Annotated in this window: 52 protein-coding genes and 2 riboswitches (1 of these 54 running past the window's edge); of the genes, 13 read left to right on the plus strand and 39 right to left on the minus strand. The window is 71.9% G+C overall.

Going from position 1 to position 56,435, the window contains the following annotated elements:
- Nucleotides 1-91: 91 nt before the first annotated feature.
- From ACIF80_RS35455 to ACIF80_RS35485, 7 genes are all read right to left on the minus strand, one after another.
- Nucleotides 92-286, minus strand: a complete 195-nt coding sequence (locus tag ACIF80_RS35455; protein ID WP_399812584.1) for a DUF6191 domain-containing protein — start codon at nt 284-286, stop codon at nt 92-94.
- A 37-nt stretch (nt 287-323) separates the two neighbouring features.
- Entirely contained in the window at nt 324-3,431 is a 3,108-nt protein-coding gene (locus tag ACIF80_RS35460; RefSeq protein WP_399812717.1) for an AAA family ATPase, read from the minus strand.
- 242 nt (nt 3,432-3,673) lie between these two features.
- A complete protein-coding gene (locus ACIF80_RS35465) occupies nt 3,674-3,913 on the minus strand; it encodes a hypothetical protein (RefSeq protein WP_399812587.1) in 240 nt (79 codons plus the stop codon).
- A gap of 174 nt (nt 3,914-4,087) precedes the next feature.
- Nucleotides 4,088-4,666, minus strand: a complete 579-nt coding sequence (locus tag ACIF80_RS35470) for a hypothetical protein (RefSeq protein WP_399812589.1) — start codon at nt 4,664-4,666, stop codon at nt 4,088-4,090.
- Nucleotides 4,667-4,701: 35 nt separating this feature from the next.
- Nucleotides 4,702-5,271 (minus strand): GNAT family N-acetyltransferase, encoded by a 570-nt coding sequence (locus ACIF80_RS35475; protein WP_399812591.1) that lies wholly within the window; start codon nt 5,269-5,271, stop codon nt 4,702-4,704.
- On the minus strand, nt 5,249-7,492 hold the full coding sequence (locus ACIF80_RS35480; RefSeq protein WP_399812593.1) for an MMPL family transporter: 2,244 nt from the start codon (nt 7,490-7,492) through the stop codon (nt 5,249-5,251). Before ACIF80_RS35480 ends, ACIF80_RS35475 begins: the two co-directional genes overlap by 23 nt.
- Nucleotides 7,493-7,713: 221 nt before the next feature.
- Complete coding sequence (locus ACIF80_RS35485; protein WP_399812596.1) at nt 7,714-8,064, minus strand: hypothetical protein; 351 nt, start codon at nt 8,062-8,064, stop codon at nt 7,714-7,716.
- A gap of 187 nt (nt 8,065-8,251) precedes the next feature.
- Here ACIF80_RS35485 and ACIF80_RS35490 point away from each other — a divergent pair, with 187 nt between their 5' ends.
- Entirely contained in the window at nt 8,252-9,055 is an 804-nt protein-coding gene (locus ACIF80_RS35490; RefSeq protein WP_399812599.1) for an SAM-dependent methyltransferase, read from the plus strand.
- Between the two features lie 153 nt (nt 9,056-9,208).
- On the opposite strand, the gene gatB is transcribed toward ACIF80_RS35490, so the two are convergent.
- The 9 genes from gatB to ACIF80_RS35535 form a co-directional block, all read right to left on the minus strand.
- Complete coding sequence (gatB, locus tag ACIF80_RS35495; protein ID WP_399812602.1) at nt 9,209-10,723, minus strand: Asp-tRNA(Asn)/Glu-tRNA(Gln) amidotransferase subunit GatB; 1,515 nt, start codon at nt 10,721-10,723, stop codon at nt 9,209-9,211.
- A gap of 15 nt (nt 10,724-10,738) precedes the next feature.
- A complete protein-coding gene (locus ACIF80_RS35500) occupies nt 10,739-10,978 on the minus strand; it encodes a hypothetical protein (RefSeq protein ID WP_055573565.1) in 240 nt (79 codons plus the stop codon).
- Nucleotides 10,975-12,480: an Asp-tRNA(Asn)/Glu-tRNA(Gln) amidotransferase subunit GatA gene (gatA, locus tag ACIF80_RS35505; RefSeq protein WP_399812721.1), complete on the minus strand. Its 1,506-nt coding sequence runs from the start codon at nt 12,478-12,480 to the stop codon at nt 10,975-10,977. Before gatA ends, ACIF80_RS35500 begins: the two co-directional genes overlap by 4 nt.
- An 8-nt stretch (nt 12,481-12,488) precedes the next feature.
- On the minus strand, nt 12,489-12,785 hold the full coding sequence (gene gatC / locus ACIF80_RS35510) for an Asp-tRNA(Asn)/Glu-tRNA(Gln) amidotransferase subunit GatC (RefSeq protein ID WP_031117542.1): 297 nt from the start codon (nt 12,783-12,785) through the stop codon (nt 12,489-12,491).
- A gap of 174 nt (nt 12,786-12,959) precedes the next feature.
- Nucleotides 12,960-15,308, minus strand: coding sequence for a putative bifunctional diguanylate cyclase/phosphodiesterase (locus tag ACIF80_RS35515; RefSeq protein ID WP_399812606.1), 2,349 nt, complete (start codon nt 15,306-15,308; stop codon nt 12,960-12,962).
- A gap of 270 nt (nt 15,309-15,578) precedes the next feature.
- A complete protein-coding gene (gene ligA, locus ACIF80_RS35520) occupies nt 15,579-17,774 on the minus strand; it encodes an NAD-dependent DNA ligase LigA (protein ID WP_399812724.1) in 2,196 nt (731 codons plus the stop codon).
- Nucleotides 17,775-17,788: 14 nt separating this feature from the next.
- Nucleotides 17,789-18,796, minus strand: a complete 1,008-nt coding sequence (locus ACIF80_RS35525) for a methionine synthase (RefSeq protein WP_399812608.1) — start codon at nt 18,794-18,796, stop codon at nt 17,789-17,791.
- 84 nt (nt 18,797-18,880) lie between these two features.
- Nucleotides 18,881-19,579, minus strand: coding sequence for an SDR family oxidoreductase (locus ACIF80_RS35530; protein ID WP_399812610.1), 699 nt, complete (start codon nt 19,577-19,579; stop codon nt 18,881-18,883).
- Nucleotides 19,580-19,616: 37 nt separating this feature from the next.
- Nucleotides 19,617-20,153 carry a TIGR00730 family Rossman fold protein gene (locus tag ACIF80_RS35535; RefSeq protein ID WP_399812613.1) on the minus strand — a complete coding sequence of 179 codons (537 nt, stop codon included), beginning with the start codon at nt 20,151-20,153 and terminating at the stop codon, nt 19,617-19,619.
- Between the two features lie 149 nt (nt 20,154-20,302).
- On the opposite strand from ACIF80_RS35535, the gene ACIF80_RS35540 reads away from it, so the two are divergent.
- Both ACIF80_RS35540 and ACIF80_RS35545 read left to right on the plus strand, forming a co-directional pair.
- Complete coding sequence (locus ACIF80_RS35540) at nt 20,303-20,626, plus strand: DUF427 domain-containing protein (RefSeq protein WP_399812615.1); 324 nt, start codon at nt 20,303-20,305, stop codon at nt 20,624-20,626.
- 80 nt (nt 20,627-20,706) lie between these two features.
- Complete coding sequence (locus tag ACIF80_RS35545) at nt 20,707-21,486, plus strand: alpha/beta fold hydrolase (protein ID WP_399812617.1); 780 nt, start codon at nt 20,707-20,709, stop codon at nt 21,484-21,486.
- Between the two features lie 238 nt (nt 21,487-21,724).
- Here ACIF80_RS35545 and mnmA read toward each other — a convergent pair whose 3' ends face one another.
- Nucleotides 21,725-22,867 (minus strand): tRNA 2-thiouridine(34) synthase MnmA, encoded by a 1,143-nt coding sequence (gene mnmA / locus ACIF80_RS35550; RefSeq protein WP_399812620.1) that lies wholly within the window; start codon nt 22,865-22,867, stop codon nt 21,725-21,727.
- A gap of 59 nt (nt 22,868-22,926) precedes the next feature.
- Here mnmA and ACIF80_RS35555 point away from each other — a divergent pair, with 59 nt between their 5' ends.
- Nucleotides 22,927-23,607 (plus strand): N-acetylmuramoyl-L-alanine amidase, encoded by a 681-nt coding sequence (locus ACIF80_RS35555; protein ID WP_399812622.1) that lies wholly within the window; start codon nt 22,927-22,929, stop codon nt 23,605-23,607.
- 85 nt (nt 23,608-23,692) lie between these two features.
- Nucleotides 23,693-23,871: riboswitch (TPP riboswitch) on the plus strand.
- Nucleotides 23,872-23,893: 22 nt separating this feature from the next.
- Here the strand turns inward: ACIF80_RS35555 and ACIF80_RS35560 are convergent.
- From ACIF80_RS35560 to ACIF80_RS35570, 3 genes are all read right to left on the minus strand, one after another.
- Complete coding sequence (locus ACIF80_RS35560) at nt 23,894-25,063, minus strand: cysteine desulfurase family protein (RefSeq protein ID WP_399812625.1); 1,170 nt, start codon at nt 25,061-25,063, stop codon at nt 23,894-23,896.
- 68 nt (nt 25,064-25,131) lie between these two features.
- Nucleotides 25,132-25,428 (minus strand): DUF4190 domain-containing protein, encoded by a 297-nt coding sequence (locus ACIF80_RS35565; protein ID WP_399812627.1) that lies wholly within the window; start codon nt 25,426-25,428, stop codon nt 25,132-25,134.
- A 5-nt stretch (nt 25,429-25,433) separates the two neighbouring features.
- Nucleotides 25,434-25,595: a hypothetical protein gene (locus ACIF80_RS35570; RefSeq protein ID WP_399812629.1), complete on the minus strand. Its 162-nt coding sequence runs from the start codon at nt 25,593-25,595 to the stop codon at nt 25,434-25,436.
- Nucleotides 25,596-25,773: 178 nt separating this feature from the next.
- On the opposite strand from ACIF80_RS35570, the gene ACIF80_RS35575 reads away from it, so the two are divergent.
- Nucleotides 25,774-26,496, plus strand: a complete 723-nt coding sequence (locus ACIF80_RS35575; protein ID WP_399812632.1) for a TetR family transcriptional regulator — start codon at nt 25,774-25,776, stop codon at nt 26,494-26,496.
- Between the two features lie 30 nt (nt 26,497-26,526).
- On the opposite strand, the gene ACIF80_RS35580 is transcribed toward ACIF80_RS35575, so the two are convergent.
- The 10 genes from ACIF80_RS35580 to ACIF80_RS35625 all read right to left on the minus strand — a co-directional run bounded on the left by ACIF80_RS35580 (nt 26,527) and on the right by ACIF80_RS35625 (nt 37,276).
- The gene (locus ACIF80_RS35580; RefSeq protein ID WP_399812634.1) at nt 26,527-27,387 is read right to left on the minus strand and encodes a thioesterase family protein; all 861 of its coding nucleotides are present in this window, start codon (nt 27,385-27,387) and stop codon (nt 26,527-26,529) included.
- A 103-nt stretch (nt 27,388-27,490) separates the two neighbouring features.
- Entirely contained in the window at nt 27,491-28,150 is a 660-nt protein-coding gene (locus ACIF80_RS35585; RefSeq protein WP_399812637.1) for a trimeric intracellular cation channel family protein, read from the minus strand.
- A gap of 178 nt (nt 28,151-28,328) precedes the next feature.
- Complete coding sequence (locus tag ACIF80_RS35590) at nt 28,329-29,582, minus strand: ABC transporter ATP-binding protein (protein WP_399812640.1); 1,254 nt, start codon at nt 29,580-29,582, stop codon at nt 28,329-28,331.
- Complete coding sequence (locus ACIF80_RS35595; protein ID WP_399812643.1) at nt 29,579-30,580, minus strand: ABC transporter ATP-binding protein; 1,002 nt, start codon at nt 30,578-30,580, stop codon at nt 29,579-29,581. Before ACIF80_RS35595 ends, ACIF80_RS35590 begins: the two co-directional genes overlap by 4 nt.
- Nucleotides 30,581-30,586: 6 nt before the next feature.
- Nucleotides 30,587-31,546, minus strand: a complete 960-nt coding sequence (locus ACIF80_RS35600; RefSeq protein ID WP_399812646.1) for an ABC transporter permease — start codon at nt 31,544-31,546, stop codon at nt 30,587-30,589.
- Nucleotide 31,547: 1 nt separating this feature from the next.
- On the minus strand, nt 31,548-32,552 hold the full coding sequence (locus ACIF80_RS35605) for an ABC transporter permease (RefSeq protein WP_399812649.1): 1,005 nt from the start codon (nt 32,550-32,552) through the stop codon (nt 31,548-31,550).
- Between the two features lie 105 nt (nt 32,553-32,657).
- The gene (locus tag ACIF80_RS35610) at nt 32,658-34,328 is read right to left on the minus strand and encodes an ABC transporter substrate-binding protein (RefSeq protein WP_399812651.1); all 1,671 of its coding nucleotides are present in this window, start codon (nt 34,326-34,328) and stop codon (nt 32,658-32,660) included.
- A gap of 429 nt (nt 34,329-34,757) precedes the next feature.
- Complete coding sequence (locus tag ACIF80_RS35615; protein ID WP_399812727.1) at nt 34,758-35,507, minus strand: enhanced serine sensitivity protein SseB C-terminal domain-containing protein; 750 nt, start codon at nt 35,505-35,507, stop codon at nt 34,758-34,760.
- Nucleotides 35,508-35,673: 166 nt separating this feature from the next.
- On the minus strand, nt 35,674-36,480 hold the full coding sequence (locus ACIF80_RS35620; RefSeq protein WP_399812653.1) for an enhanced serine sensitivity protein SseB: 807 nt from the start codon (nt 36,478-36,480) through the stop codon (nt 35,674-35,676).
- A gap of 127 nt (nt 36,481-36,607) precedes the next feature.
- Nucleotides 36,608-37,276, minus strand: coding sequence for an AAA family ATPase (locus tag ACIF80_RS35625; RefSeq protein WP_399812656.1), 669 nt, complete (start codon nt 37,274-37,276; stop codon nt 36,608-36,610).
- A 235-nt stretch (nt 37,277-37,511) separates the two neighbouring features.
- Nucleotides 37,512-37,611, plus strand: a riboswitch (glycine riboswitch).
- A gap of 158 nt (nt 37,612-37,769) precedes the next feature.
- Here ACIF80_RS35625 and gcvT point away from each other — a divergent pair.
- From gcvT to ACIF80_RS35650, 5 genes are all read left to right on the plus strand, one after another.
- On the plus strand, nt 37,770-38,903 hold the full coding sequence (gcvT, locus tag ACIF80_RS35630) for a glycine cleavage system aminomethyltransferase GcvT (RefSeq protein WP_399812659.1): 1,134 nt from the start codon (nt 37,770-37,772) through the stop codon (nt 38,901-38,903).
- Between the two features lie 185 nt (nt 38,904-39,088).
- Nucleotides 39,089-39,466 (plus strand): glycine cleavage system protein GcvH, encoded by a 378-nt coding sequence (gene gcvH / locus ACIF80_RS35635; protein ID WP_355896791.1) that lies wholly within the window; start codon nt 39,089-39,091, stop codon nt 39,464-39,466.
- A gap of 15 nt (nt 39,467-39,481) precedes the next feature.
- Entirely contained in the window at nt 39,482-40,756 is a 1,275-nt protein-coding gene (gene glyA / locus ACIF80_RS35640) for a serine hydroxymethyltransferase (RefSeq protein WP_399812662.1), read from the plus strand.
- 174 nt (nt 40,757-40,930) lie between these two features.
- Complete coding sequence (locus ACIF80_RS35645; RefSeq protein WP_399812665.1) at nt 40,931-42,298, plus strand: L-serine ammonia-lyase; 1,368 nt, start codon at nt 40,931-40,933, stop codon at nt 42,296-42,298.
- Between the two features lie 106 nt (nt 42,299-42,404).
- Entirely contained in the window at nt 42,405-42,812 is a 408-nt protein-coding gene (locus ACIF80_RS35650) for a cold-shock protein (RefSeq protein ID WP_399812668.1), read from the plus strand.
- Nucleotides 42,813-42,848: 36 nt separating this feature from the next.
- Here ACIF80_RS35650 and ACIF80_RS35655 read toward each other — a convergent pair whose 3' ends face one another.
- Entirely contained in the window at nt 42,849-43,355 is a 507-nt protein-coding gene (locus ACIF80_RS35655; RefSeq protein ID WP_399812671.1) for a hypothetical protein, read from the minus strand.
- A 576-nt stretch (nt 43,356-43,931) separates the two neighbouring features.
- Here ACIF80_RS35655 and ACIF80_RS35660 point away from each other — a divergent pair.
- Nucleotides 43,932-44,489, plus strand: a complete 558-nt coding sequence (locus tag ACIF80_RS35660) for a glycoside hydrolase family 25 protein (protein WP_399812674.1) — start codon at nt 43,932-43,934, stop codon at nt 44,487-44,489.
- Between the two features lie 71 nt (nt 44,490-44,560).
- On the opposite strand, the gene ACIF80_RS35665 is transcribed toward ACIF80_RS35660, so the two are convergent.
- The 4 genes from ACIF80_RS35665 to ACIF80_RS35680 all read right to left on the minus strand — a co-directional run bounded on the left by ACIF80_RS35665 (nt 44,561) and on the right by ACIF80_RS35680 (nt 49,037).
- The gene (locus ACIF80_RS35665) at nt 44,561-45,064 is read right to left on the minus strand and encodes an ATP-binding protein (RefSeq protein WP_399812677.1); all 504 of its coding nucleotides are present in this window, start codon (nt 45,062-45,064) and stop codon (nt 44,561-44,563) included.
- A gap of 273 nt (nt 45,065-45,337) precedes the next feature.
- Nucleotides 45,338-46,105, minus strand: coding sequence for an enoyl-CoA hydratase/isomerase family protein (locus tag ACIF80_RS35670; RefSeq protein ID WP_399812679.1), 768 nt, complete (start codon nt 46,103-46,105; stop codon nt 45,338-45,340).
- A gap of 247 nt (nt 46,106-46,352) precedes the next feature.
- Nucleotides 46,353-47,600, minus strand: coding sequence for an Ig-like domain-containing protein (locus ACIF80_RS35675; protein WP_399812682.1), 1,248 nt, complete (start codon nt 47,598-47,600; stop codon nt 46,353-46,355).
- Nucleotides 47,601-47,801: 201 nt separating this feature from the next.
- Nucleotides 47,802-49,037, minus strand: a complete 1,236-nt coding sequence (locus ACIF80_RS35680) for an Ig-like domain-containing protein (RefSeq protein WP_399812684.1) — start codon at nt 49,035-49,037, stop codon at nt 47,802-47,804.
- A gap of 353 nt (nt 49,038-49,390) precedes the next feature.
- On the opposite strand from ACIF80_RS35680, the gene glgX reads away from it, so the two are divergent.
- Nucleotides 49,391-51,679, plus strand: coding sequence for a glycogen debranching protein GlgX (gene glgX, locus ACIF80_RS35685; protein ID WP_399812687.1), 2,289 nt, complete (start codon nt 49,391-49,393; stop codon nt 51,677-51,679).
- Between the two features lie 40 nt (nt 51,680-51,719).
- On the opposite strand, the gene ACIF80_RS35690 is transcribed toward glgX, so the two are convergent.
- From ACIF80_RS35690 to ACIF80_RS35705, 4 genes are read right to left on the minus strand one after another with little or no spacing between them, the layout of a single operon-like run.
- A complete protein-coding gene (locus tag ACIF80_RS35690; protein ID WP_399812689.1) occupies nt 51,720-52,388 on the minus strand; it encodes a response regulator in 669 nt (222 codons plus the stop codon).
- Nucleotides 52,381-53,670: a sensor histidine kinase gene (locus ACIF80_RS35695; protein WP_399812692.1), complete on the minus strand. Its 1,290-nt coding sequence runs from the start codon at nt 53,668-53,670 to the stop codon at nt 52,381-52,383. Before ACIF80_RS35695 ends, ACIF80_RS35690 begins: the two co-directional genes overlap by 8 nt.
- A 12-nt stretch (nt 53,671-53,682) precedes the next feature.
- Nucleotides 53,683-54,417 carry an ABC transporter permease gene (locus ACIF80_RS35700; protein WP_399812729.1) on the minus strand — a complete coding sequence of 245 codons (735 nt, stop codon included), beginning with the start codon at nt 54,415-54,417 and terminating at the stop codon, nt 53,683-53,685.
- A gap of 26 nt (nt 54,418-54,443) precedes the next feature.
- A complete protein-coding gene (locus ACIF80_RS35705; RefSeq protein WP_399812695.1) occupies nt 54,444-55,421 on the minus strand; it encodes an ABC transporter ATP-binding protein in 978 nt (325 codons plus the stop codon).
- A gap of 229 nt (nt 55,422-55,650) precedes the next feature.
- Here ACIF80_RS35705 and ACIF80_RS35710 point away from each other — a divergent pair, with 229 nt between their 5' ends.
- On the plus strand, nt 55,651-56,435 hold the start of the coding sequence (locus ACIF80_RS35710) for an ABC transporter ATP-binding protein (protein WP_399812698.1). 1,090 nt of this gene lie beyond the right edge of the window; the window shows 785 of its 1,875 coding nt (coding positions 1-785); it begins with the start codon at nt 55,651-55,653; its stop codon lies beyond the right edge, outside the window.

Consider the following 56,435-nt stretch of genomic DNA (forward strand, 5'->3'; position numbering starts at 1 on the left):
CAACGGTTCCAGCTTCGGGCCCCGACGAGGGACTGACGCACCAGCAGTAGAAGTCACGCAACTACTAACGATCAACTACTGGCGCAGGACACTAGGGGTTCTCGTTCGGTTCCGGCCGGGGGTGGTGCGGTGACGGGCGTACGACGACCTTTCCGGACGTGAGGTCTATCGGCCCGTGTCCGGGATCGGCGTCGCCGACGTCCTCCCGGGTCAGTTCGAGGCGGTTCTGCTCGTCCCGGGTGTGCTTGCGGCCGGGAGTGAACAGTTCCTCGAAGGCGTTGAACACCGCTCCCCCTTCCAGGGCCGCGTGGGCGCGCCGCCCATTATCCCGCCGCGGGCCGGTTTCCGGCCGGGGCGGTGAACAGCTGCAGGCGGTGGGCGACCGCCGCCGCCTCGCCGCGTCCGGAGACCCCGAGTTTGCCGAGGATGTTGGAGACGTGGACGCTGGCCGTCTTCGGCGAGATGAACAGCTCCTCGGCGATACGGCGGTTGGTGTGGCCGGCGGCCACCAGGCGCAGCACGTCGCGTTCCCTGCCGGTGAGGCCGAGGGCGTCGGCCGGATCGGCGGGGGCCGGGGCCCGCTTGCCCGTACCGGGGTCCAGGGCGAGGCGGGCGCGCTGGGCCAGCAGGGTGGCCGACCGGGCCAGCGGGACCGCCCCGAGCCGCTCGGCGACGGCTCTGGACAGCCGGAGCAGTTCCGTGGCGCGGGCACGCTCGTCCTCGCCCGTTCCCGAGGCGAGCAGTGCCTCGGCGAGCCGGAGGCGGACCCGGGCGAGGTCGTGGGGCCGCTCCAGCTGTTCCAGGGCGGCGACGGCCGCGGCCCACTCCTCCGGTTCCGGCCGGCCCTCGGCGCGCAGCAGCTCGGCGCGCAGCCACACCTCGTAGGCCCGCCACAGCGGGACGCCGGTGGTCAGGGTCCGGGCCGCCGCGCGGAGGTGTCCGAGGATCGTCGGGCGGTCCGGTTCGGTGGCGGGGTCGCCGTACGCGTCGGCCTCGGCGGTCGCCGCGGCGAGCAGCAGGGGCCAGCAGTGGCGCTGGGTGCCGGGCGGGAGGCCGGAGTCGAAGGCACCGAGGGCGGTGAGCAGTTCGGTCCTGGCGTCGGTCAGGCGGCCTTCGGCGGCGGCGGTCCCGATGGCGACCCAGGCCATCGGCAGGAAGTACTGCGGCATGGAGTCGTGGGTGCCGAAGGAGACGCGGGCCGCGCGGAGATGGCGGCCGGCCTCGGCCGTCTCGCCCCGGTCGAGGGCGAGACGGGCCAGACACACCCGGGCTCCGGCGCGTGGCTTGGCGCTCTGCTCGAGGTGCTGGGCGCCGGTGGCGGCCTCGGCCGCCTCGTCCCAGCGGCCGAGGGAGTGGAGGGTCTCGGCGAGGTTGCCCCGCACCCAGCCCTCCGAGTCCAGCAGGCCGAGCTCGCGGGTGACCCGCAGGCCCTCCCGCAGGAGTGCGGCCGCCTCCTGCGAGCGGCCGATGCCTTCGAGTGCGGACGGCAGGTTGATGTGGCTGCGGCCCACCACCATGTCCACGCCCAGTTCGGTCGCCCGGTCCTTGACCTCGTACATCTCGGCGAGGCCGGCGTCGATGTCACCCGCGTCGACCTTGAGTCCGCCGAGCGTGAGCCGGGCGCCCAGTTCGATGTCGTGGGCGCCGACCATGCGTGCGTACTCGACGGCCCGTTCGGCTGCGGCCATGGCTTCGGGGCCCGGTTCGTGCAGCATGGACCAGCCGGCGGCGGAGGCGAGGACCTCGGCGTGCACCTCGGACGGGGGCAGGCCGCGCACCAGGTCCTGCGCGGTGCCGAGTTCGCTCCAGCCGTCGCCGCGGGCGAGGGACTGGGTGAGCCGGGAGCGCTGGACCCAGAACCAGGCGGCGCGCAGCGGGTCCGGTTCCTCCTCCAGGACGCGCAGGGCCCGCTTGGTGATCTTCATGGCGCGTTCGCGTTCCCCGCAGAGCCGTCCGGCGACGGCGGCCTCGGCCATCAGGTCGAGGTAGTGCAGGGGGACCGCCCCGGCCGTTTCCGGGTCGCCCTGGGGCGCGCCGGGCGGCGTACCGCGTCGTTGCGGCAGCGGGGGCGGGTAGGCCTCGGTGTAGTCGACCGGGCGCAAGGCGGCCCGTACGGCGTCGGGGACGGAGTCCCACAGTTCCATCGCCCTTTCCAGCAGGCCCAGTTGCTCGGAGTAGGCGTGGCGTCTTCGGGCCTCGACGGAGGCGTCGAGGACGGCGGGCAGAGCCTTGGCGGCGTCGTGGGCGTGGTACCAGTAGCTGGCCAGGCGGGTCACCCGCTCGTCGGCGGGGACGGGGGTGGGGTCGGCCTCCAGGGCTTCGGCGTAGCGGCGGTTGAGGCGGGCGCGTTCGCCGGGCAGCAGGTCGTCGCTGACGGCCTCGCGGACCAGGGAGTGGCGGAAGCGGTAGCCGTCGCGGTCGGGCACGGGCGTGAGGATGCCGGCGTTCACCGTGGCGCGCAGGGCGCCGAGGAGGTCGTCCTCGGCGAGCCGGGCGACGGCGGCCAGCAGCCGGTGCTCGACGGTGGAGCCGCCCTCGGCGACGCACCGGACCACCTGCTGGGCGCTCTCGGGCAGCCTCTCGACCCTGACCAGGAGCAGGTCGCGCAGGGTGTCGGTGAGTCCGGTGCGGCAGCCCCCGGGGGAGGCGGCGGCGAGTTCCTCGATGAAGAAGGCGTTGCCGTCGGAGCGTTCGAAGATCTCGTCGACGTGGTCCGGTTCGGGTTCCCGGGCGAGGATGCCGGCGAGCTGGCGGCCGGCCTCCTCGCGGTTGAAGCGGCCGAGTTCGACGCGGTGGACCGTGCGGAGCCGGTCGAGTTCGGCGAGCAGGGGGCGCAGCGGGTGGCGGCGGTGGATGTCGTCGGACCGGTAGGTGGCGAGGACGACGAGGCGGCCGGTGCGCAGGGTGCGGAAGAGATAGGCGAGCAGGTGGCGGGTGGAGGCGTCGGCCCAGTGCAGGTCCTCCAGGGCGAGGACGACGGTGTGTTCGGCGGCAACGCGTTCCAGCAGGCGGGCGGTGAGTGCGAAGAGGCGGGCCATGCCGTGTTCGTCGCGCCGGGTCTCGGGGGCGGCGGGGCCGAGTTCGGGCAGCAGGCGGGCCAGTTCTTCCTCCTGTCCGGCGGCCGCGGCGGCGAGCCGGGCGGGGAGTTCGCGGCGCAGCCGGCGCAGTGCGGTGGAGAAGGGGGCGAAGGGCAGGCCGTCGGCGCCGATCTCGACGCAGCCGCCGAGCGCGACGACCGCGCCCCGGCCGGCGGCCGCGGCGGCGAACTCCTCGACGAGGCGGGTCTTGCCGACGCCCGCCTCGCCCCCGACGAGCAGCGCCTGCGGTTCGCCCGCGGCGGCGCGGGCTAGCGCGGTGTTCAGGACGTCGAGTTCAGCCGCACGGCCGATGAACACGGGGCTGACAGATCTGGTCTCCACGGCCCCGAGCATGGCACGCGGGCCCGCCGGCCCGGCATCGGTTTTCGCCGCCCAGGACGCCGCGGGGCGGCGCCCGTTCAGGGCCGGAACCGGCTGGGCGCCCACGGTCCCGGTCCCGGGCTCGACGCGGCGCTCCGGCGCCGGTTTCGTGCCGGCGGAACGACGGCCGACCCCCGTACGGCCGCCGTCGCGCGTCGGGTCGCTCTTCCCTGTGCGGTCACCGCGGCCGGCGCTTCCCGTCCCCGCGGCGGGGCTCATACGGCTCGGGCGAACCGGTGGCGGTGCGGGCGGCGGCTATGGCTCTCGTGCTCGGCCCCGTGTGCCTCGGCTTCGCGGCGGGCGGCACGTGCGAGTCGGACGGCCTCACGGGCCCTGCGCTCGTCGTCGGCCCGGCGGATGAGGTCGGCGGTGCGGTCCTTGGCGATCTCGTACTCGTACATGGTGGGTTCCCTCGGGGAGTCGGTGTCCGGCATCGCCTTGCGCGATGCCTCCACCTTCGTCTCCCAGGGGGGCCGGCCACATCGGGAGAGTTCCGCATCTTCGGCGGCCCCGGGGCCTTAGATACGTGTGCGGGACCTCGGTCCGGCCGTAAGGCGCTCGTGACCGGACTAAGGCCCCTCGGGAACCGTGCGGATTCTCCCCGGTGTCCGCCGGGGGCCCGCGGTGGCTCATCCGGTCGCGGGCAGCCCCAGCAGCACGTCGGTGTACTTGAGGACGGCGAGCAGCAGTCCGATGACGCCGAGTGCGACACCGCCCCACGCGACCGACTTGATCCAGGGCGCCTGCCCGGCGCCGGGCGTCCCGAACGCGGGCCGCGCGAGCACCACGACGCCGATGACCAGCGCGGTCAGCGCGAACAGGCCGCCCCACAGTGCGCTGGTCTGCCAGGCGTCGCCGTAGATCTCCTTGACCTGGGTGGCGACGGTGGAGTCCGCGGCCGTCTCCAGCTGGCCGACGAGGGTTTCGCGGGCGGCGGCCACCGTGCCGAGCCAGCTGCCGGTGAGCGAGACGACGCCGAGCCCGGCGGAGACGATCGCCGCGGCGCCCTGTCCGACTCCGTGGGCGCCCTGGAGCTCCGGCTCCGGCTCCGTGTCCGGCTCCGTCTCCGTGGTGCCGCTGTCGGCCGTGTCGGCGTCAACGGCCGCTCCGGCCTCGGTCCCGGCCCCGGTTTCACTCCTGTCCGCGCTGTTGTCCGCGCTGTTGTCCTCGGCCTTGGCCGCTTTCTCGGTCTCGGTCTTGGTACCCATGAGGCGCACCGTACGGACGCTCTCTGAGAAGCGCCTTAATGATCGCTGTGCGCCGCGCGTGCCTGCCGCCATTCGGGGGCCAGGACCGACCACACCTCCAGGTCGTGCCGTACGCCGTGGTGGAGGTGGGACTGGCGCCGTACCCCGTCGAGGGTCATGCCGAGCCGGCGGGCGATGTTGAGGCTGGGCCCGTTTCCGGCGGCGGCGACCCACTCGACGCGGTGGATGCCGCGCTGCTCGATCACCCAGCCGATCAGTACCCGCATGGCGCGGGTGACGAGCCCGCGCCCGGTGGCGGCCGGCTCCAGCCAGCAGCCGACCTCACAGGTGCCGTTCGCGGCGTCGAAGTTCAGCGTGAGCACCCCGCCCACAAGGGTGCCGTCCAGCCACAGGCCGTGCAGCGCGGCCGTGTCGGCGGCGCGGAGGTCGGCGTACCGCTGGAGGGCCTCCCGCGCGGTGGGCACGTCGACGGCCTTGGAGCCGAAGGGAACGTACTGGTTGATGAATTCCCGGCCCCGCTCCAGATGGGCGAGGAACTCCTCCGCGTGCCAGGGCTCCAGGGGACGCAGTTCGGCTCCGTCGTCACCCAGTCGTATGGCGTACATCCGTCTTCCGCTCCTCCTGGGCCGGCACGTCCTCCACCTCGGCGTCGGTGGCGGCGGCCAGCTTCTCATGGGCGGCCCGGCTCTCGGGCGGCTCGATGCTGATGCGCGGCAGGATCCGGTCCAGCCGGCGCGGCAGCCACCAGTTGGCGTCGCCGAGCAGGTGCATGAGGGCGGGGACGAGCAGGGTCCGCAGGACGAAGGCGTCGAGGGCTACGGCGGCGGCGAGGGCGATGCCGAACATCGCGATCACGCGGTCGCCGGTCAGGACGAAGGCGAGGAAGACCGCGATCATGATCACGGCCGCGGAGTTGATCACCCGGCCGGTCTCGGCGAGGCCGACCCGTACCGCGCGCCGGTTGTCGCCGGTCTCCAGCCATTCCTCGTACATCCGGCTGATCAGGAAGACCTGGTAGTCCATGGAGAGCCCGAAGAGGACCGACACCATGATCACGGGCAGGAAGGGTTCTATGGGCCCCGCGCTGCCGAGGCCGAGCAGTTCACTGCCCCAGCCCCATTGGAAGATCGCCACGACCACGCCGAAGGCGGCGGCGACGGCGGCCACGTTCATCGCCGCGGCCTTGAGCGGGATGACGACGGACCGGAAGGCGAGCAGGAGCAGCAGACAGCCCAGGCCGATGACGACACCGACGAAGAGGGGCAGTTTGCCGATGATGACCTCGGCGAAGTCGTCGTAGCCGGCCGTCACGCCGCCGACCCGCACGTCGAGGGTGGTGCCGGACTCGGCGCGGGGCAGGACGTCCTCGCGCAGCCGGTCGACCAGGTCGCTGGTCAGCTTCGACTGCGGGGAGGACTCCGGTACGACGGAGAGGTAGGCGGTGCCGCCGTCCGCGCTGTGGACCACCGGTCCGACGGCCGCGACGCCCTCGGTCCCGCCCAGCACGGGGCCGATCCGGTCCAGGGCGAGCCGGTCGGCGGCGCCGTCCACCTCGGTCACGAGGGTGAGCGGACCGTTGACGCCGGGGCCGAATCCTTCGGCGAGGAGGTCGTAGGCCTGGCGGGTGGTGGAGGTCTTCGGGTCGTTGCCCTGGTCGGAGGTGCCGAGGTGCAGGGAGGAGGTGGGAAGTGCCAGCACCGCCATGACGAGCAGGGCGAACGCGCCGAGCAGCTTGGGCCTGCGCTCCACGAACGCCGCCCAGCGGGCGGCGAAGCCGGTCGGCAGCTCCGGCTGCGGGCCGGACTCCGCCAGCCGGCGCCGTTCGCGGCGGCTGAGCGCGCGCATGCCGATGAACGACAGCAGCGCGGGCAGCAGGGTGACGGAGGCCGCGACGGTCAGGAGCACGGTGAGCGAGGCCGCGACGGCGACGCCGTTGAGGAAGTTCAGCCGGAGGATCAGCATGCCCAGCAGGGCGATGCACACGGTGGCCCCCGCGAACACGACCGCGCGTCCGGTGGTGGCGACGGCTTCGGTGGCGGCCTCGGCGACGGACAGCCCGCGCTTCAGTCCGCGCCGGTGCCTGGTCACGATGAACAGGGCGTAGTCGATGCCGACGCCGAGTCCGATCAGCATGCCCAGCATCGGCGCGAAGTCGGCGACGGTCATGACGTGCCCGAGCAGCACGATCGAGGCGTACGCGGTGCCGACGCCGACCAGCGCGGTGGCGATGGGCAGCAGCGAGGCGGCGAGCGAGCCGAAGGCGAGGAAGAGGACGAGGGCGGCGACCGCCACTCCGACGATCTCGGCGAGGTGGCCTTCGGGCATCCCGGGCGCGACGGCGCTGCCGCCCACTTCCACCTGGAGGCCGTCGGTCTCCGCGGCCTCGGCCGTCTCGAGCACGGCCGCGGCCTCGCCCTCGTCGATGTCCTTGGCCAGGTCCTCGAAGGTGACGGTGGCGTAGGCGGTGCGGCCGTCCGCGCTGATCCCGCCGGTGCCGTCGTCCCCGTACGGGCCGGTCACGGCGGCTATGCCGGGCAGATCCTCCATCCGGTCCAGGGTGCGGGTCATGCTCTGTTCGACACCGGATTCCAGGACGCTGCCGGAGGGTGTGTGCCAGACAACGGTGTTGCTGTCGCCCGAGAGCTCCGGGAACCCCTCGCGCAGCAGTTCGGTGGCGTAGCCGGACTCGGTGCCGGGCACCTCGTAGTCGTTCGAGTACGCGTTTCCGGCCGCGAGGGCTCCGGCCGCGACCCCGCCGAGGGCGAGGAGCCACAGCAGGACGGTGATCAGACGGCGTCGGACACACCAGCGTGCGAGTGCTGTCACGAATCATGCTCCAGAGTGACTGTTGATGGATCTTTGACCGGGAACAGCCGCTTGTGACCGAACAGCCCGCAAAGAACGCATGAGCAAGGAATTCGCACTCTTTCACCCAAGAAAGATCAATGGTGATGTTCGTGTGTTTATTCACAGTGCGCGGGACGCACACCTCTCGTGCCGGTCACCCCGAATCCGTTTCCGGACGTGAGGTCGCACCCGTACCGGGGTCAGTCGAACTGATCCCCCAGCGCCATCCCCATCAGCCCCGCGATCGACAGCCACAGCGCCCTGCGGGTCCGTCCGCGTGAGCCCAGTACGGCGGCGAGTGCGCAGGTACCGGCGCCGCAGGCGTAGGCCACCGGGACGAGGGCCGGGGCGGAGCCGGTGAGACGGAGCAACGCCGCGGCCGTCCCGGCCAGGGCGAGCACGGCACCGGTGCCGGCCGCGGCCCGCCGGGCCCGACGCGGGGCGTCGTCGTCGCCGTGCTCCCCTTGTTCGCCGTGCTCCCCGTGCCCGGCGGCTTCGGCCTCTTCGGCGCGAGTGTCCGGGGACAAGTCGGAATCAGCACGTCCGCTCATGCCGCGGGAGCGTATCGCCCCGGCTCCGGAAACCGGGATGCGGGGTGCGTGATCCCTTGCTAGCGTCCGTCGGTCCGACGTTCCGCGGCAGCTCGCCGCTCGGCAGAAGCAGGTGCTTTGATGACGGTCCGCCCGATCTCCGACGCGACCCTTTCCCTCTGCACGGACCCAAGGAGCCCGTTCACCGATGTCGGACATCACCTCGCACACCCCGCACGACGACCTCGCTAGCCGCCTCATCCTGCCCCGGTACCCGCGCAGCAGCGCCTACGACGCCCGCTGGACCGTCGAGAACACGATGGGCCCGCACCCGCTGTGGCTGCTGGAGTGGCTCGCCCCGGCCCTCGGCCTCGACACGCTGCGCCCCGGCGCACGCGTGCTCGACCTGGGCTGCGGACGCGCCATGACGTCCGTCTTCCTGGCCAGGGAGTACGACGTCCAGGTCACCGCGGCCGACCTGTGGATCAAGCCCGACGAGAACGCGCGCCGCATCGCCGGGGCGGGCGTCGCCGACCGGGTGCTGCCGGTCCTCGCCGAGGCGCACGACCTGCCCTTCGGCGACGAGAGCTTCGACGCGATCGTCTCCATCGACGCGTACCAGTACTTCGGCACCGACGATCTGTACCTGCCGTCTCTGACCCGGCTGCTGAAGCCGGGCGGGCGGATCGGTGTCGTCGTCCCGGCGATGCGTGAGGAGATCGAGGGCAGCGAGCCGCCGGAGCACCTGAAGCCCTTCTGGGACCCCGCGTTCTGGTGCTTCCACACGCCCGGGTGGTGGCGGCGGCACTGGACCCGCAGCGGGGCCGTGGAGGTCGAGGCGGCCGACTGGCAGCCGGACGGCTGGCGGGACTGGCTGCTCTGGTGCGACGTCGTCGCCGGGGAGAGCACGGAGGAGTTCCATGTGCGGTCGAGCCGTGAGAGCGCGCGGATGCTGCGCGTGGACGAGGGCCGCACGCTCGGCTTCGCCCGCGTGGTGGGGCGCCGGCCCTGACCTCGGGTCGGCCCCGGCCTCGTGAGACACCGGCGCCGGCCGTGTGAAGCACCGGCGCCGGCCGCGCCACGGAGCCGGCCGTACGGAAGAGGGGGACGCATCGAACCCGATGCGTCCCCCTCTTCCTTCACTCTCCCGTGCGGCGCCCGGGGATCAGCCCTCGGCGACGCCCAGCTGCTGAAGGATCAACTCCTTGACGCGGGCCGCGTCCGCCTGGCCGCGGGTGGCCTTCATGACCGCGCCGACCAGTGCGCCGGCCGCCGCGACCTTGCCGCCGCGGATCTTGTCCGCGACGCCCGGGTTGCCGGCGATGGCCTCCTTGACGGCGGCGGTGAGCGCGCCGTCGTCGGAGACGACCTTCAGGCCGCGCTTGTCGACCACCTCGTCCGGAGTGCCCTCGCCCTCGAGGACGCCCTCGATGACCTGACGGGCCAGCTTGTCGTTCAGGTCGCCGGAGGCCACCAGCGCGGTGACGCGGGCGACCTGCTCCGGCGTGATCGCCAGCTCGTCGAGCGCCTTGGCGGACTCGTTGGCGCTGCGGGCGAGTTCACCCATCCACCACTTGCGGGCGGAGGCGGCGTCCGCGCCGGCGTCGATCGTGGCGACGATCAGGTCCAGCGCACCGGCGTTGAGGATCGCCTGCATGTCGGTGCCGGAGATCCCCCACTCCTCGCGGAGCCGGTTGCGGCGCACCAGCGGCAGCTCGGGCAGCCCGGCGCGCAGCTCCTCGACCCACTGGCGGGCCGGGGCGACGGGGACCAGGTCGGGCTCCGGGAAGTACCGGTAGTCCTCGGCCTCCTCCTTCACGCGGCCGGAGGTCGTCGACCCCGTGTCCTCGTGGAAGTGCCGGGTCTCCTGGATGATCGTCCCGCCGTCGTTCAGCACGGCGGCGTGCCGCTGGATCTCGAAGCGGGCCGCGCGCTCCACGGACCGCAGCGAGTTGACGTTCTTCGTCTCCGAGCGGGTGCCGAACTTCTCCCGGCCGTGCGGGCGCAGCGACAGGTTGACGTCGCAGCGCATCTGGCCCATCTCCATCCGGGCCTCGGACACGCCGAGCGCCCGGATGAGCTCGCGCAGTTCCCGCACGTAGGCGCGCGCGACCTCGGGGGCCCGCTCGCCCGCTCCCTCGATCGGCTTGGTGACGATCTCGATGAGCGGGATGCCGGCCCGGTTGTAGTCGAGCAGGGAGTGGGACGCGCCGTGGATACGGCCGGTGGCGCCGCCGACGTGCGTCGACTTGCCGGTGTCCTCCTCCATGTGGGCGCGCTCGATGTCCACGCGGAAGGTCTCGCCGTCCTCCAGCTGCACGTCGAGGTAGCCGTTGAAGGCGATCGGCTCGTCGTACTGGGAGGTCTGGAAGTTCTTCGGCATGTCCGGATAGAAGTAGTTCTTCCGGGCGAAGCGGCACCACTCGGCGATCTCGCAGTTCAGCGCGAGACCGATCTTGATGGCGGACTCGACGCCGATCGCGTTGACGACCGGGAGCGCGCCCGGCATGCCGAGGCAGGTGGGGCAGGTCTGGGTGTTCGGGTCGGCGCCGAGCGTGGTCGAGCAGCCGCAGAACATCTTGGTCCTGGTGCCGAGTTCGACATGGACCTCGAGGCCCATGACGGGGTCGTACGACGCGAGTGCGTCCTCGTACGACACCAGGTCGGTCGTGGTGGTCACGGTGTAACTTCCCTCTCAGCCCAGCAGGACGTCGTCGTCGCCCAGCCGCTTCAGCTCGCGGTACAGGATGGCGAGGCTCGTGACGATCGCGACGGCGGACACGGTGGCGTCGATCAGGACCAGGGTGTCCTTCTCGTGCCGCGCCTTCTTGACGCGCTTGGCGACGCCGAGCGCGCCGAACGCGGTGGCGGCCATGGACAGGTACGTGCCGGACCTGGACTTCTTGAAGCCCTTGGCCTTGGTCAGTGCGCTCACAGCGACGGTGCCTCCTCGATCAGCGGGTGGCCCCACTTTTCCACGAAGGCCGCCTCGACGGCTGCGCCGACCTTGTAGAGGCGGTCGTCCTTCATGACCGGGGCGATGATCTGCAGTCCGACCGGCAGGTTGTCCTCGGGCGCGAGGCCGCAGGGCAGCGACATGGCGGCGTTGCCGGCCAGGTTGGTCGGGATGGTGCACAGGTCGGCGAGGTACATCGCCATCGGGTCGTCGGCGCGCTCGCCGATCGCGAAGGCGGTGGTCGGGGTCGTCGGGGAGACGATCACGTCGACCTGCTCGAACGCCGTGTCGAAGTCCTGCTTGATCAGCGTACGGACCTTCTGGGCGCTGCCGTAGTACGCGTCGTAGTAGCCGGAGCTGAGCGCGTACGTGCCGAGCATGATGCGGCGCTTGACCTCGGGGCCGAAGCCGGCCTCGCGGGTCAGCGAGGTGACCTCCTCGGCGGAGTGCGTGCCGTCGTCGCCGGTCCGCAGGCCGTAGCGCAGGCCGTCGAAGCGGGCGAGGTTGGAGGAGCACTCGGACGGGGCGATCAGGTAGTACGCCGACAGCGCGAGGTCGAAGGACGGGCAGTCCAGTTCGACGATCTCGGCGCCGAGTCCCCTGAGCAGCTCGACACTCTCGTCGAACCGCTGGATGACGCCGGCCTGGTAGCCCTCGCCGCGGAACTGCTTGACGACGCCGACGCGCATGCCCGCGACCGAGCCGTTGCGGGCGGCCTCGACGACCGGGGGGACCGGCTCGTCGATGGAGGTGGAGTCGAGCGGGTCGTGCCCGGCGATGACCTCGTGCAGCAGGGCCGCGTCCAGGACCGTGCGGGCGCAGGGACCGCCCTGGTCGAGGGAGGAGGAGAACGCCACCATGCCGTAGCGGGAGACCGCGCCGTAGGTCGGCTTCACGCCGACCGTGCCGGTGACGGAGGCCGGCTGGCGGATGGAGCCGCCGGTGTCGGTGCCGATGGCGAGGGGGGCCTGGAAGGAGGCGAGCGCGGCGCTCGACCCGCCGCCGGAGCCGCCGGGGATCCTGGTGAGGTCCCAGGGGTTGCCGGTCGGTCCGTAGGCGCTGTTCTCGGTGGACGACCCCATGGCGAACTCGTCCATGTTGGTCTTGCCGAGGATGACGACGTCGGCGGCCTTGAGCCGCTTGGTGAGCGTCGCGTCGTACGGCGGGATCCAGCCCTCGAGGAGCTTGGAGCCGACCGTGGTCGGGATGCCCTCGGTGGTGAAGATGTCCTTGAGCGCGAGGGGGACGCCGGCCAGCGGGCCGAGCTTCTCCCCCTTGGCGCGCTTCTCGTCGACGGCGCGGGCCTGGGCGAGGGCGCCCTCGCGGTCGACGTGCAGGAAGGCGTGCACCTTCTCGTCGACGGCCTCGATCCGGGCCAGGTGTGCCTCGGTGACCTGGACGGCCGTGAGCTCGCCGGAGGCGATCCTCGCGGCGGTCTCGGCGGCGGTGAGCTTGATGCAGTATTCGATGTCTTTGGCCATCATGGGATTCAGTCCTCCCCCAGGATCTGCGGCACCTTGAAACGCTGCTGCTCCTGGGCCGGGGCGCCGGAGAGCGCCTGCTCGGGGGTGAGCGAGGGACGGACCTCGTCCGGGCGCATGACGTTCGTCAGCGGGAGCGGGTGCGAGGTCGGCGGTACGTCTTGGTCGGCGACCTCGCTGACGCGGGCCACCGCGCCGATGATGTCGTCGAGCTGGCCTGCGAAGTGGTCGAGCTCTTCGGGCTTCAGCTCCAGACGCGCCAGCCGGGCGAGGTGGGCGACCTCCTCGCGCGTAATGCCAGGCATGCAGCGTTCCTCTAGGGTGAGTGTGCGGTTCGTGCTAGGACCTGCCGTCGCGTCCCGGGCCGGGCGTGGCGCGGCGGGCGGGGAGGTGACGACAGGCCCCAATCCTATGGGGCGCGGCCCCGTACCCGTGAAACGGTTTGCCCGCGCCCTCCGGAAGCGGGACGCCCCATGGGTTCAGGCCGGGTGGCCGGAGTCGTCGGCGGCCACTGCCGGGAGGGCGGCAGCGGGGCGCTGCCAGCCGCGGGAGCCGCGGGCGAGGAGCCAGGCCGTGGTTTCGGCGGGCGGCATCGCGGCCGCGACCAGCCAGCCCTGGACGGCGTCGCAGCCGAGGTCGCGCAGGCGTTCCCAGGTCTCGTCGTCCTCGACGCCCTCGGCGACGACGAGCAGTCCGAGCGAGTGGGCGAGGTCGACGGTGCAGCGCACGATCTCGGCGTCCTCGGGGTCGACGGCCAGCCGTGCCACGAACGAGCGGTCGATCTTCAGTTCGCTGACGGGCAGCCGCCGCAGGTGCACGAGGGAGGAGTAGCCGGTGCCGAAGTCGTCGAGGGACATCCGCACGCCGTGCCCGGTCAGGGCGTTCAGGGTGTCGGCGGCGCGCTGCGGGTCCTCCAGGAGGACGTGCTCGGTGATCTCCAGCTGGAGGGCCCCCGCCGGGACGCCGTGCCGGGCCAGCCGGGCCGCGACGGAGCCGGCGAAGCCGGGGATGTGGACGTCGCGCGGGGAGACGTTGACCGCGACCGGCACGAACAGGCCCTGCGCACGCCACTCGGCGACCTGGCCGAGCGCGGTCTCCAGCACGTACTCGGTGAGGTGCGGCATCAGTCCGGAGGACTCGGCGATCGCTATGAACTCGTCCGGCGGCACCCTGCCGCGCTCCGGATGCACCCAGCGGACCAGGGCCTCCAGGCCCGCGACCTGTCCGTCGAAGCGGACCTTGGGCTGGTAGTGGAGCTGGACCTCGTGGGCGTCCAGGGCCCGGCGCAGGTCTCCCAGGAGTCCCAGCCGGTCGGGGGTGTTGGAGTCCCGCTTGGACTCGTAGACCTCGACGCCCGTACGGTCCCGTTTGGCCTGGTACATCGCCACGTCCGCGCGCCGCAGCAGGCCCTCCGCGTCGAGGGCGTGGTCGGGGAAGACGGCGACGCCCGCGCTGGCCTCCAGCACGAGGGTGAGGCCGTCGAGGTCGAGGGGCGAGCTGAGGGCGGACACCAGGCTGCGGGCGACCCGGGTCGCGGACGTGGTGGAGTCGGAGACCGGCAGTAAGACGGCGAACTCGTCGCCACCGAGCCGCGCGGCCTCCGCCCCGCGCGGCAGGGCCAGTCTCAGCCGGTCGGCGATCTGGAGCAGCAGCCGGTCACCCGCGAGGTGACCGAGAGTGTCATTGACCGATCGGAACCGGTCGAGGTCGATCAGCATGAGGGTGGGGCGGGCGCCCGCGCGCTCGGCGTCGTCCAGCGCGGTCCAGATGCGCTCGAGGAGCCACTGGCGGTTGGGCAGCCCGGTCAGCGGATCGCGCAACTGCTCCTCCGCGCGGGCCCTCGCCATCCACAGCATGGAGTCGAGTGCGATCAGCGGGATGGCGAACAGCGGCAGGACGATCGGCCGGGCGTCGGCGACCACGCAGATCAGCGGCGCTATGCCGAGCAGCGCCACCGCGACCAGGCCCTGTCTGACCAGGGCGGTGCGGGCGACTGTGGGCAGTCCGCCCCGCGGGACGTGCAGGTACCAGTAGAGGGTGCGGGTGACCGCGAGATACGCGGCGGCGACCAGCACCACCTCGACGGCGGTGTGCAGCCCCCAACTGTCCGGGGTCGAGGGGGACTCGACGGACGGTACGGACCCGCACAGGGCCAGCACCAGCGCGCCGGCGCCGACGCCGAGCAGGTCCACCGCGCCGTGCAGGATGCCCTGCCGCCAGCGGCCCCGCCGGGCCACGCCGACCAGCACGACCACGGTGAGGCTGACCATGCCGGCCGGGACCCAGCCGTAGAGCAGCAGCACGGCGAGGGTGACCGCGGCGCCCGAACCGGTGCCGCCCCACCAGCGGGAGCGGCCCAGCATCACCAGGTGGCCGACGACGATCCCGGTCAGTACGGCCAGGGACCAGCCGACGCGGCCGGACGGGAAGAGCGCGTGAGAGCCGGTGAACGCTCCCAGGACACCGGCGCCGAGCACGAACGCGGCCGCCGAGACGACCGCCGTGGGCAGCGCGGGCCAGGACAGGTGCCGTTCCGCGTGCACTTCGGACAGGCCCGGGCCGTCCGAGGACAGTCCGGTGGAGAGCGGGGGTGCTCCGGGGCCCCGCCCGGCTCCCTGTGGTCCTGCCGCCGGCCGCCCCGCGGCCTGTCGTCCGGTGCCGCGCGCGCCCTGGGGCCGCGCCTCCGCGGTGCGCGCCCCGGGGCGTCCCGGCGTGCCCGCGGGCCCCGCGGGCCGTCCTGCCCCACGTCCGCGTCGCCGTACGGCCGCCATGCGGCGCAGACCCAGGCGCAGCCGTGAGCCCGGAGCGGCGCTCTCGGTGGGTTCCATTCCCGTCCCTCTCACAGCCGGCGGCGCCCACGCCACGCGGCTCGATGCCTGACAACCCCCGGCGACTCCGTGATAGAAAGCCCTTCCACGGTGCCGCCACGAACACGGGGATGCTCCGGCCGCAGCTGGGCACGGCGGGCGCACCTCCCAACAGTAGGCCGCGGAGGGCTTCCAGGGGCACCGGTCGCCGACGGTTGCCCGAATGCGCCCCAGTCACCCGTATCCATCTGGTATGCGCCGATCGAGTGACCTTTCACCTGCTGTTTTCGGCTACTCCTCGACGGGCAGCGCCACGGCGGCCGCCGCCTGGGGTCCCTCGTCGAGCAGGACGGTGAAGCCCTCCTCGTTCAGAACCGGCACCTTGAGCTGCATCGCCTTGTCGTGCTTCGATCCCGGGTTGTCGCCCACGACGACGAAGGACGTCTTCTTCGAGACCGAACCGGTCACCTTCGCTCCCCGGCTCTGCAGCGCCTCCTTCGCGCCGTCCCGGGTGAAACGCTCCAGGGTGCCGGTCACCACGACCGTCAGCCCCGCCAGCGGACGCGGGCCCTCCTCCTCGCCGGCCCCCTCGTCCTCCATGCAAACACCGGCCGCCCGCCATTTGCGGATGATCTCGCGGTGCCACTCCTCGGCGAACCACTGCTTGACCGAGGCGGCGATGATGCCGCCGACGCCCTCCGTGTCGGCCAGTTCCTTCTCGGTGGCCTGCTCGATCCGGTCGACGGACCGGAACTCCCGGGCCAGCGCCTCCGCCGCCACCGGGCCGACGTGCCGGATCGACAGCCCGGTGAGGATCCGGGCGAGCGGGCGCTCCTTGGCCGCCGCGATGTTCGCCAGCATCGCAACCGCGTTCTTCCGCGGCTCGCCCTCCTGGTTGGCGAAGACGGTGGCGATCTTCTCCTCGCCCGTCTTCGGGTCCCGCTTGGGCAGCCCGCTGTCCTGGTCGAGGACGTACGCCTTGATGGGCAGCAGTTGCTCGATGGTGAGGTCGAACAGGTCGCCCTCGTCCTTCAGCGGCGGGTCCGCGGGCTCCAGCGGCCCGGTGAGCGCCGCGGCGGCGACATAGCCGAAGTGCTCGATGTCCAGCGCCTTGCGGCCCGCGAGGTAGAACAGGCGCTCCCGCAACTGGGCGGGGCAGGCACGGGCGTTGGGGCAGCGCAGGTCGACGTCGCCCTCCTTCATCGGCCGCAGCGGCGTACCGCACTCCGGGCACTCGGCCGGCATCACGAAGGCGCGCTCGCTGCCGTCGCGCAGGTCGGCGACCGGGCCGAGGATCTCCGGGATGACGTCACCGGCCTTGCGCAGCACCACCGTGTCCCCGATGAGGATGCCTTTGGCCTTGACCACGTCCTGGTTGTGCAGCGTGGCGAACTCGACCTCGGAGCCGGCCACGGTGACCGGCTCGACCTGCGCGTACGGCGTGACCCTGCCCGTACGGCCCACGCCCACCCGGATGTTGACGAGCTTGGTGTTGACCTCCTCGGGCGCGTACTTGTAGGCGATGGCCCAGCGCGGCGCGCGCGAGGTGGAGCCGAGGCGGCCCTGGAGCGGGATCTCGTCGAGCTTGACCACCGCGCCGTCGATCTCGTGCGCCACGGAGTGCCGGTGCTCGCCGTAGTACGCGATGAACTCCCGCACGCCTTCGAGGCCGTCGACCACACGGTTGTGCTCGGAGGTGGGCAGGCCCCACGTCTTCAGCAGGTCGTACGCCTCGGAGAGGCGGGCGAGGCCCTCGAAGCCCTCCAGGGCGCCGATGCCGTGGACGACCATGTGCAGGGGGCGGGTGGCGGTGACGCGCGGGTCCTTCTGGCGCAGCGAACCGGCCGCCGCGTTGCGCGGGTTGGCGAAGGGCTTGTCACCGGCCTCCACCAGACGGGCGTTGAGGCCCTGGAACTCCTCCATCGGGAAGAAGACCTCGCCGCGGATCTCCACGAGGGCGGGCACCCCGTCGCCCTTCAGGCGGTCCGGGATCTCGGCGATGGTCCGCACGTTGGGCGTGATGTCCTCGCCGGTGCGGCCGTCGCCGCGGGTCGCCGCGCGGACCAGGCGCCCGTGCTCGTAGGTGAGGTTGACGGCGAGGCCGTCGACCTTCAGCTCGCACAGGAGGTGGAACTCCTGCTCGCCCAGCTCCCGGTGGATGCGCTCGACCCAGGCGGCGAGGTCGTCGTCGTTGAAGGTGTTGTCGAGGGAGAGCATGCGGGAGCGGTGCTGGACGGAGGTGAACTCCGTCGCGTACGCCCCGGCGACCTTCTGGGTCGGGGAGTCGGGGGTGCGCAGTTCGGGGTACTGCTCCTCCAGCGCCTCCAGTTCGTGCAGCAGCCGGTCGAACTCGGCGTCACTGACGACGGGCGCGTCGTTCACGTAGTACCGGAAGCGGTGCTCCTCGATCTGCTCGGCGAGCCGGGCGTGCCGCTCCCGCGCCTCGGCCGGCACACTCGTCGTCTCCGCCTGCTGGTCACCCGCCACCGTGTCTTCTCCCGTCACTCTGGGTTGTCCGCGAGGGATCTCGCCGCCCGGACGCAGTGTGCGTAGGCGGTGCGCGCGTACTCCGGGGAGGCTCCCGCGAGTCCGCACGCCGGGGTGACCGTGACCGCCTCCGTGAGAAGGCCCGGCCGCAGCCCCAGCCTGCGCCACAGCGTTCTGACCCCCATGACGCTACCGGCAGGGTCCGACAACGGGCCGTCCGTCCCCGGCACGACACCGGTGAACAGCCGGGTGCCGCTCTCGACCGCCTCCCCGATCGTCTCGTCGTCACGTTCGGTGAGGAGCGAGAAGTCGAAGGAGATCGCCTGCGCTCCCGCCCGCCGCAGCAGGGCGAACGGGACGTCCGGCGCGCACGAGTGGACCACGACCGGGCCCGCCTCGTGCACTCCGAACACGTCCCTCAGGCCGGACTCGACGAGCTGCCGGTCCACCGCGCGGTGGGTGCGGTAGCCGCTGGCGCTGCGCACCCGGCCGCGCAGGACGTCGGTGAGGGAGGGTTCGTCGAGCTGGAGGACGAGCCGCGCGCCGGGCACCCGCCGGCTCACCTCGGCGAGGTGCAGGCGCAGCCCTTCGGCGAGCGAGGCGGCGAGGTCCCGGCAGGCGCCGGGGTCGGAGAGGGCCACCTCGCCGTTGCGCAGTTCCAGCTGGGCGGCGAGTGTCCAGGGGCCGACGGCCTGCACCTTCAGCGGGCCCTCGTACCCCTGGGTGTGCTCCTCCAGCGCGTCGAGGTCCTCGCCGAGCCAGGATCGGGCCCGCTTGGTGTCGCGTCCGGGCCGGTCGCCGATCCGCCAGCCGCTGGGCTCCACCCGCGCGTACAGCTCGACGAGCATCCCGGCGGTCCGGCCGATCATGTCCGCGCCGGGTCCCCGGGCGGGCAGTTCGGGCAGGAAGGGAAAGTCCTCGAAGCTTCCGGTGACGGTCTTGACCGCCTCGCGGGCGTCCCCGCCCGGCATCGACCCGACCCCGGTCGCGGCCCCGAACCTGAACTGGCTGTTTTCGCTCACCGGAGAAGCGTACGGAACGTGGGGGGCGGCCGGCGCCCCGACCGTGCCGGCGGGCGTGCGCCCGCCCGGGAGGCCGGTGCCCGGTCAGCGCCCCGGCCGCACCGTCAGGTCGTTGACCTCCGCGTCCCGGGGCAGGTCGAGGGCCGTGAGGATGGTGGTGGCGACCGACTCGGGGTCGATCCACCGGCCGGGGTCGTAGTCCTTGCCCTCCTGCTGGTGCACCTTGGCCTGCATGGGACTGGCGGTGCGGCCGGGGTAGACCGAGGTGACGCGGACGCCGCCCGCGTGCTCCTCCTCGCGCAGCGCGTCGGCGAGGGCCTTCAGACCGTGCTTGGAGGCCGCGTAGGCGCCCCACCGGGCGTGGGCGCTCAGTCCCGCACCGGAGTTGACGAAGACCACGTGTCCCCGGCTCGCGCGCAGCTGGGGCAGGAAGTGCCGGGTGAGTTCGGCGGGGGCGACGAGGTTGACGTCGAGCTGGTGCCGCCAGGTCTTCGGGGTCAGCTCGCCGATCCCGCCGAGGTCGACGACACCGGCGATGTGCAGCAGGGAGTCCACCCGGTCCGGGAGGGACTGGTGGGAGAAGGCCCAGCTGAGCCGGTCGGGGTCGGCGAGGTCGCCGACGAGGGTGCGCGCGCCGGGGAATTCGGCCGCCAGTTCCTTCGCGCGCCCCGCCGAGCGTGCGTGCAGGACGAGTTCGTCCCCGCGCGCGTGCAGCCGGCGGGCGACGGCCGCGCCGATGCCGGAGCCCGCTCCGGTGATCACATGTGTAGGCATGCCCGCCATGCTCGCATCACCGCGTGGTCAGGGCCCGGGCCGGGCCCTAGAGGCCCTGGCTCTCCTCCAGGTACGCCAGGGCACCGACGGGCTCCTCGGCGAAGAACACCAGGTCGGTGAGGGCACGGGGCAGGAAGCCCTCGTCCTCCATCCGCCGGAACTGGGTCTTGAGGCCGTCGTAGAAGCCCGCGCTGTTCAGCAGGACCACCGGCTTGTCCGTGTGCCCGTGCTTCTTCAGCTCGAGGATCTCGGTGGCCTCGTCGAGCGTACCGGTACCGCCCACCATGATCACCACGGCGTCGGCCTTCTCCAGGAGCAGGCGCTTGCGCTCCGCCAGGTCCCGGGCGACGATCATCTCGTCGGCGCCCTCGCGTGCCTTCGCCGCCAGGAACTCCACGGAGACGCCGAGGAGCCGGCCGCCCGCCTCCTGCACCCCGTCGGCGACGACCTTCATCAGGCCGACGTCGGAGCCGCCCCACACCAGGGTGTGGCCGCCCTTGCCGAGCAGCTCGGCGAATTCCCGCGCGGGGCGGGTGTACCGCTCGTCCAGATCGGCGGCGGAGAGGAAGACACATATGTTCACGGCCCCAGGGTACGGGCCCGGTCCGGCGGGGAGGGGAAGAATCCGGCTTCGGCGGACGCTGCACCGTTCGGCGTTCGGACCGGCCGGCGTTCGGACCGCCCCGCCGGCCCGGACGACCTCATGACCCTGCTGACCGAGGAGCGTGGACCATGACCGTAGGACACCGCATCACCGTCGAACGAAGCGAGCGGCCCGTGCGCGTGGTGCACGGCGGGGAGGTCCTGGCCGAGAGCGACCAGGCGCTGGTGCTGCACGAGACGGGCCTGCCCGCGCGGTACTACATCCCACGGGAGGACGTACGGCTCGACCTGCTGACCCCGTCCGGCACCCGTACCCACTGCCCCTTCAAGGGCACCGCGTCCTACTGGTCGCGCCCGGACGCGCCCGATCTCGTATGGACGTACCCGGACCCGAAGCCGGACGTCGCCGGCATCAAGGACCACCTGTGCTTCTACGACGTGGAAGTCCGATGATCGGATAGAAGGGTTGTGATCGTCGGACGCGCGGCCCGCCTCACCGACGATCGGGCCGCGGTGCGGCAGTCTGCGGGGATATGGACAAGAACATCGTTTCGCGTGACGGCACCCCCCTCGCCCACGAGAGCGCCGGACGGGGTTCCGTGGTCGTCCTCGTCAGCGGCGCGATGTCGACGGGCGCCACGCTGGCACCACTGGCCGCCCCCCTCTCGGAACGGTTCCGGGTCGTCCTGTACGACCGCCGGGGCCGCGGCGCGAGCGGGGACCGGACGCCGTACGCGGTGGAACGCGAGGTCGAGGATCTGGCGGCGCTGATCGGGGCGGTGGGCGGGGAGGCGTCGCTGTACGGCGTCTCCTCGGGCGGCGCGCTGGCGCTGCGCGCGGCGGCGGGTGGTCTGCCGGTGCGGCACGTCGCCGTGTACGAGACGCCGTACGCCATGTCCGAAGAGGACCTGAGGGAGCGCGCGCGGTACACCGAGCGCCTGGCGGAGGCACTGCGTGAAGGGCGCCGCGGGGACGCGGTCGAACTCTTCCTCCATCTCACCGGGCTGAGCGAGGCGGTGATCCAGGGCGCCCGCCAGTCCCCCCTGTGGGCCGGCATGGAGTCGATCGCGCCGAGCCTCGCCTATGACGACGCGGTCATGGGCGACGGCGGTGTCCCGGTGAAGCTGCTGGCGTCGGTCCCCGTACCGGTGCTGTCCATCGCGGGCGACGCGAGCCCGGCCTGGATGCGCGAGGCCGCCCGGGCGATCGCGGACGCCGTCCCCCGGGGCACCTGCCGCACCCTGCCCGGCCAGACCCACATGGTCGAACCGGACGTGCTGGCCCCGGTGCTGGCGGAGTTCTTCGCACGGTGAGGGCACGGGGCGGCGTCTCCCCCGCGCTTTCCGGCGTTCGGGGAGCGATTCCGACGACCGGCCGGCGGGCGACCACGACGGCACCGTGGCGTCCGGCCGGACCGAAGGAGCGGGAACTGCTCCGGGATTCGTCGCCCGGTTCGCGGCCGGGCCGGAGTTCCTCGCCCACACGGGGGCGGGATCGAACTCGTCCACGCGTTTCGGGTGCAGGGGCAGGCACCGGACCGCTGACGGCCGGTCAGACCGCCGTGGGGGTCTTCGTCGTACGGGACGTCGTGGCGATGGTGGCGGAGCCGACGACCCGGGTGCCGGCGTAGAGGACGATCGCCTGGCCGGGGGCCACGCCGCGGACCGGCTCCTTGAACGACACCTCCAGGACGCCGTCGGTCAGTTCGGCGGTGACCTCGGTCTCGTCGCCGTGGGCGCGGAGCTGGGCGGTGTAGGTGCCGGGGCCGGTCGGGGCGGCTCCGCACCAGCGGGGCTCGATCGCGGTGAGCGCGCCCACGTCGAGGGAGTCCGCGGGGCCGACGGTGACCGTGTTGGTCACCGGGGAGATGTCCAGGACGTAGCGGGGCTTGCCGTCGGGGGCGGGGGTGCCGATCCGCAGGCCCTTGCGCTGGCCGATGGTGAAGCCGTGGGCTCCCTCGTGCGTGCCGACCTTGGCGCCGGACTCGTCGACGATGTCGCCCTCGGCCCGGCCCAGCCGGTTCGCGAGGAAGCCCTGGGTGTCGCCGTCGGCGATGAAGCAGATGTCGTGCGAGTCGGGCTTCTTGGCCACCGCCAGTCCCCTGCGCCCGGCCTCCGCGCGGATCTCGTCCTTGGTGGTGACCGTGTCGCCGAGCGGGAACATCGCGTGGGCGAGCTGCCGGTCGTCCAGCACGCCGAGGACGTACGACTGGTCCTTGGCCATGTCGGAGGCGCGGTGCAGTTCGCGCGTGCCGTCGGACAGGGTGACCACGCGCGCGTAGTGGCCGGTGGCCACGGCGTCGAAGCCGAGGGCCAGGGCCTTGTCCAGCAGCGCGGCGAACTTGATCTTCTCGTTGCAGCGCAGGCACGGGTTGGGGGTGCGGCCGGCCTCGTACTCGGCGACGAAGTTCTCCACGACGTCCTCGCGGAAGCGGTCGGCGAGGTCCCACACGTAGAACGGGATGCCGATGACGTCCGCGGCGCGGCGGGCGTCGCGCGAGTCCTCGATGGTGCAGCAGCCCCGCGCGCCCGTGCGGAAGGATTGGGGGTTCGCGGAGAGCGCGAGGTGGACGCCGGTCACGTCGTGTCCCGCTTCGGCGGCACGGGCCGCGGCCACGGCGGAGTCGACGCCGCCGGACATGGCGGCCAGTACCCGGAGGGGGCGGGGGCGGAAGGGCTGCGGAGTTTCAGTCATAACCCCTCCAGGGTACGGGGCGCGGGAACCGGAGCCACCGGATATCCGTTGTTGCTCGCATGGGGGAAAGAAGAGCTTCCACGGGCCGGGCCGGCAAGGACGGCGACCGTCGCATCGGCCGGCGGGCCCTGATCGTGGGCGGTGTGGCCGCCGCCGCGGGTACGGCCGTGCTGGCGCGGGACGAGTTGGGCCGCCTGTGGTGGAGGATGCCCGGGGTCGAGAAGCCGCGCGAGCAGGGCGTGGTCGACTTCGCGGGCGCCCGCTGGGTGGCGGCCTCGGACGCCAACTGGCGGCGCGCGGACCGGCCCGACGACTTCGGCATAGACATGGTGATCGTGCATGTCACCCAGGGCAGTTTCGACAGCGCGGTACGGGCCTTCCAGGACCCCGGGCACCAGGCGGCGACGCACTACATCGTCGGCCAGGACGGACGCGTCACGCAGATGATCCGCGAGCTGGACGTGGCCTACCACGCGGGAAACCGCGACTACAACGAGCGCAGTATCGGCATCGAGCACGAGGGGTTCGTGGACCGGCCGCAGGACCTCACGGACGAGATGTACGAGGCCTCGGCCCGGCTCACGGCCCGGATCTGTGCCCGCTACGACATCCCGGTCGACCGGGAACACATCATCGGCCACATCGAGGTGCCGGGGACGGATCACACCGACCCGGGCCCGCACTGGGACTGGGAGCGCTACATGAAGCTCGTACGTCTGGCGCTCACGGCGACGGCCTGATCCCGCCATCCGAAAAATTGGACAAAAAACCTTAAACCACCCCCTTCCATCTGGAAATGGGCGTTCTATCATAAGAGCAGGCCTACGAGATGAGTGAGGGAGTTCGACCGGAGTAGCCGACTTCAGCGCGAGGTTTCGGCTTCCGCTGGTGCCGACGTCGACGGTCGGGCTGAGAGGCCGGAAGGTCGCAGGACAGGACCGGAAGGCGACCCCTAGTCACCTGATCCGGGTCATACCGGCGAAGGGAACCCGTCTCGTAGGTCGTCTTCGTGCCCGGGGGGAAGAGTCAGGTCAGCCCCGCCGCTCGCGCACGCTCCACCGCCGGTCCGATGGCCTTCGCCAGGACCTCGACGTCGGCCCGGGTGGAGGTGTGGCCGAGGGAGAAGCGCAGGGTGCCGCGGGCCAGGTCCGGGTCGGTGCCGACGGCCAGGAGGACGTGGCTGGGCTGGGCGACGCCGGCGGTGCAGGCGGAGCCGGTGGAGCACTCGATGCCCTGGGCGTCGAGCAGGAGCAGCAGGGAGTCGCCCTCGCAGCCGGGGAACGTGAAGTGGGCGTTGGCCGGAAGCCGTCCGCCGGGCGCGGGGTCGCCTCCCAGGACGGCGTCCGGGACGGCCTCGTGGACCGCGGCGACCAGGTCGTCGCGGAGCGCGCCGATCTCGCGGGTGAACCATTCCCGCTGCTCGGCGGCGAGCCGGCCGGCGACGGCGAAGGAGGCGACGGCTGGCACGTCGAGCGTGCCGGAGCGGACGTGCCGCTCCTGACCGCCGCCGTGCAGCACCGGTACGGGGGTGTGCTCACGGCCCAGGACCAGCGCTCCGATGCCGTACGGACCGCCGATCTTGTGGCCCGAGACGGTCATCGCGGCGAGCCCGGACGAGGCGAAGTCCACGGGCACCTGGCCGAAGGCCTGGACGGCGTCGGAGTGCAGCGGGACACCGAACTCGGCGGCGGCCTCGGCGAGTTCGCGGACCGGCAGAATCGTCCCGATCTCGTTGTTGGCCCACATCACGGTGGCCAGGGCCACGTCGTCGGGGTTGCGGGCGATCGCCTCGCGCAGGGCGTCCGGGTGGACCCGGCCGTGGGAGTCGACCGGCAGGTACTCGACGACGGCGCCCTCGTGCTCACCGAGCCAGTGGACGGCGTCCAGGACGGCATGGTGTTCGACAGGGCTGGCGAGGACCCGGGTGCGGGCCGGTTCGGCGTCGCGCCGGGCCCAGTACAGGCCCTTCACGGCGAGGTTGTCGGCCTCGGTCCCGCCGGAGGTGAAGACCACCTCGCTGGGGCGGGCGCCGAGGGCTTCGGCGAGGGCTTCGCGGGCCTCCTCGACGCTCCGGCGGGCACGTCGGCCGGCCGCGTGCAGGGAGGAGGCGTTGCCGGTGACGCCGAGGTGCGCGGTGAGTGCCTCGATCGCCTCGGGAAGCATCGGGGTGGTCGCGGCGTGGTCGAGGTAAGCCATGGTGGGGCCGATTCTACGGGCCGCGCCCGGTGGCCCCGGGGCGCGGTCGGCCGGGATGCCCCGCCGGCTCAGAAGCTCCAGGAGATCGTGTCGTTCATCTGCATCAACGCCAGCAGGACCAGCAGGTCGGCAATGCCCAGGCCGAGGCCCAGGCAGGCGCGTCCGCGCCGGGTCGTGCCCCGCCTCAGGGCGAGGCCCGCCAGCACGATGGCGATCGGCCCGAGAACGACGTTGAGGACGAGCAGGCCCAGCAGGCCCAGGACGAAGGAGGCGACCGCCATGCCGTCGGCGTCCTGGACGGCGGTCCGGCGCGTCGCCGTTCGGCGCGTCACGGTGCGGTGAGCGGCCGGTGCGGTGAGACGCATGGCGTTCAGCCCTCCCGGTGGATGCGGTCGCGGCGCTCGCGCAGGGCGAACACGGCGAGCCAGACGGCGATGACGGCACCCCCGGCTGCGGAGACGGGCAGGGGCGCGTGGGCCACGGTGCCCAGGACGACGCCCATCAGCAGAAGCGCGGCGACGAGGAACAGCATGGGTCGGATCCTCCAGGCTTCAGGGTTCGGGTTCGGTCCGGTTCGCTTCGGTACTCGGCATTCGGTTCGACGGTCGGCGAACGATTACGGTACGGGTGTTCACTGACTGCTCAGTCTAAACACTCGGCGCACAACACCGTGCTTTGCAATTCCGGAGAACAGTTGTTGACTGCATGGCATGAGTCACCCCCTCGGCACCCGGCAGGCGCAGAAGCAGAGGACCCGGCGGGCACTCCTCGACGCGGCGCTGGACCTGCTCGAGGAGCAGAGCCTCGGCAGCCTGGGTCTGCGTGAGGTCACCCGGGCCGTGGGCGTCGCCCCGACCGCCTTCTACCGGCACTTCCGCTCGGTCGAGGATCTGGGGGTGGCGCTGGTCGGGGAGGCGCTCGAGAGCCTGCACCCGTTGATCGGGACAGCGTTGTCCACGACCGGTGACGCCGAGGAGCGCATCGCGCGCGCCGTGGAGTTGATCGCCGGGCATGTGGACCGGTACCCGGCCCACATGCGGTTCATCGTCCGCGAACGGCACGGCGGGGTGCGGGCGGTCCGGGAGGCGATACGTGACCAGCTCGCCCGGTTCACCGAGGAGGTCGCGGAGACGCTGGCCGAGGACCCGGTGTCCGCGGGCTGGAGCGAGGACGACCTGCTGATGCTGGCCCAGCTCTACGTCGACCAGATGATCGCCACGGGATGCCTCTTTCTGGAGGCACCGGCATCAGTACCGGCGACGGGACCCGGGGAACGCGCGCGGACACGGGAACACGTGGCGTCGATGGCGGCCCGCCGGCTGCGGCTGATCAGCATCGGCCGCCTGCACTGGCTGGACCGCCCGGCCGACGGAGGCACCTCCGGCAGAGGTGCGGCCGGCATCGGTACGGCCGGCATCGGTACGGCCGGCTGACCTGCCGCCGGCCGCACCGCGGAGGACCGCTCAGCCCAGGCGCACCCGGGCGAGCTGACGGGACTGGGCGACCAGCCGGTCCGCGCTGTCCCAGACCTCGGCGTCCTCCTCGAGGAAGCCGCCGGCGAGGTTGCGGGTGGTGATCGACACCCGCAACGGGCCGGGCGCCGGGCGGGAGCGGACGTGCACCGTCAGCTCGACCGTGGGCACCCAGCCGCTGAGCCCCAGTTCGAAGGCGGTGGGAGGCAGTGCGTCCACCGCGAGGAGCAGGGAGAGCGGGTCGTGGTCCCGGCCGTCGGCGAGCCCGAACCAGGCGCGCATCTCTCCCTTGCCGGAGGGCTTCCCGAGGGCCCAGCCGAGGGTCGAGGGGTCGAGCTTGAGCATCAGCCGGTCCGTGATGGCGGAGCTGCCGTCGATGGGGGCCGGACCGTCCTCGGGGCCGAAGCACTGGTCCATGGGCGGTATCGCGGGCGGCTCGGCCGACGTACGGACGTCGTCGGGGAGGGCGTCCAGGTCGCCGTAGGAGGCCAGGAGACGGATGCGCTCGACCTCACGCCCCTGGTCGTCGGTCTGGAAGAGGGACGCCTGCCCGGTCGAGAGGGTGCGTCCGGTGCGTACGGTCTGGGTCCGGACGACCGCCGGGCCCGGCTGGGAGGCGGTCAGATAGTGCGCGGAGAGGGTGAACGGGTCCGCGTGCGGCAGGGCGTCGGCGAGGGCGCGGCCCAGGACAGCCAGCAGATAGCCGCCGTTGACGGCATTGATGATCGTCCAGCCGGCGGAGAGGTCGATGTCGTAGACGCCCGGTTCACGGGGCGTGACCGCGGTGTCGCGGTCGAACTCGCTGTCGCCGATGGTGGCCCGGACGGCCGGGGCGGAGGCTGCTTCTGGCATGGCTGAACATTACAAGAGTTACCTACTAAGCGGTAGCTTTGGACCCTCGCCCACTCCGCCTCCGCTCCCCCGCCCTCCTCTCCTCATCCCATCCTTCACTCCTTCACTCCTCCTCGCGGACCGTCGAGCGCCGCTGCCACGCGCGGGGCGCCCGCCAGTGGTACCGCAGCGCCAGCAGCCGCAGCACGAACGCCGTGATGACGGCGAGGGTGCTGGTGAGCGCGTTCAGCGTGTCGAACTGGATGCACAGCGCGACCATGGTGGCGCCGACCATCGCCGGTACGGCGTACAGGTCGCGGTCCCAGCGCAGCAGCGAGGGCACCTCGTTGGCGAGCACGTCCCGCACCACGCCGCCGCCCACCGCGGTGGCGAGGCCCATGCAGGCGGAGGCGGTCAGGCCGAGCCCGTAGTCGTACGCCTTGGTGGTGCCGACGACGCAGAACAGGCCGAGTCCGGCGGCGTCGAAGAAGTTGACGGCGTTCTGGATGCGCTCCACGTGCGGGTGGAGGAAGAAGACCAGCGCCACGGCGAGCAGCGGGGTGACGAAGTACCCCAGGTCCGTGAAGGCGGCGGGCGGCACCGCCCCGATGACCACGTCGCGGAAGAGACCGCCGCCGAGGGCGGTGACCTCCGCGAGCACGGCGATGCCGAAGACATCGAGGTTCTTGCGAACGGCCAGCAGGGCACCCGAGATCGCGAAGACGAAGATGCCGATCAGGTCGAGCGCGTGCAGGAGGGACGGACTGAAGAGTTGCTGGAGCACCCTCACATTCTTACTCAGCAAGAACCCCTCGCCTTACAAAGCAAGGCGAGGGGTGGGACGGACGTGCTGTCCGTGGACCGATCCGAGCGGTCGCCGGGCGGTGGCCCGAAGGGTCCCGGAGCACCGGACGGTTCTGCTCCGTTCGGTGCTCCGGGAATCCGGGAAGTACGGCGGTCCGTCAGTCGGTCCCGGCCGGGCCCTTGCCGGACGCGTCCGGCTTCGTGGCGTCGTGGTCCTTCGCGACGGCGTCGGCCGTCGGGGCGCTCGGGACCTCGACCGCTGCGGGCACCTTTTCCTTGACCACCGCGGCGTCCGGCTTGGTCGTCGAGTCGGCCGGCAGGAGCGCGGCGGGAACCTCCGCTTCGCCCTCGGCCCGCTCCGCCACCAGGTCCTCGGTCTCCGTGACGGCCTCGATGCCCGTGGGCCGGGTCCGCGCCAGCTCTCCCGACGCGATCTCGGCGGTGTAGTGGCAGGCCACCCGGTGGCCGCCGCCGACGTCCTTCAGTTCCGGCCGTTCGGTCGCGCACTTCTCGGCCTGCGCCCAGGGGCAGCGGGTGTGGAAGCGGCAGCCGGCGGGCGGGTTGGCCGGGGAGGGCAGGTCGCCGGTGAGCAGGATGCGCTCGCGGCGGTCCTCCACCTCCGGGTCCGGCACCGGCACGGCCGACATCAGGGCCTTGGTGTACGGGTGCTTGGGCTCGGCGTACAGCGTGTCGCTCGGCGCCTCCTCGACCAGCGAGCCCAGGTACATCACGCCGATCACGTCGGAGATGTGCCGGACGACCGCGAGGTCGTGGGCGATCACCAGGTAGGTCAGGCCGAGTTCCTCCTGGAGTTCCTCCAGCAGGTTGACGACCTGGGCCTGGATCGACACGTCGAGCGCGGAGACCGGCTCGTCGCAGATGATCACGTCCGGCTCGAGGACCAGCGCGCGGGCGATGCCGATGCGCTGGCGCTGGCCGCCGGAGAACTCGTGCGGGTAGCGCGCGAGCGCGTTGGAGGGCAGGCCGACCCGCTCCAGGATCGCCTTGATCTTCTCGCGGCGCTCCTCCTGGTTCTTGCCGATGCCGTGGGCGACCATGCCCTCGGACAGGATCGACTCGATGTTCTGCCGGGGGTTGAGCGAGCCCAGCGGGTCCTGGAAGACCATTTGGAGCCGGCGCCGGAAGCGGCGCATCTCCTCGCTCGGCAGCTTCGCCAGGTCGGTGCCGTCGAGGACGACCGACCCCTCGGTGATGTCCACGAGCCGCAGCACCGACCGCCCGAGGGTGGTCTTGCCGCAGCCGGACTCGCCGACCAGACCGTAGGTCTCGCCGGCCTCGACCTTCAGGGACACCCCGTCCACGGCGTAGACGTGCCCGACCGTACGGTCGAACAGCACGCCCTTCTTGATGGGGAAGTGGACCTTGACGCCGTCCAGTTCGAGCAGGCTCATGCGGGGACCTCCTCGGCCTTCGCGTCGTCGGGTACGGGGTTGACGCACCGCACCCGGTGATCGGCGGCACGCGGCTCGGCGAGCTGCGGGGTGCCGGTCAGGCAGCCCATCTCGTACCGGTCGCAGCGGGGCGCGAAGGCACAGCCGTCGGCCCAGGCGACGCGGTCGTTGATGGAGCCGCGGATGGGCTTGAGGGACTCGCCCCGGGGGGCGTCCAGGCGCGGGATGGAGCCCAGCAGTCCGTGCGTGTAGGGGTGGGTGGGGTGGGCGAACAGCTCGCGGCGCCCGGCGGACTCCACGGCCTTGCCCGCGTAGAGCACGTTGACCTGGTCGCAGAGGCCGGCGACCACACCGAGGTCGTGGGTGATCATCAGCAGGGCGGTGCCCTCCTGGTCCACGAGTTCCTTGAGCAGTTCCAGGATCTGGGCCTGGATGGTCACGTCGAGGGCCGTGGTGGGCTCGTCGGCGATGAGCAGGCTCGGGGCGCAGGCCACTGCCATGGCGATCAGCGCGCGCTGGCGCATGCCGCCGGAGAGCTGGTGCGGGTACTCCTTGAGCCGCCGGGTCGGGTCGGGGATGCCGACCCGGTCCAGCAGGTGGGCGGCCTCCTTGCGGGCGGCCTCCCCCTTCATCCCGCGGTGGCGCTCCAGGATCTCGGTGACCTGCACGCCGATCGGCACGACCGGGTTGAGCGAGGACAGCGGGTCCTGGAAGATCATCGCCATCCTGCTGCCGCGCAGGTCGCGGCGGGCGGACGGGTTCATGGTGAACAGGTCGGTGCCGTCGAATTCGGCACGGCCGCCGACCGTGACGCCCTTGTCGGGCAGCAGGCCCATCAGGGCCAGGGAGGTGACGGACTTTCCGCAGCCGGACTCGCCGACCAGGCCCACGACCTGGCCCTGGTCGACCTCGAAGGAGACGCCGTCGACCGCTCGGGACTCCTTGCGGCCGCGGCCGCCGAAGGTGACGGTCAGTTCGTCGACAGTGAGCAGAGACATGGTGGTTCAGCCCCTCAGCTTCGGGTCGAGGGCTTCCCGCATGGCCTCGCCGAGGAGGGTGAAGCCGAGGGCGGTGATGATGATGCCGACGGCGGGGTAGACCGCCATCAACGGCGCGTTGTCGAAGAAGCGCTGCGCCTGGGTGAGCATGACGCCCCACTCGGGGATGGCCGGGTCGGGGTTGCCCAGGCCCAGGTAGGACAGGGCGGCTGCCTCGATGATCGCGGTGGCCAGGGAGAGCGTGGCCTGCACGATCACCGGGCTGAGCGAGTTGGGGATGATCTGCGAGACCACGATGCGCCGCTTGCGCACACCCAGGGACTTGGCCGCGAGCACGTAGTCCGTGCCGCCCTGCGCCAGCATGGAGCCGCGCAGCAGCCGGGCGAACACCGGGATCTGGACGACACCCACGGCGATCATCACCGTGGTCAGTGACTGCCCCATGACGGCGGCGATGGACACGGCCAGCAGCAGCGAGGGCATCGCCAGCAGCATGTCGATGAAGCGCATGATGACGGAGTCGATGCGCTTTCCGGCGTCGCCGCCGAGGGTGGCGGCGGCTCCGGAGAGACCGCCGATCAGGAAGCCGATGATCAGGCCGATCAGCGTGGCGACGACGCCGACGAGCAGCGTCTGGCGGGCGCCGATCAGCATGCGGGAGAACATGTCCCGGCCGAGGTGGTCGAGCCCGAACCAGTTCTCGCCGCGCGGGCCGACGAACTCGCCCCGGTTGGGGAAGACCTCGCCCCGCCAGGTCTGGGCGGTCGCGGCGTGCGGCGCGAGGTAGGGCCCGACGACCGCGAGGAGGATGAACAGGGAGATGACGATCGCGCCGATGATCGCCATCTTGCTGCGCTTGAGGCGGCGGAACGCCTCACGCCACAGGCTGGCGCCGGTGCCGGTCTCCTTGGTCGCGGTCAGTTCCGCGAGCCGCTGAATCTTTTCGGTCTTGGTGGCGAGACTCACGTCAGTACACCCGCACTCTCGGGTCGATGAGGCTGTACGCCACGTCCACCAGCAGGTTGATCAGGACATACACCAGCGCGATGAACATGATGAACCCGACGAGCACGGGGTAGTCGCGGCCGTCGATCGCGGTCCGGATGAAGGAACCGATACCGCCGAAGGAGAACACGGACTCGGTCAGGACGGCGCCGGACAGCAGGGAGCCCGTGAGCAGGCCGACCGCGGTCACCACGGGGAGCATCGCGTTGCGCAGCACGTGCCGGCTGCGGACGACGCTCCGCTTGAGGCCCTTGGCCTCGGCGGTGCGGACGTAGTCCTCGTCCTGCACCTCGAGGACGCTGGCGCGGGTCATGCGCACGATGACGGCGAGCGGGATGGAGGCCAGGGCGACGGAGGGCAGGACCAGATGCATGAGCGCGTCCCAGGCGGCGTCGAGTTCCCCGGTGAGGACGCCGTCCAGGACGGCGAATCCGGTCACGCTGGTGGCGTCGATGCCGGTGTCCTGGCGTCCGTAGCTGGGGAAGATCCCGAGCTGGACGGCGAAGATCTGCTTGAGGATCAGGGCCAGGAAGAAGACCGGGATGCAGATGCCGACGAGCGATCCGGAGACCGCGGTGACGTCGAGCCAGCCGCCGCGGTGGCGGGCGGCGAGGTAGCCGAGCGGGATGCCGACGGCCACGGCGATGAGGATGCCGAGGAGGGCCAGCTCCACCGTGGCGGGGAAACGCAGGACGAACTCGTCCCACACCGGCTGTCCGGTCTGGGTGGAGGTGCCCAGGTCGAGTTCGGCGATGCGCTTGAGGAAGCGCCAGTACTGGACGTACACGGGCTGGTCCAGCCCGAGTGCGCGGTTGATGCGGATTACTTCGGCCTCGGTGGCCTTTTCCCCCAGGATCGCTGAGGCGGGTCCGCCGGGCAGCCGGTCGAGCCACAGGAAGAGCAGAACCGACAGACCGAGCAGCGTGGGTATGAGCTGGAGCAGTCTTCGTACGACGAGACGCAGCACCCCGCATGCCCCTTTCTTACGTGATGTGTTGCCTGAACGGACCCGCCCGGCCGACGAGTTACGACGGCCGGGCGGACCCCTCGTGCTTGGGTGACTACTGCTCGCTTACTTGAACGAGGCCTCGGAGAAGACTTCCTGCGTCAGCGGGGAGACGTTCGGCGGGTTCACGTTCTTGGCGAAGGCGATGGCCGGCGGGGACGACGAGACCGGGACACCGGGGAGGTAGTCCATGATGACCTCGTTGGCCTTGGTGTACGCGGCCACGCGCTCGTCGTGGTTGCCGAGCTTGGAGCCGGCGTTCACGGCGTCGAAGACCTTCTTGTCCTTGAAGCCCCACTGCTTGTCGTACCCGGCGAACCAGGTGCCGATGAAGTTGAAGCCGTCGTTGAAGTCACCGGTCCAGCCGAGCATGTGCAGGTCGCAGGAGCCCGACTCGGTGGCGTCCAGGTAGTCCGGGGCCCACTTCATCGCCTTCGGCGTGACCGTGATGCCGGACTTCTCCAGGTCGTCCTTCATCAGCTCGAACAGGTCCTGCGGGGCAGGCATGTACGGGCGGGTGACCTCGGTCGGGTAGCAGAAGTCGACCTTCAGCTTCTCCTGGCCGGCCTTCTTGAGGAGCTTCTTGGCCTCGGCGGTGTCGTACGCGTACTGCTTGACGTTCTTGGAGTAGCCCTCGACCGTGTCGGGCATGAACTGGTCGGCGACCTTGCCGCCCTCGGGCAGCTGGGTCTTGACCAGGTTCTCGCGGTCGATGGAGTGCGCGATGGCCTGGCGGACTTCCTTCTTCTTGAGCGCGGGGTTGGCCTCCTGGCTCATGCCCACGTAGAAGAGGTTGAAGACGCCACGGGTCGGGACGCCGTAACCCTGGTCCTCGAGGGTCTTGACGTCGGCCGGCGCGACGAGGTCGTAGCCGTCGATGTCACCGGCCTGGAGCGCCTGACGGCGGCCCTCTTCGGTGTCGATGGTGCGGAAGACCAGGTTCTTGATCTTCGCCTTGTCGCCCCAGTAGTCGTCGAAGCGCTCGAGGGAGACTTCCTTGTTGCCCTTGTTCCACTTCGTGATCTTGTACGGGCCGGTGCCGGCGACCGTGCCGGCCTCCTGGCTGTACTTGGGGTACGTGATGGCGTCGCCCTTGGCGGAGGCGTCCTGCTTCTTGTACTCCTCGAGCGCCTTCGGCGAGTGGATCGCCAGGGCGTTGAGGGAGAAGCCGCCGGGGAGGTTCGCGGAGGGCTCCTTGACCTCGATGACGGCGGTGTTGTCGTCCTTCGCGGTGCAGGACTTGTAGTTCGCCTCGGGCGTTTCCTTGTCCTCGTTCTTCGCGAAGCCGCCCATGATGGTCTGCCAGTAGTAGGAGACCGCGCTGGACTGGTAGGTGCCCGTCCAGTTGAACCAGTGGTCGTAGTTGGCGCAGACGGCCGCGGCGTTGAACGCCTCGCCGTCGTGGAACTTCACACCCTTGCGGAGGTCGAAGGTCCAGACGGTGCCCTTGTCGTTGCTGGACCACTTCTCGGCGAGGCCGCCGACGAGCTCGCTGCCGCCCGACTCGTGCTCGAGCAGGGCCTCGAACGCCTGACGCGTCACGCGGAAGGTTTCACCGTCGCTCGCGAGGGCAGGGTCCAGGGAGCCCGGGTCACCGGCACCGGCGAAGACGAAGGTGTCCTTCTCGCCGTCGCTCTTGTTGTCACTGTCCCGTTCGCTGGAGCAGCCCGTGGCGATCAGAGCGACCGCCACCGCGGCCGTGATCGCCCGAGCGGCTCGGGACTTGGATATGCGCATATTGGGGCCACTCCGGGTCCGCTATGTGGATGCATCTTGACCGGCCGAACACTACAGATGTTCACAGCGAGTCGAGAACAGTCCGGATAGCGGTGATACCCACCTGAGATCTGAACAGTTGACATAAGGGACGCTTCAGGCGCCCCTCCGTCAGGAATTAACCGTCCCGATACATTCAACTCCCTCTCCGCCCCCCTCCGGGAGGCTTCGGGCGGCGTGAAGAACGGGTGAAACCGCAGGTGACAGGCGGTCAACCGACGATAGCTGAGCGCACATGGCTGAAAACCTGTCACAAAGCCGGCGTCCGGCGGCAGCGCGGGTCCCCTCCGCCGACGCTCCTGTCCACTCCGTGGACACCGTCACGCTGAGTCAGCGCAGGCGGGTGCGGCCGGCACCCGGCCGTACCCGCTCCTTCCGCATACGGCCCGGTCAGCGCTGGTGCGCGGGCGGATAGCCGGAGCCCGCGGCGGGGGGCGCGGCGGCGCCGTGGGCCTCGCGGTCGTAGAACGGGCGGGCGTTGGCGCGCAGCCACATCGCGACCGGGTCGTGCTCGTCGGACATCGCGACGGTCGACACCGGGAGCCCGTCCGGGACCGCGCCGAGGGACTGCTGCATCATCGCGCGCACCGCGTCCACGGCCGGCGGCGACGTGTCGTACACGTCCAGGCCGATGGCGAGGTACGGGGCGCCCAGCGACGGCTGCACCCAGGTGCGGCGCAGCGAGCGGACGGCGGGGGTGCGGTGCGCGTTCTGCGCGAGCAGGGCGTAGAACTGCGGGATCTCGATGGCGGGTTCGGACAGCCGCAGAGGGCCGGCGGGCTGGCGGTCGAGACCGGTGGCGAGCCTGCGCAGATCGAGCCAGGGGATGCCGAGGCCGCCGCCGGGGGCGTGCGGATTGAGCCAGAGTCCGTAGCGGTCGGGGTAGAGGGCACGGGCGGCCTCGATGCCGTCGACGACCTCGTAGGACCGGTTCCAGCCACTGGCGGACAGTTCCTGGGCGGAGGTCACGCAGGGCGCGTAGCCGAAGCCGTCGACCTCCATGTTCCCGTACTGGGCGTCCGGGGAGCCCGCCTGGCCCTGCCACAACAGCATCCAGACGTGACCGGAGGAGGGCGTCGCGAGCGCGCGCAGCAACGCCTCGTAGGCGTCGTAACGCCCCGGTGTCACCTGGCGCAGCATGTGCTCGACCTGCCCGGCCGCCGCGGTGCCTGCGCTCACTTTGTATCGCCCCTCCGTACCACCCGTACAACACCCTCGCCCGAGCCAATGAACCTAGCTTAAGCGCCTCTCGGCCCCGGGGAGCTCCGCCGGTGCGCGGCCGTCCTCCGGCGGCGTCGCGGCCCTCTCAGCGCGTCCACTGGCAGAAGGGGCGGACGCGGTCGCGCATCCACTGGCCGACCGGGTCCTGGGCCACGTCCAGGAGGACCAGGTTGACGGGCCACTTCACCGGCACCCGGCCCAGGGCGCGGCCCAGCGCGTCCATCGGCGCGGCCCTCAGGTCGCCCTCCGTACGGGTCAGTTCGGCGGGAGACAGTTCGACGCCGACGAACAGCACCGGTTCGGCCGTCTCGATCTCGGCGAGGCAGCGGCGGGCGGTGGAGACGATGCCGAGGGCCTCGAACTCCGTGGAGGCGGCGGCGAGGAAGTCCACCGGGTCGTCCTGCCAGTCGGGTTCGAACAGCTTGACCCGGCCGCCGCTCGCGGGGCCGTCCAGCGGGCCGCGTCCGGCGCGGCACAGGGCGGCGACGGCGGGCGGCGGCAGCGGGACGCCGACCACTCCCCCGGGGTTCACGGCGATCCCGGCCTGCGGCGGCAGACCGCGCGCGAACTCCACCGCGGGCGCGACGGTGAACGACATGTGGGAGCCGACCACCTGACGGAACTGTTCCTCGGAGCTGAAGACCGGGACGTACGCCTGGCCCTCGATCTCCATCGTGGGCAGGTCCAGCGGGCCGCTGTCCGGTCCGCCGCCGTTGGGCAGCGGTATCCACACGTAGCTCCGGCCCAGTACCTCGATGATCCGGCCGTCGCCCGAGGGGACGCCGAGGGAGGCGGAGAGCACCTCCTCCAGCTCGTTGCCGGGCCATCCGCCGTGCGGGTGGGGGTGAGTCTGTGCCGGGAAGTCCGCGGAGAAGCCCGCCGGGAAGTCCATCTGCCTACCGCCTGCCTGGAACCACTGCTGTGGCTGAAAGGCTAACCGCTGCCGGGCCCGGCGGTCCGCCCGTACGGCGGTCGGCCCGCCGCCCGTGCGGTCGCCCGTGCGGTCGCCGGGCGGTCGGTCAGTCCGCGAAGTCGATGCGGTGCAGCGCGTTCGCCGCGTCGCGGTCGGCCAGGACGGCCGAGCCGCAGCCCGCGGGCAGGTCGCCGCGCGTCACGGACGCCAGCAGCCGGTCGATGGCGGTGCGGTGGCGCCGGAAGGCGTACCGGGAGACCCCGCGGCCGCGCTCGCGCTGGCCGTCCAGGGCCTGCTCCGGGGAGACGTCGAGCAGCAGCAGATGCAGCTCCGCGCCCCGGCGGCGGGCCTCCCGGGCCAGCCAGCGGCGCACCCAGGCCTGCGTGCCGCAGTCGTGGACGACGACTCCCTCGCCGGTGCGCAGGGCGCGCCGCAGTCCGGCGTAGTGGGCGAGGCGGACCAGGGGCCGGTACACCGCGTACGGCAGGAGGCGCGGCATGCCGCGGTCCCAGCGGTCGCGGGTGTCCTGCGAGTCGACGAGGGTGCCGTGCGCCGCGCGCCGCATGAGGGTGGACTTGCCGCTGCCGGGCAGTCCGGTGACCACGACGAGGTCGCGGGGGCCGAAGAGCAGGACGTGCGGGCTGTGGCCGGCGCGCTCGCGCAGGTCGCGGACGACAGGCGCGGGCAGGGTGCCGCACGCCTCCCGGCCCGAGGGGGCCTGCTGCTCGGGCGGCGCGACGCCCGTGGTGGCGGCGTACGCCGTGGCCTTGTTCACCGTGAGTCCTCCCCTGGGGGCTGTCCGGCCCTGTGACCAGGTACCGGAACCCCTCCCCGCCGAGTGTAAAGAGACGGTAACGCCGGGCGCCCCTGGTTTCCGTCCCTTTCCCGATACAGGCCTGTCACAGCCGCGCGTGAACACCCGAACACCCTGCGCTCCTCCCAGAAGGGTCCCCCTGCCGCGGCCCCGCGATGCGTGCAATGATGAGCGCGCCAACTGCATACCGGCCGTTTGAATCCGCGCGGGAGAGTCCCCGGCACCGTTGCCGCCGGGGCGCCGAAGGAGCAAGTCCCTCCCTTGAATCTCTCAGGCACCGTTACCGCGTGGGCGAGGCACATCTGAAAAGCGGGCCCCGCGCGCGTCGCCGGTGGCTCCACCCAAGGTGCAAGCCGTGGTCGTCCCCTGCGCGGGCGGTCAGGGCGAACCTCTCAGGTTCCGATGACAGATGGGGAGGAAAGACCTCGCCTGTCCTGCCTTGGGAGACCGACCGATGAGCAGTACCGAACTCCGCCGGACCGCGCTCGACGCCCTGCATCGTTCGCTCGGTGCCACGATGACCGATTTCGCCGGCTGGGACATGCCCCTGCGCTACGGCTCCGAACGCGACGAGCACAACGCCGTGCGGACGCGGGCCGGTCTCTTCGACCTCTCCCACATGGGCGAGATCACCGTCACCGGCCCGCAGGCGTCCCGGTTCCTCGATCACGCGCTGGTCGGCAACATCGGGACCGTCAAGACCGGCCGCGCCCGCTACACCATGATCTGCCGCGAGGACGGCGGCATCCTGGACGACCTGATCGTCTACCGGCTCGACGACACCGGGGCCGGGTCCCCCCGCTACCTGGTCGTCGCGAACGCCTCCAACGCCCAGGTGGTGCTGGACGCGCTAGTGGAGCGGTCGGCCGGCTTCGACGCCGAGGTCCGTGACGACCGCGACGCGTACGCGCTGCTCGCGGTGCAGGGCCCCGAGTCCTCCGGCATCCTGCAGTCCCTGACCGACACCGACCTCGACGGTCTGAAGTACTACGCCGGGCAGCCCGGCACGGTCGCGGGCGTCCCCGCCCTCATCGCCCGTACCGGCTACACCGGCGAGGACGGCTTCGAGCTGTTCGTGAAGCCGGAGCACGCGGTGGAGCTGTGGCAGGCGCTGACCGGGGCGGGCGAGGGCGCCGGTCTGATCCCGTGCGGGCTGTCCTGCCGGGACACGCTGCGCCTGGAGGCCGGCATGCCGCTGTACGGCCATGAGCTGAGCGCCTCCCTGACACCGTTCGACGCCGGGTTCGGCCGGGTGGTGAAGTTCGAGAAGGAGGGCGACTTCGTGGGCCGCGCCGCCCTGACCGAGGCCGCCGCCCGCGCCGAGCGAACCCCGCCCCGCACCCTGGTCGGCCTGGCCGCCGAGGGCCGCCGGGTCCCGCGCGCCGGGTACGCGGTGGTCGCCGGCGGCGAGGTGATCGGCGAGGTCACCTCCGGTGCGCCCTCCCCGACGCTGGGCCGGCCGATCGCGATGGCGTACGTCGACGCGGCGTACGCGGTGCCGGGCACGGCGGGTGTCGGTGTGGACATCCGCGGCAGCCACGAGCCGTACGAGGTCGTGGCGCTGCCGTTCTACAAGCGGCAGAAGTAGTACCGCCGCAGGACGCCCCCGGGACGGCTTTCCAGGTCCTCGCACGTCGGCGTAAGGACCTCCAGCGCCTCCAGGGCCTCACACGGGTGAAGCAGGGCAGGCCGTGCCCGCTCACGCGCATGTCCCGTACTTCCCGTAGTTTCCGAGTCATCAGCAAGTCCACCGCGTACAGGAGAATCCAGGCCATGAGCAACCCCCAGCAGCTGCGTTACAGCAAGGAGCACGAGTGGCTGTCGGCCGCCGAGGACGGTGTGTCGGCCATCGGCATCACCGAGCACGCGGCCAACGCGCTCGGCGACGTCGTGTTCGTCCAGCTCCCCGAGGTCGGTGACACCGTGACCGCGGGCGAGACGTGCGGCGAACTGGAGTCGACCAAGTCGGTCAGCGACCTGTACTGCCCGGTCACCGGCGAGGTCACCGAGGTCAACGAGGACGTGGTGAACGACCCCTCGCTGGTGAACTCGGCCCCCTTCGAGGGCGGCTGGCTGTTCAAGGTGCGGGTCACCGACGAGCCGGCCGACCTGCTCTCCGCCGCCGAGTACGACGCCTTCATCCAGGGCTGAGGAGGCCGTAACCGCATGTCGCTTCTGAACACCCCGCTGCACGAGCTCGACCCGGACGTCGCCGCGGCGGTCGATGCCGAGCTGCACCGCCAGCAGTCCACCCTCGAGATGATCGCCTCGGAGAACTTCGCCCCGGTCGCGGTCATGGAGGCCCAGGGCACGGTCCTCACCAACAAGTACGCCGAGGGCTACCCCGGCCGCCGCTACTACGGCGGCTGCGAGCACGTCGACGTGATCGAGCAGATCGCCATCGACCGGGTCAAGGAGCTGTTCGGCGCCGAGCACGCCAACGTGCAGCCGCACTCGGGCGCGCAGGCCAACGCCGCCGCGATGTTCGCGCTGCTCAAGCCCGGTGACACGATCATGGGCCTGAACCTCGCGCACGGCGGGCACCTGACCCACGGCATGAAGATCAACTTCTCCGGCAAGCTCTACGACGTGGTCGCCTACCACGTGGGCGACGACGGCCGGGTCGACATGGCCGAGGTCGAGCGGCTGGCCAAGGAGAGCAGGCCGAAGCTGATCGTCGCCGGCTGGTCGGCATACCCGCGGCAGCTCGACTTCGCCGAGTTCCGCCGGATCGCGGACGAGGTCGGCGCGTACCTGATGGTCGACATGGCGCACTTCGCCGGTCTGGTCGCGGCGGGCCTGCACCCGAACCCGGTCCCGCACGCCCACGTCGTCACCACGACCACGCACAAGACCCTCGGCGGTCCGCGCGGCGGTGTGATCCTCTCCACGGCCGAGCTGGCCAAGAAGATCAACTCCGCGGTCTTCCCCGGCCAGCAGGGCGGCCCGCTGGAGCATGTGGTCGCGGCCAAGGCGGTGGCCTTCAAGATCGCCGCGTCCGAGGAGTTCAAGGACCGCCAGCGCCGCACCCTGGAGGGCTCCCGCATCCTGGCCGAGCGTCTGACGAAGGACGACGTCAAGGCGGTGGGCGTGGACGTGCTCTCCGGCGGTACGGACGTGCACCTGGTCCTGGTCGACCTGCGCGCGTCCGAGCTGGACGGGCAGCAGGCGGAGGACCGGCTCCACGAGGTCGGCATCACCGTCAACCGCAACGCGGTACCGAACGACCCGCGGCCGCCGATGGTCACCTCGGGTCTGCGGATCGGCACGCCCGCCCTGGCCACCCGCGGTTTCGACACCGAGGACTTCACCGAGGTGGCGGACGTGATCGCCGAGGCGCTGAAGGCGCCCTCTCCCTTCGAGGCCACCGACGCCGAGGCGCTCCGGGCACGGGTGACGGCTCTCGCGGAGAAGCATCCGCTGTACCCCGGTCTGAAGTAATTTCGTACGCTTTGATTCGTACGACCGTCCGGGGCATCGCGCACACTGGGTCAGTGGGCGCGATGCCCCGCATCGTGCACCCCTTGTGAACACCGTCCCGTTCCCGGCATCCGTATCACCGCGAACCACCCCCCGGCGGACAGCGGCGTCCGCCGAACCCCTAGGAGTCCTTCCGTGGCCCTCTCGGTCTTCGACCTGTTCTCGATCGGCATCGGGCCGTCCAGCTCGCACACGGTCGGCCCGATGCGGGCCGCCCGCATGTTCTCCCGGCGGCTGCGCAACGAGGAGCTGCTGGACTCGGTCGCCTCGGTCCGCGCGGAGCTGTACGGGTCGCTCGGCGCCACCGGCCACGGGCACGGCACGCCCAAGGCGGTGCTGCTCGGCCTGGAGGGCGCCTCGCCCCGCACGGTGGACGTGGAGACGGCCGACGAACGGGTGGAGAAGATCAAGGCCTCGGGCCGTCTGCGGCTGCTCGACACGCACGAGATCGCGTTCTCCTTCGACGACGACCTGGTGCTGCACCGCCGCAAGACGCTTCCGTACCACGCGAACGGCATGACCCTGTGGACGTACGACGCGTCCGGCGCCGAGGTGCTGTCGAAGACGTACTACTCGGTGGGCGGCGGCTTCGTCGTCGACGAGGAGGCGGTGGGCGCGGACCGCATCAAGCTCAACGACACGGTCCTGAAGTACCCGTTCCGCACGGGCGACGAGCTGCTGCGCCTGACCCGGGAGACGGGCCTGTCGATCTCCGCGCTGATGCTGGAGAACGAGCGTGCCTGGCGGACCGAGGAGGAGGTCCGCGAGGGCCTGCTGGAGATCTGGCGGGTGATGCAGGCGTGCGTGGCGCGCGGCATGTCCCGCGAGGGCATCCTGCCGGGTGGCCTGAAGGTGCGCCGGCGCGCCGCGAACACGGCACGCAAGCTGCGCGCGGAGGGCGATGCGAAGGCCCTCGCCATGGAGTGGATCACCCTCTACGCGATGGCCGTGAACGAGGAGAACGCCGGGGGCGGCCGGGTCGTCACCGCCCCGACCAACGGCGCGGCCGGCATCATCCCCGCCGTCCTGCACTACTACATGAACTTCGTCCCCGGTGCCGACGAGGACGGTGTGGTCCGCTTCCTGCTGGCGGCCGGTGCGATCGGCATGCTGTTCAAGGAGAACGCGTCCATCTCCGGCGCCGAGGTCGGCTGCCAGGGCGAGGTCGGCTCCGCCTGCTCGATGGCGGCGGGCGCCCTCGCCGAGGTGATGGGCGGCTCACCGGAGCAGGTCGAGAACGCCGCCGAGATCGGCATGGAGCACAACCTCGGCCTGACCTGCGACCCGGTCGGCGGCCTGGTCCAGATCCCGTGCATCGAGCGCAACGGCATGGCCGCGGTGAAGGCGGTCACCGCCGCGCGGATGGCGATGCGCGGCGACGGCTCGCACAAGGTGTCCCTGGACAAGGTCATCAAGACCATGAAGGACACCGGCGCCGACATGTCCGTCAAGTACAAGGAGACCGCGCGGGGCGGGCTGGCGGTGAACATCATCGAGTGCTGAGGGGCCGGCGCGCGGCGGACGGCGTATGTTGTCCTGGCTGGTCGGGTTCCGTTCCGGGCATGGGGTCCGGGCCTGGGGTCCGGTGTTCTGTTGGGGGTTGGAAACAATGGTTGCTGGTCGTGTGGTGCGGTTCGACGCCGTGCGGGGTTACGGGTTCATCGCTCCGGAGCACGGCGGGGAGGACGTCTTCCTCCACGTCAACGACGTGCGGATTCCGGAGCATCAGCTGCGTCCCGGGGTCACCGTGGAGTTCGAGATCGAGGAGGGCGACCGAGGGCTGAAGGCCTCGGGCGTGCGGCTGGCCCAGGGGGCCGGCCCGGTGTCCTCCGCCGGTGCGGGCAGGCAGCCGGACGGCGACGACCCGCTGTGCGACGTGCTCACCGCCGAGGAGTACCTCCAGGAGGTCACGGAGGTCCTGCTGTCCGCCGCGCCGACGCTGACCGGCGAACAGATCCTCCAGGCGCGCCGCGGGCTGCTGCAGTTCGGCAAGACCCACGGCTGGTGCGACGGGTGAGCCGGGCGCGGTGAGCCGGGCCCCGGCGCGGTCGGGTCAGTACCTGGATGCGAGTCCCAGGTCCCGCCGGAGCCGATCCGCCAGGCGGACGACCGCACGGGGATCCATTCCCGCCCTCACCAGCTCGTGGGCGATCCGGCGCACCGCCGCGCGGTACTCCTCCGCCGCGTACCGGGAGTCCGCCAGTACCGGGTACTCCTCCGGAGGCAGTACCAGGCCGATGGCGGTGTCCCACGCCCAGGCCGCGTTCGGTGCCTGGGCCGCGTTCGCGAAGTCCTCGGACGCCGCGTGCCACAGCCGCCGCGCCACCGCGGCCGCCACGGCGTCGAGCTCCGGTGGCCACGGCCCCGGTCGCACCATCAACAGCCGTACCTGTTCGAACGGTTGCAGTTCGCTGTCGCCCGCCTTGAGGCTGCCGCCGCTCAGCTGCGCCTCGACGTCCCGCCGGGCGGTCAGTGCCCCGGCGGCCTTCAGTTCGTCCGTGCTGACGGTGTCGCCGTCCGCGAGACGCGGTGGGGCCGCGGGCAGATCCGCGGCCGTCACCCGCTGCGCGAGCCACTGGCGCTGGGCACCGTCCCGGTCGAAGGCGGGCGTCCGGTCCGGGCTGCCGTAGCCGTGCGACGGGCCCGGGAGTACGGGGCGACGCCGACGTCTGGCGCAAGGCGTTGCCGGGCTCCGCACCGCTGGCCCGCCGGGCACCCGACGGGAGCGACCACACCACGTCGACCCGCAGGTCGAAGGCGTGCGCCAGGAGGGGCGGGAAGACCTCTCCCGCCGGCGTCTCCCAGCGCTGCTCCCAGTTGGCCCCTCGTCGGCGAGGCGGCGGGCCTCCGCGGCGGCCCGCTCGAACTCCACGACGTTCTGCGGTCAGTTCACTCGTGCAAGGTAACCAGTACACGACGGACAGAAGACATCGGAGGTGCTCCGGGCACCGGTGTGGCGTGGGAGGTCGGGCGACCGGCCCCCACAACGGTGAGAAGTTGATGTGTGCACTACCTTCGCGGGCGTCCCGTGCCACGGTGGAGGCGGTGATCCACCAGAGGAAGGATCCGTTCGACCCTTCCCGCTCCTCCGGCTCCTCCGATTCCCTTCCCCTCACCAGCACTTCAGGGAGACCTCATGCTGCGCGGCATCGATGTGAGTTCGTACCAGTCCTCGTCCTACGACACGGACGGGCTGTCCTTCGCCTTCGTCAAGGCGACGGAGGGCAGTTCGTACGTCAACCCCAAGCTGTCCGCCCAGACGGAGCGGGCCCGCGAGGCCGGGCTGGTCGTCGGCTTCTACCACTTCCTGTGGCCGGGTGACCTGACGGCGCAGGCGGAGCACTTCGTCTCCGAGGCGCCCGAGCGGCAGGGCGACATCCTCGCCGTCGACTGGGAGACGACCGGCGAGGGCACCCGCGCGAGCAACGCGGAGAAGGACAGGTTCATCCGGAAGGTCAAGGAACTGCGCCCGGAGCACCGGGTGATCCTGTACTGCAACCGGGACTTCTGGCTGAACGTCGACACGACGTCCTACGCGGGCGACGGGCTGTGGATCGCCGACTACGTCACCGCGGGCGAGCCCCGCATCAAGGCGAAGTGGCGCTTCCACCAGTACACCGACGATCCCGTGGACACCAACCTCGCCGACTTCCCCGACCGCGCCGCCCTCGAGGAGTGGGCGGGCGGCGCCTGAGGGCAACCGCCCGCGGGGCCGGGGGACAGCGGGCAGGGAGCAGAGGGCAGGGGCTCGGAGGCCAGGACGGTTCAGCGGTCGGTGACGCGCATTTCGAACCAGGTCGTCTTGCCCCGGGGCAGGAGGTCGACGCCCCAGCGGTCGGCGAGGGTGTCGACGAGGAAGAGACCACGCCCGCTGACGTCCAGTTCCTGGACCGGCATGAGGCAGGGCAGGCCGCGGGACGGGTCGCGGACCTCCACGCGGATCCAGCGGGGGCGGCGGCGCAGCCGGAGACCGAAGACGCGGGCACCGGTGTGGCGCACCGCGTTGCCGACGAGTTCGGAGACGAGGAGGACGGCGTCCTCGGTGTTCGCCGCCCCGAGGCCCCAGTGGCGCAGGACCACGACCTGGGTGAGCCGGCGGGCGGTGGCCGCGGACTCCGGACGAGACGGCAGCGGGACCTCGGCCTGTGACGGGTCGCCGAACAACTCCAGCGCCTTCTGCGCGTGTTCGTCCTCGACCGTCGGCGACCAGCGCGACGCGGTCGCACCTCCGTCTCCCCGCGGCTGTTCCCTGCCATCCAGCCCCGCCATGCCCCCATCATGGACGTCCGACGGGACGTCCGGGGCCGTTCCATCGGAATGCGCCCCCCGCACGCCCCCGCCACAGGACGGGCCACTGGCATATGCCCCTGACGCTTCGGGGGTACCGGCGGCTCGTACGGCCTGCGGGAACGGCTCGCTGTGCGGCAATCGACAGGCTCCCTCGACACGACAGGCTTAAGGGCGCGTCAAGGCTCCCATAAACCGCCCTATCGAGGGACCTGGATCAGACATCGCGTCAATTGCAACCCCTCGGAGGAGGGTTCAGAGGAACTTCGCCTTGCCGGGGCCGTCCTCCACGAAGCTGCGCATCCCCCGCTCACGGTCCTCGGTGGCGAACAGGCCCGCGAACCAGTTGCGTTCGACGGCGAGGCCGGTGTCGATGTCGGTCTCCAGACCGGTGTCGACCGCCTCCTTGGCCGCGCGCAGAGCGATCGCAGGCCCCTTCGCGAGCTTCGCGGCCCACGCGTGCGCCTGCTCGTAGACCTCGGCGGCGGGCACCACACGGTCCACCAGACCCAGCGCCAGCGCCTCGTCGGCCTTCACCTGACGGCCCGTGAAGATGAGGTCCTTCGCCCTCGACGGGCCGATGAGGCGGGCCAGGCGCTGGGTGCCGCCGGCCCCCGGGATCAGGCCGAGCAGGATCTCGGGCTGGCCCAGCTTGGCGTTCTCCCCGGCGATGCGGAAGTCCGCGCAGAGCGCGAGCTCGCATCCGCCGCCGAGCGCGTAACCGGTCACCGCCGCCACCACCGGTTTGGGGATGCGGGCCACGGCCGTGAAGGAGTCCTGGAGGGCGCGGGCGCGCAGGACCATCGCGGTGTGGTCCATGGCCTGCATCTCCTTGATGTCCGCGCCCGCCGCGAACACCTTCTCGCCGCCGTACATCACGACGGCGCGCACGTCCTCGCGGCGCGTGATCTCCTCGGCGAGTTCCTTCAGCCGGTCCTGTGTGGCGACGTCCAGCGCGTTCATGGGCGGGCGGTCCAGGCGCAGCGTGCCGACGCCCTCGGCGACTTCGAGATGTACGGTCATGACAGCAGGTTAACGGCGACTAACGGCAATCGGGCCGGTGCGGTCGATCACATCCGGCCGGGGGCCCGGGGGTTGCCCCCGGACAGACACAGCACGGCGACCAACGGCAATCGGGCCGGTGCGGTCGATCACACTCGGCCGGGGGCCCGGTGGCTGCCCCCGGACAGACACAGCACGGCGGCCGACGCCGACGGCCCCGGTGCCGTACCTCGCACCGGGGCCGCGTACGTCGTGCAGGGTCGCGCTGTCAGGCCTTCCACTTCTCCCAGGACATGTTCCAGCCGTTGAGGCCGTTGTCCGGGGCGATGGTGGCGTCGTTGGAGTTCTTCACGACGACCACGTCACCGATCATGGAGTTCTCGAAGAACCAGGAACCCGGCGCCTTCTTGTCCCAGCCGCCGCGGGTGTCGCGCAGGCCGATGCAGCCGTGGCTGGCGTTGTAGTTGCCGAAGGCGCCGCCGCCCCAGTAGTTGCCGTGGATGAAGGTGCCCGACGTGCTCAGGCGCATGGCGTGCGGGACGTCCTTGATGTCGTACTCGCCGCCGAACCCGACCGTCTCGCCGTTCATCCGGGTGACCGCGAGCCGCTCGCTGATGACCATCCGGCCGTTCCACGTCTCGGTGCCGGGGGCGCCGGTGGTGACCGGGATCGTCTTGATGACCTTGCCGTCCCGCTCGACCTTCATGGTGAGCTTCTTGGCGTCGACGACGGAGACCTGGCTGCGGCCGATGGTGAAGGAGACGGTCCTGGCCTGCTCGCCGTAGACGCCGGGGCGGCCCTCGACGCCGTCGAGGTTGAGGTCGACGGTGACCTTGGTGCCGGCCTTCCAGTACTTCTCGGGGCGGAAGTCGAGGCGGTCGTTGCCGAACCAGTGCCCCTCGACCTCGACGGCCGGCTCGGTCGTGATGCGGATGGCCTTCTCGACGTCCTCGGGGTGGGTGATGCCCCGGGTGAAGCGGAGCGAGAACGGCATTCCGACGCCGACCTTGGAGCCGTCCTCGGGAGTGAAGGTGCCGACGAAGGTGTTCTTCGGGGTCAGCGTGGTGAAACTGGAGTCCTCGGCGGCGGTGCGGCCGGCGGAGTCCTTGGCGACCGCGTGCACGGTGTACTTGGTGGAGGCGGCCAGGTGGGTCGACGGCGTCCAGTGGGCGCCGTCGCCGGATATCTCCCCGTCGATCCTCTCGCCGTCCGGGTCCTTGACGACGACCTCGGTCAGCTTGCCCTTGGCCGCGTCGACCTTGAGCGCGCCGCTGGTCTTCACGGACTCGGCGCCGTCCTCGGGCGCTATGCCTATGACCGCCTCGGACTGCTTGCTCTGTGCCGCGGTGGAGTCCTTGGCCTTGCCGTCGTCCGAGCCGGACCCGGAACCCGGTCCGGTCCCCCCGCCCCCGCACGCCGTGACCGCCAGCATCACCCCGAGTGCCAGCGCGGCGAGCTTCCTGCCGCCACGCCTCCGCGCGTCAACCGACGCCCCCGATATCGGCCCCACGTTCACTTGTTTTCTCCCCTCGGCGGGCCTGGCCCGGCCCGCGCCCCGCACGCCCCTCGCGCGCCTCGGCGCATAGTAACCACAGGCCAGGAGGGTTGGAGGCGGTCGGTGTGTCACCGTTCCGTTCCAAACTCCGACGGCCCGCGGAGCACAACCGAAGCGCCCTTTCGGTCATCCGCGCGTGGGGGCGCTGCGAGGCGTCGGGGTTCACTTCACGGCGCTGCCCTCCGTCCACTTCTCCCAGGACATGTTCCAGCCGCCGAGGCCGTTGTCCGGGGCGACCGTCCGGTCCTTGCTGTTGACCACCTCGACGACGTCGCCGACGAGACTGCGGTCGAAGAACCAGCCCGCCGGGGTGCCCGCGCCGCCGCCCTTCACGTCGCGCAGTCCCACGCACCCGTGGCTGACGTTGGTGTCGCCGAAGACGTCCTCGTCGGCCCAGTAGTTGCCGTGCAGGAAGGTGCCGGATTCGGTCAGGCGGATGGCGTGCGGGACGTCGGGGATGTCGTACTCGCCCTTGCCGTCGTCGTCGGTGAAGCCGACGGTCGCGCCGTTCATCCGGGTGACCTCGAGCATCTCGGTGATCACCATCTTCCCGTTGTACGTGGGGGTCTTCGGCGCCCCGGCCGTGACCGGCACCGTGGCGAGCACCTCGCCGTCCCGTCGCACCTCCATGGTGTGCCGGGACGCGTCGACCACCGAGACCTGTCCGCGGCCGACGGTGAACGAGAACGTGCGGTGCTGGAGCCCGTAGACGCCGGGTGCGCCCTCGACGTCCCGCAGGTCCAGCTCGACGGTGACCTCGGTGCCGGGCTTCCAGTACTCCTCGGGCCGGAAGTCGAGGCGTTCCTTGCCGAACCAGTGCGGGCGGATGTCGACGGCCGGGCGGGAGGTGACGCGGACGGCGCGTTCGACCGCCGCGCGGTGGACGATCTCTCGGTTGAACGCCAGGGAGACGATCATCCCCGTGCCGACGACGGAACGGTCCTCCGGTGCGACGTAGCCGATGAAGCGCTGCTCGGGGACGTACGTCGTGAAGGTGGTGCGGCGGGCCGAGCGGCGCCCGGCGTCGTCCAGGGCGACGGCGTCGACCGTGTACTTCGCGGCCAGCGCGAGCCGTTCGTCGTCGGGCTTCCAGGTCTGTCCGTCGGCGGAGAGCCGGCCGGGGACCGGGGTCTCCCGCGCGTCCTGGGACCGGACGACCTTCACCGACTCCAGCCGGCCTTCGGACGCCTGCACTCTCAGCGCCCGGTCGGGGCGCACCTCCTTGCTGGCGTCGGCGGGTACGACCCGGATCACCTCCTCGGGCCCCGGGGGGCCGAATGCTCCTGCGATGGGGCCGTCCGAGGTACAGCCGACAACCCCGGCCAGCAGCCCTGCCCATGTCACTACGGCGGCCAGTGCGGCCCTCGCGCGCCGTGCGCGTCCTTGTACGTGGCTCACGCGCTGCCCAACGACGGTGCGCGCCGTGGGGAAACGACCATGCGTCCCCTCGGGGAACAGTCATCTCCGCCCGGCCCTCTCTCCTGCGCCCCCGGAGGGACGCGTGCGTGTGCCCCGGAGGGACGCGCGCACCGCCCCGGCCCCGGGGCGGTGCGAGGGTGCGCCCCGGGAAACGTCGGGGCGCACCCTGACGTTCCCCGGGGAAACGTGAGTGCGCGGCACGCTCTGGGCAGAACTGTGGGGAGGACGACGCGCCGGGGAGCCGCGGCCGGAGCCGGGGAACGCCCAAAAGACCGGGCGGCCGCACTCCCCTGCCCGCCGTCGTCCCATGATGAGCCGCGGGAGGCTGACAGGTGTCCAGCGCAGCCGAGCAGGAGGCGGTGGCCGGGCGGGAGGCGGTGACCGGGGAGCGGGTCACCGGCGACGGGCGCCCGGCCGTCGCCGTGAACGGCGTGCGGGCGGCTGCGCCTCCGCCGGCGACGGTGCCGGTGTGGCCCGGCCCGGCCGCCCCGCTGGGTGCCCACTTCCGCACCGGTCCGGACGGGGTGGCGGGGACCGGCTTCGCACTGTGGGCGGGGGGCGCCGAGGGCGTCGAGCTGTGCCTGTTCGACGAGCGCGGCGGGGAGAGCCGCGCCCGGCTCACCGAGCTGACGGAGGGGGTCTGGCACGGCTTCGTACCGGGTGTCCTGCCCGGCACGCGCTACGGCTACCGGGTGCACGGCCGCTGGGATCCGTGGACCGGCGCCCGCTGGAACCCGGCGAAGCTGCTGCTCGACCCGTACGCCCGCGCGGTGGACGGCGACTACGGCACGTCCGGCCTGCCGCCCCAGGTGTACGGGCATGTCCGGGACTGGCCGGAGCAGCATGTCGCGGACACCGTGCGCGACGACCGGGACTCCGCCCCGTACGTGCCCAAGGGTGTCGTCGTCCACGAGGCCGACGACCGGGCCGACGACCGCCGGCCCGGGACGCCGTGGGCGGACACGGTCCTGTACGAGCTGCACGTCAAGGGGTTCACACAGCGGCACCCCGGCATTCCCGGGGAACTGCGCGGCACGTACGCGGGGCTGGCCCATCCCGCCGCGATCGGGCATCTGGTGCGGCTCGGGGTGACGGCCGTGGAGCTGCTGCCGGTGCACCAGTTCGCGCACGAGGACCATCTGCTGCGGCGGGGGCTGCGCAACCACTGGGGCTACAACTCCGTCGGCTGGTTCGCCCCGCACGCGGGTTACGCGGCCTCCGGGACGGGCGGGCAGCAGGTCGGCGAGTTCAAGCGGATGGTGCGCGCGCTGCACGCGGCGGGCATCGAGGTCGTCCTCGACGTGGTGTACAACCACACCGCCGAGGCGAACGAACTGGGCCCCACCCTGTCCCTGAAGGGCATCGACAACCGCGGCCACTACCGGCTGCGGGCCGACGCCCGCCGGTACGCCGACTACACCGGCTGCGGCAACACCCTGGACGTCGTCCGGCCGCAGGCGCTGCGCCTGATCACGGACTCGCTGCGCTACTGGGTGACCGAGATGGGCGTCGACGGCTTCCGCTTCGACCTGGCGGCGGCACTGGCCCGTACCGGGGACGGGGGCGACGTCGACATGAGCGCCCCGTTCCTCTCGGTGATCGCCCAGGACCCGGTGCTGCGCGGGGTGAAACTGATCGCCGAGCCGTGGGACGTGGGCCCCGGCGGCTACCGGGCGGGGGCGTTCCCGCCGTTGTGGTCGGAGTGGAACGACCGGTACCGGGACGCCGTACGGGACTTCTGGCGGCCCGGCGCCGCGAATCTGCGGGAGATCGGCTACCGGCTCTCCGGTTCGAGCGACCTCTACGACTGGGGCGGACGGCGCCCGTACGCCTCGGTCAACTTCGTCACCGCGCACGACGGATTCACCCTGCGCGACCTCGTGTCGTACGAACGCAAGCACAACGAGGCCAACGGCGAGGGCAACCGGGACGGCACGGACGACAACCGTTCCTGGAACTGCGGCACCGAGGGCGAGAGCGACGACCCGGACGTCCTGGCCCTGCGGCGGCGGCAGCTGCGCAACCTGCTGGCCACGCTGCTGCTGTCCACGGGCGTGCCGATGCTGGTCGCCGGTGACGAGATGGGGCGCACCCAGCGCGGCAACAACAACGCCTACTGCCAGGACAACGAGACCGGCTGGGTGGACTGGGAGCTGCTCGCGGAACCGGGCTGGCGGGCCCTGTTCGACCTCACGTCCCGGCTGATCGCCCTGCGCCGCCGCCATCCGGTGCTGCGCCGCCGGACCTTCTACTCCGGGCACGCACACTCCGCGGACGGACTGCGCGACCTGGCCTGGTTCACCGCGCGGGGCACCGAGATGACCGAGGAGGACTGGTACGCGCCCACCGCCACCCTCGGCATGTACCTCTCCGGCCGGGACGTCCCGGACCGGGACGAGCGCGGGGAACGTGTCCTCGACGACAGCTTCCTCGTGATCCTCCACGCCGGTGACGAACCGGCGGACGTCCTCCTGCCGGGCCCGCCGTGGGCCCGGCGCTACGAGGTGGTCGTCGACACCGGCCGGGAGGACCAGGAGTCCCCGCCGGCCACGGCCCACCCGGCGGACACGACGATCACGGTGGGAGGACGGACGGTGCTGCTGCTGCGGGCCGTCGGCTGACGCGGCACCGGCCCCGGGTGCCGGCCGGGCCGGTTCCGCGTCAGCCGGCGCCCGGCCGGCCGAGGATGCCGCGCTCGTAGGCGACCGCCACGGCCGCGGCGCGGTCCTTGACGCCGAGTTTGGCGTACAGGTGGGTGAGGTGGGTCTTCACCGTCGCCTCGCTGATGAAGAGTTCGCGGGCGATCTCGCGGTTGGAGGTGCCCCGGGCGACCAGGGCGAGGACCTCGCGTTCCCGCGCGGACGGGGGCGCGGACAGCGGTGCGGCGGCGGGGGCACGGACCGCGGAGACCAGGCGGGAGGCCACCGCCGGGGAGAGGACCGTACGGCCCTCGGCGGCCGCCCGTACGGCCGCGAACAGTTCCTCGCGCGGCGCGTCCTTCAGCAGGTAGCCGGTCGCGCCCGCCTCGATCGCGGGCAGGGTGTCGGAGTCGGTGTCGTAGGTGGTGAGGACGAGCACCTCGGCCCGCGCGCCCCGGCGGGTCAGCTCCCGGATGGCGTCCACGCCCGAACCGCCCGGCATGCGCAGGTCCATGAGGACGACGTCCGGATCGAGGGCGGCGGCCCGCTCCAGCGCCTCGACGCCGTTCGCCGCCTCGCCCAGGACGCGGAAGCCGGGCGCGGACTCGAACATGCCGCGCAGGCCGTCCCGTACGACGGGATGGTCGTCGACGATCAGGACCGAGACGGTCGGGGGGTCGGCGTCAGTCATGGCGCACCAACGGTACGCGAGCCGACACCGCCGTCCCGTGGCCGGGTTCGGACTCCACGGTGAGGGAGCCCGCGATGCGTTCCGCACGGGCGCGCATGCCGTCGAGGCCGAAGCCGCCGCTGCCGGTGCGGGCGGGGCGCACGCGCGGGTCGAAGCCGCGGCCGTCGTCGCGGATGTCGAGGGTGACCTCGTCGCCGATGTAGGAGAGCGTGACGCCGACCCGGGTGGCCGCGGCGTGCCGGGAGGCGTTGGAGAGGGCCTCCTGCGCGATCCGCAGCAGCGTGGCCGCGACCTCCTCGTGCAGGGGTTCGGCGGTGCCGGTGACGGTGCAGTCCGCGCGGGCGCCGGTGCGTTCGCCCCATTCGGCGACCGTCTTCTCCAGGGCCTGCGGCAGCCCGTCCCCGTCGAGGGCGACCGGGGCGAGGTTGTGCACGGAGCGGCGGGCCTCGCCGAGGCTCTCGCGGGCCAGGTCGGTGGCCCGGCCCGCGTGGACCCGGACCAGGCCGGGGTCCGTCGTGCCCGCCACCACCTGGAGCTGGGCGATGATGCCGGTGAGGCCCTGGGCGAGGGTGTCGTGGATCTCGGCGGCCAGCCGCCGGCGTTCGTCGGCGACGCCCGCCTCCCGTGCCTGGACGAGGAGTTGGGTGTGCAGGGCGGCGTTCTCGTCGAGGACCTGCTGCAACGCGGCGTTGGTGCGCTCCAGTTCGGCGATGGTCTCGGCCTGGGTACGAGTGCGGTCCTCCTCCAGGGTGGTGAAGTGGGCGAGGAGGGAGACCAGCGCGGCGTTGGCGGCCAGGAGGCCCCCGAAGAGTATCCAGCCCATCCGGTCTTGCGGCGGCAGTCCACCGCTCTGCGAACCGGCTACCGTGACCGCGGTGGCCAGCAGCCCGGGTACGACCAGCCGTCGCAGCAGCAGCCGGTCGACGTCGAAGTAGCCGATGGACGCCTGGAAGGCGAACAACGGGTTCATCCAGGTCAGGCCGAAGCCGATGGCCCAGCGCAGCAGGTAGTAGGCGGTGCCCGCCGGGGACGGTCCCGGGCGGGTGCGCCTGGCCCGCCCCCACCACAGCTGGAGCAGGAGGGCCGCGCCGACGAGCCCACCGGACGCGTGCATCTCCGCGCGGGTCATGCCGATCGCCGGGGCGGTGCCCGCCGCCAGTACGATGCCGACGCCGAGCAGGGCGTACGGGCCCCAGCGGTGGAACAGTTCCCACCGCTGCTCGACCGTGGAAGTCCCCCGCGTGCTGCCCACCGCCTGCGTCATCGCACCAGTCTCGGGCATGCCGCCCCTCCCTCACTCCCAGCGGAACCAGCGGGTGGCGGCAGCCGTCAGCAGCACCGTCCAGGCCGCCAGGACGGCCAGGTGGATCCAGCCGGGCCAGTCGCCGGCCGCGGCCTGGTTCAGGGCTTCGGCCGCGGCGCCGAACGGGGTCCAGCCGACGATGTCGGCGAGCAGGTCCGGCATGGCCTGCACCGGCAGCCACACACCCGCGCAGAACATCGCCGGGAACAGCGCGGCGGAGCCCACCGCTCCCGCGATCTTCGCCGTGCGGGACAGCGCGGAGAGCACGGCGCCCAGGGCGAGGGCGGCGGTCACGGCCAGGAGCAGTGCGAGGAGGTAGCCGAAGGGCTGACGCGGCAGCGGTACGCCGAAGGCGATCCGGCCGACGGCGAGCGAGAGCAGCGCCGAGAGCAGGGCGGCCCCGCCGTACACCAGCATCTGCGCGCCGAGCAGTGCGGTGGCCCGTACGGGGGTGGTGGCCATCCGGCGCAGGATGCCGTGCTCGCGGTAGGCGGTGAGGGTCTGCGGCATGCCCTGCACCCCGCCGACGATCAGGCCGAGCAGCACGGCGACCGGAACGTACGCGTCCACCGGGCGCAGCCCGCCGAAGGACGGGTCGGCCTCGCGGAAGGAGGGGAGGGAACCGAGGATCGCCAGCAGGAGGGTGGGGAACAGCAGGACCCAGAAGATTCCACCGGGTTCACGGCGGAAGAGGCGGATCTCGGTCCGCAGGACGGCGGTGTTCAGGACGGCGGCGCGGGGGGCGGGGCTGGTCACGCCGGTACCTCCTCGGTGGTGTCGGGGCGGCCGGTGGTGTTCGCCCGCTCGGTCGCGCCCGTCGGGCCGGTCCCGCCGTTCTCCCCCGTCAGGTCCAGGAACGCGTCGTCCAGGGTGGCGTCGGTGACCCGGAGCTGGTGGGCGGTGACACGGGTGCGGGCGAGGAGGGTGATGACGGCGTTGACGGTCTCGTCCGTGCCGGACAGGGTGACGCGGCCGTCCCGGTGCTCGATCGAGGCGAGGGCGGGCAGGCCGTTCAGGTCGCGGTCGTCCAGGGGGGCGGAGGGCGTGAAGCTGATGACGGTGGCTCCCGCCGAGCGGCGGATCAGACCGGCCGGGGTGTCCAGGGCGGCCACCCGGCCCTTGTCGATCACCGCGATCCGGTCGCAGAGCCGCTGGGCCTCCTCCATGAAGTGGGTGACGAGCAGGACGGTGACGCCGCCCGCGCGGATGTCCTCGATGAGTTCCCAGGTGTCGCGGCGGGCGCGCGGGTCCAGGCCGGTGGTGAGTTCGTCGAGGACGACGATCCGGGGGTCGCCGATGAGGGCGAGCGCGATCGACAGGCGCTGCTTCTGCCCGCCGGAGAGCTTGCCGAAGCGGTTGTCCAGGTGCGGGGTGAGCCCGAGACGTTCGGCCAGGGGCCGCCAGTCGGCGGGGCGCGGATAGAAGGCGGCGTACAGCTCGAGGGCCTCACGGACGGTGAGCTTGGCCTGGAGTTCGCTCCGCTGGAGCTGGGCGCCGAGCACGCCGGCGACCGCGTCGTGCTCGGTGACGGGGTCGAGGCCGGTGACGCGGACCCGGCCGGAGTCGGGGACGCGCAGGCCCTCGACGCATTCGACGGTGGTCGTCTTGCCGGCGCCGTTGGGGCCGAGGACGCCGAAGATCTCGCCCTCCTCCACGGCGAAGGAGACACCGTCCACGACGGGCCGGCCCCCGTAGGACTTGCGCAGGTCGGTGACTTCGATGACAGGCATGGCATCAGCGTCGCCGCGCACGGGCTCCCCGCACATCGGCCGACGCGCTCGGACCCGCATCAACCGATCGGCTGATGGAGTGGTCCGACTTCGGGGGAGAGGAGGTACGGCGCGGGTCGCGTGCGGGCGCGTCGACGGGGTCGGACGTCGGGCGTAGGTCCTGCGGACCAGTGGGGTCCGGCCAAAACTCGGTGGGCAGCGCCGGGGGCGGTCCGTAGGCTCGCTGCCGATGGCCACGACACCCCCACTCTCCGCACCCCTTTCGGCCTCCGAGCCCGGTTCGTTCCCCGAGCCCGGCCCGGCCTCCGAACGCGGCACCACCGTCCGCTCGTTGCTGCGCCTGTGGCCGTACGTGCGGCCCGCGCGGACGCGGCTGGTGACCGCCGCCGTCGTCGCGGTGGTCGCCTCCTGCGTCGCCCTGGTCTTCCCGCTGGTCCTGAAGTGGATCGTGGACGGCCCGGTCGCCGACCGGGACCCGGCGGGCGTGTGGCTCGGCGCGCTGTACCTGCTGCTGCTCGGGCTGGCGGAGGCACTGCTGTTCGGTCTGCGGCGGTGGCTGGTGGCGCGTCCGCTGGCCGCGGTCGAGGCGGGGATGCGGGCGGACCTGTACCGGCGTCTGCAGCGGCTGCCGGTGGCCTTCCACGACCGGTGGCCGTCGGGTCAGTTGCTGTCCCGGGGAACCACGGATCTGATGCTGGTCCGGATGTTCCTGGCCTTCCCTCTGGTGTTCCTGCTGGCCAACGGGGTGACCATTCTGGTCGGCGTGATCATCATGCTGGTCCAGGACTGGGTTCTGGGGCTGGTGATCCTGATTCCCACCTTGCCGGTGGCGGTCATCTGCGCGGCCTTCGAGAAGCGGTACAGCAGTGCGGCGCGGCTCGCTCAGGACCAGGTGGGCGATCTGACGACGGTCGTCGAGGAGAGCGTGCTCGGCATCCGGGTCATCAAGGGGTTCGGACGGCACCGCAGTCAGGCGAAGGCGTTCCGGGAGCTGTCGAAGGAGCTGCGCGGGAC

The sequence above is a fragment of the Streptomyces sp. NPDC085927 genome (assembly GCF_044540975.1).
Taxonomy (GTDB): Bacteria; Actinomycetota; Actinomycetes; order Streptomycetales; family Streptomycetaceae; genus Streptomyces; species Streptomyces hirsutus.

Bases quoted from the DNA above. Each gene is read 5' to 3' on its own strand.
- ACIF80_RS35695 (WP_399812692.1), bottom strand. From the start codon at position 53,670: ATGCCCGAGACTGGTGCGATGACGCAGGCGGTGGGCAGCACGCGGGGG.
- ACIF80_RS35565 (WP_399812627.1), bottom strand. From the start codon at position 25,428: ATGCGTCTCACCGCACCGGCCGCTCACCGCACCGTGACGCGCCGAACG.
- ACIF80_RS35460 (WP_399812717.1), bottom strand. From the start codon at position 3,431: ATGCTCGGGGCCGTGGAGACCAGATCTGTCAGCCCCGTGTTCATCGGC.
- ACIF80_RS35670 (WP_399812679.1), bottom strand. From the start codon at position 46,105: ATGACCGTACATCTCGAAGTCGCCGAGGGCGTCGGCACGCTGCGCCTG.
- ACIF80_RS35515 (WP_399812606.1), bottom strand. From the start codon at position 15,308: ATGGAACCCACCGAGAGCGCCGCTCCGGGCTCACGGCTGCGCCTGGGT.
- ACIF80_RS35475 (WP_399812591.1), bottom strand. From the start codon at position 5,271: ATGTACGCCATACGACTGGGTGACGACGGAGCCGAACTGCGTCCCCTG.
- ACIF80_RS35610 (WP_399812651.1), bottom strand. From the start codon at position 34,328: ATGCGCATATCCAAGTCCCGAGCCGCTCGGGCGATCACGGCCGCGGTG.
- ACIF80_RS35560 (WP_399812625.1), bottom strand. From the start codon at position 25,063: ATGGCTTACCTCGACCACGCCGCGACCACCCCGATGCTTCCCGAGGCG.
- ACIF80_RS35665 (WP_399812677.1), bottom strand. From the start codon at position 45,064: ATGGCGGGGCTGGATGGCAGGGAACAGCCGCGGGGAGACGGAGGTGCG.
- ACIF80_RS35595 (WP_399812643.1), bottom strand. From the start codon at position 30,580: ATGTCTCTGCTCACTGTCGACGAACTGACCGTCACCTTCGGCGGCCGC.
- ACIF80_RS35615 (WP_399812727.1), bottom strand. From the start codon at position 35,507: ATGCTGCGCCAGGTGACACCGGGGCGTTACGACGCCTACGAGGCGTTG.
- ACIF80_RS35545 (WP_399812617.1), top strand. From the start codon at position 20,707: ATGGACAAGAACATCGTTTCGCGTGACGGCACCCCCCTCGCCCACGAG.
- ACIF80_RS35690 (WP_399812689.1), bottom strand. From the start codon at position 52,388: ATGACTGACGCCGACCCCCCGACCGTCTCGGTCCTGATCGTCGACGAC.
- gatC (WP_031117542.1), bottom strand. From the start codon at position 12,785: ATGCCTGGCATTACGCGCGAGGAGGTCGCCCACCTCGCCCGGCTGGCG.
- ACIF80_RS35590 (WP_399812640.1), bottom strand. From the start codon at position 29,582: ATGAGCCTGCTCGAACTGGACGGCGTCAAGGTCCACTTCCCCATCAAG.
- ACIF80_RS35705 (WP_399812695.1), bottom strand. From the start codon at position 55,421: ATGCCTGTCATCGAAGTCACCGACCTGCGCAAGTCCTACGGGGGCCGG.
- gatA (WP_399812721.1), bottom strand. From the start codon at position 12,480: ATGGCCAAAGACATCGAATACTGCATCAAGCTCACCGCCGCCGAGACC.
- ACIF80_RS35570 (WP_399812629.1), bottom strand. From the start codon at position 25,595: ATGCTGTTCCTCGTCGCCGCGCTTCTGCTGATGGGCGTCGTCCTGGGC.
- gcvH (WP_355896791.1), top strand. From the start codon at position 39,089: ATGAGCAACCCCCAGCAGCTGCGTTACAGCAAGGAGCACGAGTGGCTG.
- gcvT (WP_399812659.1), top strand. From the start codon at position 37,770: ATGAGCAGTACCGAACTCCGCCGGACCGCGCTCGACGCCCTGCATCGT.
- ACIF80_RS35540 (WP_399812615.1), top strand. From the start codon at position 20,303: ATGACCGTAGGACACCGCATCACCGTCGAACGAAGCGAGCGGCCCGTG.
- ACIF80_RS35660 (WP_399812674.1), top strand. From the start codon at position 43,932: ATGCTGCGCGGCATCGATGTGAGTTCGTACCAGTCCTCGTCCTACGAC.
- ACIF80_RS35580 (WP_399812634.1), bottom strand. From the start codon at position 27,387: ATGCCAGAAGCAGCCTCCGCCCCGGCCGTCCGGGCCACCATCGGCGAC.
- ACIF80_RS35530 (WP_399812610.1), bottom strand. From the start codon at position 19,579: ATGGCGGGCATGCCTACACATGTGATCACCGGAGCGGGCTCCGGCATC.
- ACIF80_RS35470 (WP_399812589.1), bottom strand. From the start codon at position 4,666: ATGGGTACCAAGACCGAGACCGAGAAAGCGGCCAAGGCCGAGGACAAC.
- ACIF80_RS35485 (WP_399812596.1), bottom strand. From the start codon at position 8,064: ATGAGCGGACGTGCTGATTCCGACTTGTCCCCGGACACTCGCGCCGAA.
- ACIF80_RS35650 (WP_399812668.1), top strand. From the start codon at position 42,405: ATGGTTGCTGGTCGTGTGGTGCGGTTCGACGCCGTGCGGGGTTACGGG.
- glyA (WP_399812662.1), top strand. From the start codon at position 39,482: ATGTCGCTTCTGAACACCCCGCTGCACGAGCTCGACCCGGACGTCGCC.
- ACIF80_RS35575 (WP_399812632.1), top strand. From the start codon at position 25,774: ATGAGTCACCCCCTCGGCACCCGGCAGGCGCAGAAGCAGAGGACCCGG.
- mnmA (WP_399812620.1), bottom strand. From the start codon at position 22,867: ATGACTGAAACTCCGCAGCCCTTCCGCCCCCGCCCCCTCCGGGTACTG.
- ACIF80_RS35620 (WP_399812653.1), bottom strand. From the start codon at position 36,480: ATGGACTTCCCGGCGGGCTTCTCCGCGGACTTCCCGGCACAGACTCAC.
- ACIF80_RS35490 (WP_399812599.1), top strand. From the start codon at position 8,252: ATGTCGGACATCACCTCGCACACCCCGCACGACGACCTCGCTAGCCGC.
- ACIF80_RS35555 (WP_399812622.1), top strand. From the start codon at position 22,927: ATGGGGGAAAGAAGAGCTTCCACGGGCCGGGCCGGCAAGGACGGCGAC.